The sequence below is a fragment of the Rhizobium sp. SG_E_25_P2 genome, from assembly GCF_029892285.1.
Lineage (GTDB): Bacteria > Pseudomonadota > Alphaproteobacteria > Rhizobiales > Rhizobiaceae > Rhizobium_E.
In genome coordinates, this window is the sequence record NZ_JARXVM010000004.1 from 57,672 (window position 1) to 115,342 (window position 57,671).

The 57,671-nt window shown below is 62.4% G+C and carries 51 protein-coding genes (2 of these 51 cut by a window edge); 24 read left to right on the forward strand and 27 right to left on the reverse strand.

Annotation, left to right across the window (positions count from 1 at the left end; translation table 11 throughout):
- The 3 genes from M2360_RS07785 to M2360_RS07795 form a co-directional block, all read left to right on the forward strand.
- Positions 1–923: the 3' portion of an FAD-dependent monooxygenase gene (locus tag M2360_RS07785; RefSeq protein ID WP_280774174.1), read on the forward strand. It extends 832 nt beyond the left edge of the window; the window shows 923 of its 1,755 coding nt (coding positions 833–1,755); its start codon lies off the left edge, out of view; the stop codon is at positions 921–923.
- Between the two features lie 9 nt (positions 924–932).
- On the forward strand, positions 933–1,811 hold the full coding sequence (locus M2360_RS07790) for an intradiol ring-cleavage dioxygenase (RefSeq protein WP_280774176.1): 879 nt from the start codon (positions 933–935) through the stop codon (positions 1,809–1,811).
- 151 nt (positions 1,812–1,962) lie between these two features.
- On the forward strand, positions 1,963–3,093 hold the full coding sequence (locus M2360_RS07795) for an ROK family transcriptional regulator (protein ID WP_280774177.1): 1,131 nt from the start codon (positions 1,963–1,965) through the stop codon (positions 3,091–3,093).
- A gap of 88 nt (positions 3,094–3,181) precedes the next feature.
- On the opposite strand, the gene M2360_RS07800 is transcribed toward M2360_RS07795, so the two are convergent.
- The 7 genes from M2360_RS07800 to M2360_RS07830 form a co-directional block, all read right to left on the reverse strand.
- Positions 3,182–5,320: a beta-galactosidase gene (locus M2360_RS07800; protein WP_280774179.1), complete on the reverse strand. Its 2,139-nt coding sequence runs from the start codon at positions 5,318–5,320 to the stop codon at positions 3,182–3,184.
- Between the two features lie 13 nt (positions 5,321–5,333).
- Entirely contained in the window at positions 5,334–6,473 is a 1,140-nt protein-coding gene (gene ugpC / locus M2360_RS07805; protein ID WP_280774181.1) for a sn-glycerol-3-phosphate ABC transporter ATP-binding protein UgpC, read from the reverse strand.
- A gap of 41 nt (positions 6,474–6,514) precedes the next feature.
- Entirely contained in the window at positions 6,515–7,366 is an 852-nt protein-coding gene (locus tag M2360_RS07810; RefSeq protein ID WP_280774183.1) for a carbohydrate ABC transporter permease, read from the reverse strand.
- A 2-nt stretch (positions 7,367–7,368) separates the two neighbouring features.
- Entirely contained in the window at positions 7,369–8,250 is an 882-nt protein-coding gene (locus M2360_RS07815) for a sugar ABC transporter permease (RefSeq protein ID WP_280774185.1), read from the reverse strand.
- A gap of 55 nt (positions 8,251–8,305) precedes the next feature.
- The gene (locus M2360_RS07820) at positions 8,306–9,565 is read right to left on the reverse strand and encodes an extracellular solute-binding protein (protein ID WP_280774187.1); all 1,260 of its coding nucleotides are present in this window, start codon (positions 9,563–9,565) and stop codon (positions 8,306–8,308) included.
- Between the two features lie 266 nt (positions 9,566–9,831).
- A complete protein-coding gene (cysG, locus tag M2360_RS07825) occupies positions 9,832–11,304 on the reverse strand; it encodes a siroheme synthase CysG (protein WP_280774189.1) in 1,473 nt (490 codons plus the stop codon).
- The gene (locus M2360_RS07830) at positions 11,276–13,933 is read right to left on the reverse strand and encodes a nitrate reductase (RefSeq protein WP_280774506.1); all 2,658 of its coding nucleotides are present in this window, start codon (positions 13,931–13,933) and stop codon (positions 11,276–11,278) included. The genes cysG and M2360_RS07830 overlap by 29 nt, the downstream gene beginning before the upstream one ends.
- A 119-nt stretch (positions 13,934–14,052) precedes the next feature.
- Here M2360_RS07830 and M2360_RS07835 point away from each other — a divergent pair, with 119 nt between their 5' ends.
- Together M2360_RS07835 and M2360_RS07840 are read left to right on the forward strand one after the other, a co-directional pair.
- Positions 14,053–14,235, forward strand: a complete 183-nt coding sequence (locus tag M2360_RS07835) for a type II toxin-antitoxin system HicA family toxin (RefSeq protein WP_137154353.1) — start codon at positions 14,053–14,055, stop codon at positions 14,233–14,235.
- 2 nt (positions 14,236–14,237) lie between these two features.
- A complete protein-coding gene (locus M2360_RS07840; RefSeq protein WP_280774192.1) occupies positions 14,238–14,636 on the forward strand; it encodes a type II toxin-antitoxin system HicB family antitoxin in 399 nt (132 codons plus the stop codon).
- Between the two features lie 2 nt (positions 14,637–14,638).
- Here the strand turns inward: M2360_RS07840 and nirD are convergent, their stop codons facing one another.
- The 9 genes from nirD to M2360_RS07885 form a co-directional block, all read right to left on the reverse strand.
- On the reverse strand, positions 14,639–14,974 hold the full coding sequence (nirD, locus tag M2360_RS07845) for a nitrite reductase small subunit NirD (protein ID WP_280774194.1): 336 nt from the start codon (positions 14,972–14,974) through the stop codon (positions 14,639–14,641).
- A gap of 4 nt (positions 14,975–14,978) precedes the next feature.
- On the reverse strand, positions 14,979–17,426 hold the full coding sequence (nirB, locus tag M2360_RS07850) for a nitrite reductase large subunit NirB (protein WP_280774196.1): 2,448 nt from the start codon (positions 17,424–17,426) through the stop codon (positions 14,979–14,981).
- Positions 17,427–17,431: 5 nt separating this feature from the next.
- Positions 17,432–18,229: an ABC transporter ATP-binding protein gene (locus M2360_RS07855; RefSeq protein WP_280774197.1), complete on the reverse strand. Its 798-nt coding sequence runs from the start codon at positions 18,227–18,229 to the stop codon at positions 17,432–17,434.
- A 12-nt stretch (positions 18,230–18,241) separates the two neighbouring features.
- Entirely contained in the window at positions 18,242–19,144 is a 903-nt protein-coding gene (ntrB, locus tag M2360_RS07860; protein ID WP_280774199.1) for a nitrate ABC transporter permease, read from the reverse strand.
- 76 nt (positions 19,145–19,220) lie between these two features.
- Positions 19,221–20,519 (reverse strand): CmpA/NrtA family ABC transporter substrate-binding protein, encoded by a 1,299-nt coding sequence (locus M2360_RS07865; RefSeq protein ID WP_280774201.1) that lies wholly within the window; start codon positions 20,517–20,519, stop codon positions 19,221–19,223.
- A gap of 353 nt (positions 20,520–20,872) precedes the next feature.
- Positions 20,873–22,141: a CmpA/NrtA family ABC transporter substrate-binding protein gene (locus tag M2360_RS07870; protein WP_280774202.1), complete on the reverse strand. Its 1,269-nt coding sequence runs from the start codon at positions 22,139–22,141 to the stop codon at positions 20,873–20,875.
- Between the two features lie 37 nt (positions 22,142–22,178).
- Positions 22,179–22,772, reverse strand: a complete 594-nt coding sequence (locus M2360_RS07875; protein ID WP_280774204.1) for an ANTAR domain-containing response regulator — start codon at positions 22,770–22,772, stop codon at positions 22,179–22,181.
- Between the two features lie 2 nt (positions 22,773–22,774).
- On the reverse strand, positions 22,775–23,251 hold the full coding sequence (locus tag M2360_RS07880; RefSeq protein WP_280774205.1) for a hypothetical protein: 477 nt from the start codon (positions 23,249–23,251) through the stop codon (positions 22,775–22,777).
- A gap of 136 nt (positions 23,252–23,387) precedes the next feature.
- A complete protein-coding gene (locus tag M2360_RS07885) occupies positions 23,388–24,410 on the reverse strand; it encodes a LacI family DNA-binding transcriptional regulator (RefSeq protein ID WP_280774508.1) in 1,023 nt (340 codons plus the stop codon).
- 293 nt (positions 24,411–24,703) lie between these two features.
- On the opposite strand from M2360_RS07885, the gene M2360_RS07890 reads away from it, so the two are divergent.
- The 7 genes from M2360_RS07890 to M2360_RS07920 all read left to right on the forward strand — a co-directional run bounded on the left by M2360_RS07890 (position 24,704) and on the right by M2360_RS07920 (position 31,916).
- Positions 24,704–26,023 (forward strand): extracellular solute-binding protein, encoded by a 1,320-nt coding sequence (locus tag M2360_RS07890; RefSeq protein ID WP_280774509.1) that lies wholly within the window; start codon positions 24,704–24,706, stop codon positions 26,021–26,023.
- Between the two features lie 96 nt (positions 26,024–26,119).
- A complete protein-coding gene (locus M2360_RS07895) occupies positions 26,120–27,067 on the forward strand; it encodes a sugar ABC transporter permease (protein WP_280774207.1) in 948 nt (315 codons plus the stop codon).
- Positions 27,064–28,005 carry a carbohydrate ABC transporter permease gene (locus tag M2360_RS07900; RefSeq protein WP_182829626.1) on the forward strand — a complete coding sequence of 314 codons (942 nt, stop codon included), beginning with the start codon at positions 27,064–27,066 and terminating at the stop codon, positions 28,003–28,005. Before M2360_RS07895 ends, M2360_RS07900 begins: the two co-directional genes overlap by 4 nt.
- Entirely contained in the window at positions 28,002–28,190 is a 189-nt protein-coding gene (locus M2360_RS07905) for a hypothetical protein (RefSeq protein ID WP_280774210.1), read from the forward strand. The genes M2360_RS07900 and M2360_RS07905 overlap by 4 nt, the downstream gene beginning before the upstream one ends.
- A 3-nt stretch (positions 28,191–28,193) precedes the next feature.
- The gene (locus M2360_RS07910; protein ID WP_280774211.1) at positions 28,194–29,291 is read left to right on the forward strand and encodes an ABC transporter ATP-binding protein; all 1,098 of its coding nucleotides are present in this window, start codon (positions 28,194–28,196) and stop codon (positions 29,289–29,291) included.
- Positions 29,284–30,279: an ABC transporter ATP-binding protein gene (locus M2360_RS07915; protein WP_280774213.1), complete on the forward strand. Its 996-nt coding sequence runs from the start codon at positions 29,284–29,286 to the stop codon at positions 30,277–30,279. The genes M2360_RS07910 and M2360_RS07915 overlap by 8 nt, the downstream gene beginning before the upstream one ends.
- Before the next feature lie 11 nt (positions 30,280–30,290).
- On the forward strand, positions 30,291–31,916 hold the full coding sequence (locus M2360_RS07920; RefSeq protein WP_280774214.1) for a dihydroxyacetone kinase subunit DhaK: 1,626 nt from the start codon (positions 30,291–30,293) through the stop codon (positions 31,914–31,916).
- A 24-nt stretch (positions 31,917–31,940) separates the two neighbouring features.
- Here M2360_RS07920 and M2360_RS07925 read toward each other — a convergent pair whose 3' ends face one another.
- The 6 genes from M2360_RS07925 to M2360_RS07950 form a co-directional block, all read right to left on the reverse strand.
- Entirely contained in the window at positions 31,941–32,891 is a 951-nt protein-coding gene (locus M2360_RS07925) for an ABC transporter permease (RefSeq protein WP_280774216.1), read from the reverse strand.
- A complete protein-coding gene (locus tag M2360_RS07930) occupies positions 32,888–33,919 on the reverse strand; it encodes an ABC transporter permease (RefSeq protein WP_280774217.1) in 1,032 nt (343 codons plus the stop codon). The genes M2360_RS07925 and M2360_RS07930 overlap by 4 nt, the downstream gene beginning before the upstream one ends.
- Before the next feature lie 53 nt (positions 33,920–33,972).
- Entirely contained in the window at positions 33,973–35,520 is a 1,548-nt protein-coding gene (locus M2360_RS07935) for an ABC transporter ATP-binding protein (protein ID WP_280774218.1), read from the reverse strand.
- A gap of 67 nt (positions 35,521–35,587) precedes the next feature.
- Complete coding sequence (locus M2360_RS07940; RefSeq protein ID WP_280774220.1) at positions 35,588–36,634, reverse strand: BMP family ABC transporter substrate-binding protein; 1,047 nt, start codon at positions 36,632–36,634, stop codon at positions 35,588–35,590.
- 21 nt (positions 36,635–36,655) lie between these two features.
- Positions 36,656–37,609 (reverse strand): nucleoside hydrolase, encoded by a 954-nt coding sequence (locus tag M2360_RS07945; protein ID WP_280774221.1) that lies wholly within the window; start codon positions 37,607–37,609, stop codon positions 36,656–36,658.
- Positions 37,606–38,949 (reverse strand): amidohydrolase, encoded by a 1,344-nt coding sequence (locus M2360_RS07950; protein WP_280774224.1) that lies wholly within the window; start codon positions 38,947–38,949, stop codon positions 37,606–37,608. The genes M2360_RS07945 and M2360_RS07950 overlap by 4 nt, the downstream gene beginning before the upstream one ends.
- 250 nt (positions 38,950–39,199) lie before the next feature.
- Here M2360_RS07950 and M2360_RS07955 point away from each other — a divergent pair, with 250 nt between their 5' ends.
- Positions 39,200–41,068, forward strand: coding sequence for an adenine deaminase C-terminal domain-containing protein (locus M2360_RS07955; RefSeq protein ID WP_280774226.1), 1,869 nt, complete (start codon positions 39,200–39,202; stop codon positions 41,066–41,068).
- 24 nt (positions 41,069–41,092) lie between these two features.
- Entirely contained in the window at positions 41,093–42,112 is a 1,020-nt protein-coding gene (locus tag M2360_RS07960) for a LacI family DNA-binding transcriptional regulator (RefSeq protein ID WP_280774227.1), read from the forward strand.
- Here M2360_RS07960 and M2360_RS07965 read toward each other — a convergent pair.
- Entirely contained in the window at positions 42,098–42,844 is a 747-nt protein-coding gene (locus M2360_RS07965) for a glutamine amidotransferase (protein ID WP_280774229.1), read from the reverse strand. The two genes, M2360_RS07960 and M2360_RS07965, sit on opposite strands and share 15 nt — an antisense overlap.
- A 20-nt stretch (positions 42,845–42,864) precedes the next feature.
- The gene (locus M2360_RS07970; protein ID WP_280774231.1) at positions 42,865–44,727 is read right to left on the reverse strand and encodes an adenine deaminase C-terminal domain-containing protein; all 1,863 of its coding nucleotides are present in this window, start codon (positions 44,725–44,727) and stop codon (positions 42,865–42,867) included.
- Between the two features lie 189 nt (positions 44,728–44,916).
- Between M2360_RS07970 and M2360_RS07975 the strand changes: the two genes are divergently transcribed.
- Entirely contained in the window at positions 44,917–46,653 is a 1,737-nt protein-coding gene (locus M2360_RS07975; protein WP_280774233.1) for an alpha/beta hydrolase, read from the forward strand.
- 15 nt (positions 46,654–46,668) lie between these two features.
- Here M2360_RS07975 and M2360_RS07980 read toward each other — a convergent pair whose 3' ends face one another.
- Positions 46,669–47,592, reverse strand: a complete 924-nt coding sequence (locus M2360_RS07980) for an SMP-30/gluconolactonase/LRE family protein (RefSeq protein WP_280774234.1) — start codon at positions 47,590–47,592, stop codon at positions 46,669–46,671.
- Positions 47,593–47,768: 176 nt separating this feature from the next.
- On the opposite strand from M2360_RS07980, the gene M2360_RS07985 reads away from it, so the two are divergent.
- Complete coding sequence (locus M2360_RS07985) at positions 47,769–48,764, forward strand: LacI family DNA-binding transcriptional regulator (protein WP_280774236.1); 996 nt, start codon at positions 47,769–47,771, stop codon at positions 48,762–48,764.
- Positions 48,765–48,777: 13 nt separating this feature from the next.
- The gene (locus M2360_RS07990; RefSeq protein WP_280774237.1) at positions 48,778–49,197 is read left to right on the forward strand and encodes a heme-binding protein; all 420 of its coding nucleotides are present in this window, start codon (positions 48,778–48,780) and stop codon (positions 49,195–49,197) included.
- A gap of 1 nt (position 49,198) precedes the next feature.
- Here the strand turns inward: M2360_RS07990 and M2360_RS07995 are convergent, their stop codons facing one another.
- The gene (locus M2360_RS07995; protein WP_280774239.1) at positions 49,199–50,233 is read right to left on the reverse strand and encodes an L-idonate 5-dehydrogenase; all 1,035 of its coding nucleotides are present in this window, start codon (positions 50,231–50,233) and stop codon (positions 49,199–49,201) included.
- 11 nt (positions 50,234–50,244) lie between these two features.
- Positions 50,245–51,186, reverse strand: coding sequence for a 2-hydroxyacid dehydrogenase (locus M2360_RS08000; RefSeq protein WP_280774241.1), 942 nt, complete (start codon positions 51,184–51,186; stop codon positions 50,245–50,247).
- A 152-nt stretch (positions 51,187–51,338) separates the two neighbouring features.
- On the opposite strand from M2360_RS08000, the gene M2360_RS08005 reads away from it, so the two are divergent.
- The 7 genes from M2360_RS08005 to M2360_RS08035 all read left to right on the forward strand — a co-directional run.
- Positions 51,339–52,100, forward strand: coding sequence for an SDR family oxidoreductase (locus M2360_RS08005; RefSeq protein WP_280774242.1), 762 nt, complete (start codon positions 51,339–51,341; stop codon positions 52,098–52,100).
- A 4-nt stretch (positions 52,101–52,104) separates the two neighbouring features.
- Positions 52,105–52,611, forward strand: a complete 507-nt coding sequence (locus tag M2360_RS08010; protein ID WP_280774243.1) for a gluconokinase — start codon at positions 52,105–52,107, stop codon at positions 52,609–52,611.
- A gap of 21 nt (positions 52,612–52,632) precedes the next feature.
- Complete coding sequence (locus tag M2360_RS08015; RefSeq protein WP_280774245.1) at positions 52,633–53,523, forward strand: NAD(P)-dependent oxidoreductase; 891 nt, start codon at positions 52,633–52,635, stop codon at positions 53,521–53,523.
- A gap of 102 nt (positions 53,524–53,625) precedes the next feature.
- Complete coding sequence (locus tag M2360_RS08020) at positions 53,626–55,122, forward strand: sugar ABC transporter ATP-binding protein (protein WP_280774246.1); 1,497 nt, start codon at positions 53,626–53,628, stop codon at positions 55,120–55,122.
- Positions 55,123–55,144: 22 nt separating this feature from the next.
- Positions 55,145–56,197, forward strand: coding sequence for an ABC transporter permease (locus M2360_RS08025; protein ID WP_280774248.1), 1,053 nt, complete (start codon positions 55,145–55,147; stop codon positions 56,195–56,197).
- A gap of 34 nt (positions 56,198–56,231) precedes the next feature.
- Complete coding sequence (locus M2360_RS08030) at positions 56,232–57,329, forward strand: substrate-binding domain-containing protein (protein ID WP_280774249.1); 1,098 nt, start codon at positions 56,232–56,234, stop codon at positions 57,327–57,329.
- Between the two features lie 78 nt (positions 57,330–57,407).
- Positions 57,408–57,671: the 5' portion of a hypothetical protein gene (locus M2360_RS08035; protein WP_280774251.1), read on the forward strand. Its footprint extends 69 nt past the window's final position; 264 of the gene's 333 nt are visible here — the first part of the coding sequence; its start codon is at positions 57,408–57,410; the stop codon falls past the right edge of the window.

A 57,671-nucleotide genomic window follows, 5' to 3' on the forward strand; every position in this document is an offset into this window, starting at 1 on the left:
GCGTGCAGGACCTGCAGCCGAAGATCAAGTCGGTCTCCACCTGGACCGTCAACAATATGTATGCGACGACCATGTCGAGCGGTCGCGTCTTCTGCATGGGCGACGCGACGCATCGCCATCCGCCGTCCAACGGTCTCGGCTCCAACACCTCGATTCAGGACGCGTTCAATCTGGCCTGGAAGCTCGCCATGGTCATTCGCGGCCAGGCTGGCGAGAGGCTGCTAGACAGCTACCAGGCCGAGCGCGCGCCGGTCGCCAAGCAGATCGTCACCCGCGCCAACAAGTCGATCGAGGAATTCGGTCCGATCTTCAAGGCGCTCGGCCTGCTCGATTCCGTCGATCCGGTGAAAATGCAGGAAAATATGGACGCCCGCTGCGACGACACCGCCGACGGCGAACGCCAGCGCGACGCGATCCGTCAGGCGATCGCCGCCAAGGTCTATGAATTCGACGCCCATGGCGTGGAAATGAACCAGCGCTACACATCCGGCGCCGTGGCCACCGACGGTCAGCCTGAACCGGCCTTCGAGAAGGACGCGGAGCTGCATTACCAGCCCACTACCTGGCCGGGCGCGCGGCTCCCGCATGTCTGGCTCTATGGCCCGGAGGGCGAGAAGGTGTCGAGTCTGGACCTGACCGGCCACGGCGTCTTCACGCTGCTGACCGGCATCGGCGGCGACGGCTGGGCTGCGGCCGCAAAAGCACTGTCGAAGGAGTTGGGCCTGCAGATTACGGTGCACAAGATCGGCCCGCGTCAGACCTGGCAGGATTTTTCCGGCGACTGGGGGCGCGCCCGCGAGATCCGCGATTCCGGCGCGCTCTTGGTGCGTCCCGACCACCATATCGCCTGGCGGGCGGATGCGGCGGTCGCCGATCCCGAAGGTGAATTGCGTCGCGTTCTCAAGACCATCCTGGACCGGTGAGGGCGCGACATGGACACGCATGAAAAGGGCTATTTCACCGAGGAAAATTCCGTCGAGGTGGTGACCGGCCGCAACGCCAACGCCAACAGCGAGCGGCTGAAGCAGGTGATGGAGGTCGTCACCCGCAAGCTGCATGAGGCGGTCAAGGAGTTGGAGCCGACCCAGGACGAATGGATGGAGGCGATCCTGTTTCTCACTCGCACCGGCCAGATGTGCAACGAATGGCGGCAGGAGTTCATCCTGCTGTCGGACGTGCTCGGCGTCTCCATGCTGGTCGACGCGATCAACAACCGCAAGCCATCGGGCGCGTCTGAAAGCACGGTGCTCGGCCCTTTCCATGTGGCCGACGCGCCGGAATTGCCGATGGGCGCCAATATCTGCCTCGACGCCAAAGGCGAGGACATGGTGATCTCGGGCCGCATCCTCGACACCGAGGGCGCGCCGATCGCCAATGCTGTCATTGATGTCTGGCAGGCCAATGACGAAGGCTTTTACGATGTCCAGCAAAAGGGCGTGCAGCCGGACTTTAATCTGCGCGGCGTCTTTCGCACTGGCGCCGACGGGACCTATTGGTTCCGGGCGGTGAAGCCGAAATTCTACCCAATCCCCGACGATGGCCCGGTCGGCCAGTTGCTCGGCAAGCTCGGCCGCCATCCCTATCGTCCGGCGCATCTGCATTACATCATCAAGGCCGAGGGGTTTGAGACGCTGATCACCCACATCTTCGACCCCGACGATCCCTATATCCATTCGGATGCGGTGTTCGGCGTCAAGGAAAGCCTGCTGGCGAAATTTGTCCGCCAGGCGGACGCGCAACGCGCTGCAGAGTATGGGTTCACGGCGGAATTCTGGGAGGTGAAGCACGACTTTGTGCTGGTGGAGGGATGAAAAGGGGCGCGGCGACTTCTAGGGTTGCCCACAAGCGCCTCCTTGTGGACGCCAAGTTTGCCTCGCAAGTTGGATAGCCTTTGCCTATGCTGGCTCCTCATCGGATATGCAGAGGGCCGACTTGAAAATCGATCAGAGAACAACTCGGGCGATGAACCGGCGCCTGATCCTCAACCTTGTCCGCAAGGAAGGGGCGCTCAGCCGTGCAGATCTGGCCAATGCGACGGGGTTGAGCCCGGCTGCGGTGACCTTCGTGGTCACCGATCTTCTTGCCGAGGGTTATCTCATCGAAGGTGAGACGGCGCCAGGCGGCGGCGGGCGGCGTCCCGTTCCCTTGTCGATCAATTACCGCGGGCGTTTGGCGATCGGCGTCAAAATGAATATCGGCTCGCTCGACTGCGTGCTGACGGATCTGTCGACATCCGTGATTTCCTCGCTCTCCGTCCCATTCGACAATCCTGCCCCGGAGACGGTGCTCGACGCGGCTGAGAATGCCATCCAGCGATTGTTGCGCGCCGCTCCGGAGCACGCCGGACAGTTGACGGGTGTCGGATTTTCGATGCCGGGCACGATCGACATGCCGGCGGGCGTCTGCGTGTCCAGCAATCGTTTCGGCTGGAGGGACGTGCCTTTTGCGAAAATGCTGCGCGACCGGATCGGCGCGCCCGTTTGGATGGAGGATGACACGCTGGCTTTTGCGCTGGCCCAGCATCTTTTCGGTCTTGGCAGCCAGCACGCCATCTTTCTGGCGCTTGCGGTGGGTGTCGGGATCGGCTGCGCGACCGTTGCAAACGGTGTCGTGCTGCGCGGCGCCCATGGACGGGCCGGCAAACTCGGCCATAACACCCATCGTCTGGAGGGGCCGATGTGCGAATGTGGCCGCGCCGGCTGTCTGCAGACGTTTCATTCGGTTCCGGTAATCGTCGACGCCTGGCGGCGCGGCAAGGGGCTTGGGGCTGAAGCGGACCGCTACAGCATGAAGGAAGCGGCGCTTCAGGGCGACGACCTTGCCTGTGGTCTTCTGCAGCAGGCAGGCGAAGACATTGGCGTTCATTTGGCCAGTGTCATCAATTCCACCGATCCCGAAATTGTGGTGGTCGGCGGCGAGGCGGTGACATTCGGCGATCTTCTCTTCGATCCCATGCGCAGAATGCTCGACCGCTATTGCTATACGCGAGCGCCCGCCATCATTCCGGACGAGCGCGAGCATTTTTGGGCGGCGGGCGCTGCCGCGCTCGCCATTCAGGGCCTCTTCAATTTCGAGATGGCCGACAGCGGCTGATGTGAGGCGGAATGTAAAGAGCGGCGGAGCCTAAACTCCGCCGCTGGAGTGACGGCGCTTGCGCGCCGCCTGGGAGAGCTCTTGAACCTCAGGCGTAGGACAGGACCGCCGCGCCATATTCCGAAAGCGTCAGCGCGCCCTCGATCTTTTCGCCGGTCAGCAGATCGATCGATTGCGGCAGGCCGGACACCTGCTTCGGCGTATCCGTCACATTGAGAACGAAGAGCAGCTTGCGATTATCGGCGCTTCTCAACGTCACTTCGACGCCTTCAGGCAGATCCGTGACCAGCGGCAGGGCGCCGGCTTCCGCCAGCACCGCCTCGGAAAGCGCTGCGACCAGCTCGTCGCCGAGATAGCTTCCGAGATAGACCACGCGGCCCTTGCCGACGCGGCGGCTGGTGATGGCGGGTCGTTCCTTGGCGAACCAGGCGTTCCAGGTTGCGAGCGCCTCGACGTCGCCTTCGGTTTCCAGCAACTCATAGAGATGCTCGGCCTCGATCTCGCGGCCGCTGATGGTCAGACTGTATTTGCGGTCGGCGGATGACGAAGGCAGAACATTGGGCGGGATGAACAGGCCATGCTCGATCGGGAAGCGCTGGAAAAGCCCCGCGCCGTCTTTCGCCGTGAGACGGCCGAATTCCTCGACGCGGACGCCGCAGAGATCGGCGAGCGCGCCGCCGGGAGCGAGTTCGCGAATGATGTGGTTGTTCTCGTCGCGGGTTCCGGTCATGGCGCCGACGATCAGCGTGCCGCCATTTTCGACGAAGGCGCGGACCTTGGGCGTCCAGGCCTGATCCCACATCACCCAATGCGGAATGTAGAAGACCTTGAGGCGGCTGAGATCATCCTCGGGATGGATGAAGCCGCAGGGAATGCCGGCCTTGTAGCAGTGGCGATGCAGAAGCGCGGCATCATCGATCGGGGAGGGCAGGCCGATCGGATAGGTCTTGTGCGCTTCCTGATTGTCGAAGTCTGCGCCGGCGATACCGACATCCATCGCCACGGTCGTGCCGAGAAGCTGGTCCTTGATACGGGCGATGTCGGAGGCGAACTGCCTGGCCTCCTGATAGCGGCGGCGGGGGACGTCGTCGTGATCGATGAGACCCATCCAGTAGATTTCCGCGCCGAAATGGGCGGGCCGCCAGCGGAAGAACATCAGGCCGTCGGCGCCGCGCGCCACCGACGACAACGCCATGCGGCGCATCTCGCCCGGTTCCGGCGTCATGGTGGTGAAAGACGGCTGGCTACCGAAGCCGGAGGCCTGTTCCGGCACGATGAAATTGCCCGAATAGCTGCGGCAGATATCGAGCTGCAGCGCCTGCGTTGCGCCGTGACCGCCGGTGCGGCGGAACTCGTCATAGAGCATCGGATAGATGTCGAAGCCGATGAAATCGAGGTCCTGGCCGAACTGGCCGCGGAAATCGATGTCCGTGAGATTGCCGAGATTGTGGAAGATGAACCAGTCGCTGTTGGTTTCGCGCAGAATCTGCACCTGATCATGCTGGAAAGCCGCTGTCGCATGCGCAAGGAACCGGTGATAGTCCTGCACATGGCCCGGGCTCAGGAAGGACGGCGCCATCGGAAGCGGCAGCACCACCTGATCGAAATTGTCGTAAGCCGTGGCCCAGAAATCGCCGCCCCAGGCGAAGTTCAGCTTGTCGATCGTCTGATATCTGTGGCGCAGATAATTGCGGAAGGCGAGCGCGCAGGAATCCGAATAGGATTCCGACACGGTCGTGTTGAGTTCGTTGTCGGTCTGCCAGCCCACCACATGCGGGTTGTCGCGGTAGTGTTCGGCAAGCGCGCGGGTGATGCGGCGGCTATGCTCGCGCAGCACCGGGCTGGTGGTGTCGGCGTGCTGGCGCGAGCCATGCGAGGCGCGGCGGCCGTTGCGATCGACGCGCAGCACTTCCGGATAATTCATCGTCAACCAACGCGGCGGCGTCGCCGTCGGCGTGCAAAGGATCGTCTTGATGCCGCATTCGGCCAATATGGCGATGGCGCGGTCGAACAGGTCGAAATCGAACTTGCCCTCATAAGGCTCCCAGATATGCCAGGCGAACTCGCCCATGCGCACGGTATTGAAACCGGCGTCGCGCATGCGTTCTGCGTCGCGCCGCCAATAGCTCTCGTCCACATGCTCAGGATAATGCGGGACGCCGAGGAGGAAATCGTCGAGGTTCAGGGTGCGCCAGACGGATAGCGGCGCGGGGGGCGTGCGTTTCATGATCTGCTCCGGATTATCGGGATTTGATTTCGGGCTTGGGAGGCGTGAGCGTGACCCCGTCGGGGCCGAAGAGATAAGCGTCGACCGGATCGAAGCCGATGGCGATGTCTGCATTGGGCGCGAGTGAGACGGCGGAGCCCAGCTGGATCGTCACATTGTGGGTGCCGGTGTCCGAACCGCTGGTCACGAGCGGCGAGGCGTCGGCATAGACGACGGTTTCGCGGCCGAGATTTTCGACCAGCCGCACCTGCGCCTTGCACCCGACCGGCTTGCCGCCGTCGATCTCGAAAGCTTCCGGGCGGACGCCGATGACGACTTTTTCGCCGCGCTTCAGCGCAGCGCCAGGGCGAAGGGCGATATCCATCGTGGGAAGGCCCGCCACCTGGACACGAGCATGTGTGGTCGCGATATCGATTGCCTGGCCCTGCATAAAATTCATGCGCGGCGCGCCGAGAAAGCCCGCGACGAACTGGTTGACGGGGTTGGCGTAGAGCGAGAGAGGGCTGCCGACCTGTTCGATCGCGCCCTTGTTGAGCACGACGATGCGGCTGGCCATGGTCATGGCTTCCACCTGGTCATGCGTCACATAGATCATGGTCGAGCCGAGCTCGGCATGTAGCGTCGATAGCTCCACGCGCATCTGGGTGCGCAATGCGGCGTCGAGATTGGACAGAGGCTCGTCGAACAGGAAGACGTCGGGCGAGCGGGTGATCGCGCGGCCGATGGCGACGCGCTGCCTCTGTCCGCCCGACAATTGCTTGGGCCGCTTGTCGAGCTGTTCGGTGATGCGCAGGATCTCGGCTGCGCGGCGGACTGCGGCGTCGATTTCCGCCTTCGGGCGTTTGGCCATGCGCAGGCCAAAACCCATGTTCTCGGCGACCGTCATATGCGGATAAAGCGCGTAGGACTGGAACACCATGGCGATGCCGCGATCGCCGGGCTCCGCCGTCGTGACATCCTTGCCGCCGATCATAATCTTGCCGGTCTCGACGGTCTCGAGACCGGCGATCGTCTTGAGCAGCGTCGATTTTCCGCAGCCCGACGGGCCGACCATAACGATGAACTCGCCCTTTTCGATGGTGAGACTGATGGATTTCAGGGCGTGATAGTGGCCGTAATGCTTGTCCAGCCCGATGAGTTCGACGCTGTTCATGGAGTTCTCGCTCGATAAAGTGTTGGGGGCGGGGCGGGCGATCATCCTTTGACCGCTCCCATGGTGAGACCGGAGATGAAGTGTTTCTGCATCAGAAAGAACATCAGCACAGGCGGCACGGCGACGAGGATGGTGGCGGCCGACACGATATTCCACTGCGACACCCATTCGCCGCGGAGATTGGACAGGCCCGCCGTCACCGGCTTCACCGCGTCCGACTGCGTCAGCACGACGGCCCAGAAATAGTCGTTCCAGATGAAGGTGAAGACGAGGATGGCGAGCGCGGCCAGCGCCGGCCGCACCAGCGGCGCGACGATGTGGACCAGTGTCTGCCAGGGCGATGCGCCTTCGGCGCGGGCGGCCTGGAAGAGTTCGTCCGGCAGTGCGGCAATGAAATTGCGCATGAACAGCGTGGCGAAGCCAGTCTGGAAGGCGACGTGGAACAGGATCAGCGCCCAGAAGGTGTCATAGAGACTTGTCGCGACCATCAGGTCGCGGATCGGGATCATCATGATCTGTTGCGGCAGAAAATTGCCGCCGACGAACAGCGCGAAGATCGCCATGGCGCCCCGGAAAGGATAGCGCGACAGCACGAAGCCCGTCATGGTCGACAGCACCAGCACCGCGATGGTCGAGGGAATGGTGATGATCAGGCTGTTGATGAAATAGTCGAGCATCTTCGACTGCTGGAAGACCGCCGCGTAATTCTCGAACCACATCACCTTGGAGGGCCAGCCCCAGTAGTTGCCGGCCATTACATCGTCAAACGACCGGAATGAGGTCATGACCACGGCAAAGAGCGGCAGGAGCCAGAGGACGAGCACGAGTGCGACCAGCGCGCCATAGCTGAAGCGAGCGAACGGACGATTTTCCGGGATTGGACGGGGATACATGGTCACGCTCCTTTCTCGGCCCTGAGAAGGCCGCGGAGATACCAGGCGATGAACACCGCCATGATCAGGAACAGGATGGTGGCGATGGCCGCGCCATAACCAAAGCGATAGGAAAACAGCGACTGCTCATACATCTGATAGGCCAGCGTGGTGGACGAGCCGAAAGGGCCGCCCGCGGTCATGACCGAAATGGCGTCGAAGGAGCGCAGGGCGCCGACAATCGTGATCGCCACCGCGATGAAGGCGACCTGGGTCAGTTGCGGCAGCACCACATGCCAGAGCATTGCGAGACCGCGCGCGCCATCGACGCGGCCGGCGCCGATCAGTTCCTCGTCGAGATTGTTAAGACCGGCCAGAAACAGCACCATGCAGAAGGCGACTTGCGGCCAGAGCGCCGCGCCGACCACGGCGAAGGTCACGAGATTTTCGTCCGACAGCAGCGCCGGCGCCTCGGCGCCGAAGGCGCGAAAGAGAATGGCGAGAAGGCCAAAAGTCGGGTCATAGAACCAGGTGAAGATGACGCCGACGGTGACGGTTGCGAGCACGAGCGGCATGAAGAACAGCGATTTCATCAGCCGCATGCCGGCGATCTTCTGGTTGACCAGAAAAGCGATGGCGAGGCCTGCCGGCGGCGCGAGCAGAAACATCAGCAGCCAGATGAAATTGTTTTTCAGTGACACGTAGAACTGGGGATCATCGAGCAGTTCTCGATAATTGGCGAGGCCAATCCAGGACTTCGGTCCCATCCCGTCCCAGTCGAAGAACGAGATCCAGAATGTCTCGATCGACGACCAGATGATCACCACGAGAAACAGCAAAAGGCCAGGCGCAAGCAGGAGCGCCGGCGTGAGCCAGTTGCGATGGCGTCGCCACCAGTTGATCATTGTAAAGTCTCCTCGAAGGCGGGAGGCGTTGAGCCTCCCGCAAGTCGCGAACGCCTCAGCCGTAGATACGGGCGCGGGTGCGTTCGATCTGGGCGAGGATCTGGTCGCGGCGCTCAGGCTTGACCATGAATTCCTGGAAGCCCTTCATGCCCGCCTGGGCGAGATCGGGATCGCTGTCGCGATCGTAGAACTGCGACGTTCCCTTGACGGATTTCAGCGCCTCGAGCGACATCTTCAGGATCGGATCGTCGCTGACCGGGCAATCGCTGCGGGCCGGCACATTGCCTTCCGGCGCGAGATAGGCGCCAAGATTTTCGGGCTTGTAGAAATAAGCCAGGAATTCCTTGGCGGCGTCCTTGTTCTTGGCGCCCGAGGGGATGTGGATGGAGTCGACCGAGAAGTCCTCGTATTGATCGACGCCATCTTTCATCTTCGGGAAGGGCTTGAAGCGCACCTGGCCGAGATCTTCCGCAGGGAACGCGTATTTGATGAAGTTGCCGAGATCCATCATCGCGGCCTTCTTCTGCACCAGCGCCGCTGCAGCCGGATCCCAGGAATAGGACGTATGGTTGGGCGAGAAGAAGTCGGCCTTCACCAGGCGCTCCCACTGGTCGAACACCTCTTTAAGCGAACCGTCGGTGTATTTGATCTTGCCGGCCATCAGATCCATGTGGTGTTCAAGGCCGTTGACGCGCAGGTTCATGTGATCAAACCAGCCGCCGGCGGTCCACATGTCCTTGGTGCCGATGGTCATCGGCGTGAGACCCGCCTTCTTGGACTGTTCGGCCAGCGTGAAGAAGTCCTCGAACGTTTCCGGCGCCTTCAGGCCGAACTGGTCGAACGTGTCCTGGCGATAGAACAGACCCCAGAGAATGCCGCCGGTGGGCAGGCCGTACTGCTTGCCGTTGACGGTGACCGCGCTCATGGAGCTGCCCATCGGGCCAGCCCAGTTTTCCCTGGCGATCAGATCGGAGATGTCCTCGAACAGGTTCTTCTCGACGAAGGACCGCATGCGCTGGCCCGAGAACCAGAAGCAGACATCCGGCGGGCTGGCGACGAGATAATTGCGGATCGCGGTCTTATGCGCCTCGTGATCCATATTGTTGACGGTGACGGTGACGCCTGCCGCCTTGCCGAAATCGGCGGCGATCTTTTCGACAGCCTTGCGCTGGTCGGCGTTGCCGCGATTGGAAATGATGGTCAGTTGCCGCGCTTGCGCGATGGCCGGCGTAAACAAAGTCGTGGATGCGACGGCGCCCATGCCCGCAATGAAGGCGCGGCGCGTGGCGCGCAATGTGCTCAGATCGGATGTCATGTCTCTCTCCTCCGCCAGGAACCTCATCCTAGCGGCGGCAAATCATCAGAAAGGGTTGTCGCTGTCAAACATTAATTTATTAAATAAATTAAATGACTCGCGCTTGGCGGCACTGATCGAGCAGCGCATCCGGGATGCGGCGGCGCATGACACGGAAAGACGTCAACAGTCAGCCTGGCCCCGGAAAAGGCTGGCAAGGTCTCGGCAAAACGCTCCGGAACGCAAGTTGAGCGGCCCCGAACCGGACAGCAAGCATATCGCTCCATTCACATATGGCGCTGTATCTGCTTGTTTTGTCTCTGATCCTCTTTGCCATAGGCGACTGCGACGGCGGCGAAAACCTCTCCGACGCCGATCAACACGGGTTGATCGACGCCGATGGCGCGCATGGCGTCGGGAAGGCTTGCGAGCGCTCCCGCCCAGCGGCGCTCCGTTGTTCGGCTGACCGACGACATCACCACCACCGGCGTGTCGGCTGGCATGCCGCCCTCGCGCAGACGTTGCTCGATCCGCCCCGCCATGCGGCCGCCCATGTAGAACACGGTGGTCTGGTTGGGTGACGACAGCGACGGCCAATCAAGGGTCTTCGGCAAGTCATGGTGGCGCGAATGAGCTGTTACGAACCGAACCTGCTGGGCGTGATCGCGATGGGTGAGCGACGTCTTGAACGCAGCGGCCATGGCTGAGGCCGCAGTGACGCCGGGCACGACTTCCACTTCTATGCCCTCCCGTTGCAGCCTGAGGATTTCTTCCCCCGCTCGCCCGAATATCATGGGGTCGCCCGATTTGAGACGCACCACGCGCTTGCCGGCCTTGGCGAAGCGCACCATCATGTCGTTGATGTCATCCTGGCGACAGCTTTCGCGTCCGCCTCTCTTGCCAACCAAGAAGCGTTTCGCCTCACGTCGGGCAAGTTCCAGCACTTCCGGCGAAACGAGGTCATCAAAAAGGATGACGTCTGCGGCTTGCAAGGCGCGCATGGCCTTGAGCGTCAGCAGTTCGGCGTCGCCTGGGCCGGCCCCAACCAGCGTCACCGAGCCGACGGTCGCCGTTGGGGAAACATGGTCCAGAGACGATAGAAGGCGATGCGTCGCGTCTTCGTCCGGCGGTTCATTCGTCGAAAGGCTTCGGGCGGCGAAACGCTCCCAGAACAGGCGGCGGCTCAGGCCTGGCGGCAGTCTGTGGCTGACAGCTTTGCGAAGCGATTGCGCAAGCTCGGCCCATTGTTTCAGCGCTGGCGGAAGAAGCGTTTCGATCCGCTGGCGGATGGCCTGAGCCAGCACCGGCGCGGCCCCATCGGTGGAGATCGACACGATAACCGGCGAGCGATTGACGATGGAGCCGAACTGAAACTGGCAGAAGGCCGGCTTGTCGATCACGTTGACGGGGACGCCCGCCGCCCGCGCGGCGCAAAAAAACGCGCGCGCTTCTTCATCGCCATCAAGGTCAGCGAGGGCCAGCGCGGCGCCGGCGAAAATGTCGAAGCGCCAGGGATGCGCATGATGCCTGATGTCGGGCCGATCGAGCAGGGAGGCCATGGAATCGCTGAGTTCGGCCGTCGAACAGTAAAGATCGACCACGGCGCCGCAGGCCAGCAGGAGTTCCGTTTTCCATGCCGCGCCTTCGCCGCCGCCGGCCATGACCACGCGCTTGCCCGCGAGGTTCCAGAAGACCGGCAGCTTGGCCAGGGGTTCGATACGCGGCGCGGTGTCATTCGGCGGCAAGGATATGGATCGCATCGAGAATCCTCCTGATGTCAGGGCGGCATGAGCCGCAATTGGTTCCAGCGTTCAAGGCCGCGCCGATGGCCTCCACCGATCGGCAGCCGTCTTGCGCGGCAGCGTGTATCTCGTTCACGCCGACCGAAAAACAGGAGCAGACGATCGCGCCCTTGTCCGGCGTTCCGGCCGTTGGCCGACCGGCGATCAGCATGGAGCGCGCGTGGAAATCCGCATGGCGCTCGGTCAATTGTCCGGCGACCCATTGGCGTGAGACTTCGACGGGCCCCGGGGCGGTAAACAGGGCGGCGGCCAGTTGCTCGCCCTCAAAAGCGAGTAGTCGATGATCCCCCGCCTGCCTGTCATGATAGCCGGAAAGGTCATGATTTCCATTCAATCGCAGAGTTTGGCGCAGCCAGGCTTCCCAGCCATCGGCGGGTGGATCGCCCGCGAACTCCAATCGATAGCCGCCTTGCGTCTTCGCGATGGCCCAATAGGAAAACGGCAAGTCGATGGGACGTCTGGACGACACCAGAAAGCCATACGCCTCTGGCCGATAACGGCTCACGGAAACGCGCGCCATCTTCAAAGCTGGCTGACCGGAGATCGGATCGACGTGGGACGGGACGAGACTGTCGACCCGCGCGCTCGGCGCCGTCTCTCCAGTCCAATGCATCGGAACGAAGACCGAGCCGCGTATCTGGCGGTCGGTGATCAGCGCGCGGACAATGATCGAAACGCCTCCGGCGTTGTGAACGCTGACGAGATCGGCGTCGCCGATATCGTGATTGCGCGCATCGAGCGGATGGATCTCGCAAAACGGTTCGGCGATATGGGCGGAAAGACGCGGACTTTTGCCCGTCCGAGTCATCGTGTGCCACTGGTCGCGGATACGACCGGTGTTCAGCGTGAAGGGATGACGATGGTCCAACTCTTTCCGCGCCGCAGCGTGAACAGGCGTGAGTCGGGCTTTGCCATCGGCCGTGAAGAAACGCCCATCCGCGAAAAACCGGGCGCGAGGCTGTTCATTCTTCGGACAGGGCCATTGGAATGGCGCGAGGCTCTCATAGGCCTGTTCATCGATATCCGCATAGGCGCCGATGTCGAAATCGCGTTTCTCCCCGTTTTCGAAGGCGGACAACGCCGCGTGTTCCAGAAAGATCGCGGAAGGCGAGGCGTAGTCGAAAGCCGAGGTGAAACCCATGCGTTTGCCCACTTCCGCCAATTGCCTCCAGTCCGGTTGCGCTTCTCCGGGCGTCGCCAGAAAGGCCCGCTGCCTGGAGATTCGTCGTTCGGAATTCGTCACTGAGCCTGATTTCTCGCCCCAGCCGGCGGCCGGAAGCAAGACATGTGCGAGCCGGGCCGTATCGGTGTTTGTCTGGATGTCGGAAACCACCACGAAAGGGCATGATTGAAGCGCCCCGCGCACGAAGTTCGCGTCGGGCATGGATACGACAGGATTGGTGGACATGATCCAGATCGCCTTGATGCGTCCGTCCGCGACCGCTTTGAACATGTCGACCGCCTTGAGGCCGGGCTTGTCTGCCATTGTCGGCGCGTTCCAGAAGCGTTTCACCAGATCTCTGTGCTCGGGATCTTCGATCGCCATATGGGCGGCGAGCATATTGGCGAGCCCGCCGACTTCGCGTCCGCCCATGGCGTTCGGCTGGCCGGTGAGCGAAAACGGCCCCATGCCCGGCCGGCCGATGCGGCCTGTGGCTAGATGGCAATTGATGATGGCGTTGACCTTGTCCGTTCCGGAAGCCGACTGGTTGACGCCCTGGCTGTAGCAGGTGACGACGCGTTCCCGATCGCGGAACAGGCGGAAGAACTGGCGCAGCGCCAGAGACGACAGGCCGGTGGCCTCAGTGATCTCAGTCATATCGAGCCGCCCGGCCGCGACCAACGCCTCGCCGATGCCCGATGTGTGGTTGCCCACGAACTCCTCGTCGACGCCGCCGTTTTCCGCCAGATAGCTGAGCAGCCCGTTGAAGAGTGCGACGTCGCCATCCGGAAGCAACTGAAGATGCATGTCGGCGATGTCGGAGCTCGCTGTCCGGCGAGGGTCGATGACGACGACCTTCATCATGGGCCGGCTGGCTTTCGCTGCCGCCAGGCGCTGGTAGAGCACCGGGTGGCACCATGCCATGTTCGAGCCGACGAGAACCACGAGATCAGCCAGTTCGAGATCTTCATAGCAACCCGGCACGGTGTCCGAGCCGAAAGCGCGGCGATGGCCGGCGACCGAAGACGCCATGCACAGCCGCGAATTGGTGTCGATATTCGCCGAGCCGATGAAACCTTTCATCAGCTTGTTGGCGACGTAGTAATCTTCGGTCAGCATCTGCCCGGAAATGTAGAAGGCGACCGCGTCCGGCCCATGCTCGGCGATGGTCTGGCGGAAGCTCCAGGCGACGAGTTCGAGGGCCTCATCCCAGCTCTTTCTCACGCCGCCGACTTCCGGGTAGAGCGCCCGCCCGTCGAGATCGAGCGTTTCGGCCAGCGCCGATCCTTTGGAGCAGAGCCGACCGAAATTGGCCGGGTGCTCCGGATCGCCTTTTACGCTGACGCGACCGTCTTCCTCCACTCGAGCAATGACGCCGCAGCCGACGCCGCAATAAGGGCAGGTTGTTTTCACATCATGCGGCATAGGAGTTTTTTCCATAACGTGCCCTGAAGGGCGGGGGCTGCCGAACGTCTTTGGTTCCCGCGACTAGTTGCATCACTTGATCTGAGTGTGTATATAAATGCGCATCAAAAGAGGCGTTCATGGAGTGCGACAGCCGAAAGATCATCCAGCGTCTCAAGGACGACGGTTTCGAGCTGGTGGCGGTCAAGGGATCGCACCACAAGTTCCGCAAGGACGGTCGAACCGTCATTGTCCCCCACCCCAAGAAGGACCTGCCCATCGGCACTGCGCGCAGCATTGCCCGGCAGGCAGGATGGATATGACCATGCGCAGCTATTTCGCCCTCGTTCACAAAGACCCGCAATCGGCGTTCGGGATCGCGTTCCCTGATCTTCCGCAGGTGTTTTCGGCGGCGGACGAGGAGGCGGATATTATCGGCAACGCCATCGAGGCGCTGCAGCTCTGGGCGGAGGACGAAACCTTGCCTGACGCCTCGTCCCTGGAGGCGATCCTGGCGCGCGACGATGTGCGCCAGGAGCTGGCCGAGGGCGCGTTTCTGATCCGCATTCCGTTGATTGAGGATGACAGCCGCATCGTGCGCGCCAATGTCACGTTTGAAGCCGGCACGCTCAGAGCCATCGACGAGACGGCGGCGCGGCGCGGGCTGACGCGTTCTGCCTTCCTCGCCAGTTGCGCCCGCAAAGAGATCGAGGCGGCGAGCTGACATCATTCCGCCGCCATCATCACGGGTGTAAGTCGGATCGACAGACGTCCGTCGATGTTGCGCACCGGCATGGTGCGGACCGCGCCGTCATCCGCGCCGAGCGCTTGGCCGCTTTCAAGCGAAATCACCCAGTTGTGCAGCGGGCAGGTGACGGATTTGCCATGCACGATGCCCTGGCTGAGCGGCCCGCCTTTGTGCGGGCATTGATCCTCGATGGCGAAAACCTCGTTTTCGGCCGTGCGGAAGACGGCGATCTTGCCTTGCGGCGTCTTCACACAGCGGGCGCCGCGTAGCGGAATGTCGTCGATATGGCCGATGGCGATCCAGTTGCTGTCCATGATCTCACTCCGCCGCCTGATGGAAGCCGATAGTCGCCATCGGCTTGAACTCGTGCTTGTCCTTGCCGGAGACGCGTTCCGACCAGGGATCGACCTGGGCGAATGTTTGGCTGAAGACGAAGCGGTCGAAATAGGCGCGCCGCTTGTCGTGATCCGCCATGATCTGCCGGCGGATCTCGTCATGGCCGATGCGTTTTGCCCATTTGTAGATGCGTTCGAGATAGCGCCCCTGCTCGCGATACATCTGCGTCAGCGCCACGATATGCTCCAGCGCCTCGTCTTCGGTCTTCACGAGGCCGAGAATATCGGTGCCCTTGATGTCGAGCCCGGCGGCGCCGGCAAAATGGATCTCGAAGCCGGAATCCACGCAGATGACGCCGATATCCTTGCAGGTCGCTTCCGCGCAGTTGCGCGGACAGCCCGATACGGCGAGCTTGAGCTTTGCAGGCGTCCAGGAGCCCCACATGAATTTTTCGATGCGGATGCCGAGCCCGGTCGAATCCTGCGTGCCGAAGCGGCACCATTGTTCGCCGACACAGGTCTTCACCGTGCGCAGGCCCTTGGCGTAGGCCTGGCCGGAGATAAAACCGGCCTTGCCCAGATCGGCCCAGACGGCGGGCAGATCTTCCTTCTCGATGCCCAGGAGATCGATGCGCTGGCCGCCAGTGACCTTCACAAGCGGTATCTCGAACTTGTCGACCACGTCGGCAATCGCGCGCAATTCCGCAGCGTTGGTCACGCCGCCCCACATCCGCGGCACAACCGAATAGGTGCCATCCTTCTGGATATTGGCGTGAACGCGCTCATTGACGAAACGCGACTGGTAGTCGTCGGCATATTCGTCTGGCCAATCGCATACGAGATAGTAGTTGAGCGCCGGTCGGCATTTGGCGCAGCCGCAGGAGGTTTTCCACTCCAGCTCCTGCATGACGGCCGGAATTGTCTTCAGACCCTTGGCCTTGATCAGCCGGCGGACATCGTCATGACCCAGCTCCGTGCAGCCGCACATCGGGGTGACAGCGGCGGGATTATAGGCGTCGCCCAGCGTCAGCGACATCAGCTGTTCGACAAGGCCGGTGCAATTGCCGCAGGAGGCGGAGGCCTTGGTGTGGGCGCGGACGCCGTCGAGCGTCGTCAGGCCCTTGGCCGTGATCGCCGAGGTGATCTTGCCCTTGCAGACGCCGTTGCAGCCGCAGATTTCCGCATCATCCGGCAAGGCTGCAACGGCCGCCATAGGGTCCAGCGGAGCGCCCCCCTGAAACGACTGGCCGAAGATCAGGGTTTCGCGCATGGCCGAAACATCGGTTCCGCGCTTCATCAGGTCGAAGAACCAGGAGCCATCCGCAGTATCGCCATAGAGCACGGCGCCGAGGATCTTGTTGTCCTTGAGCACGAGGCGCTTGTAGACGCCGGCCGAGGCATCGCGCAGCACGATCTCTTCCCGATCCGGCGCCTCCGCGAAGTCGCCGGCGGAGAACAGGTTGATGCCGGTAACCTTGAGCTTTGTATTGACGACGGAGCCATGATATTCGGATGATCCGCCGGTCAGCCGATCGGCGAGAACCCGGGCTGCCTCATAAAGCGGCGCAACCAGGCCGTAGCACGTCCCGCGATGTTCCGCGCATTCGCCGAGCGCGAAGATATTGGGGTCCGAGGTCATCATGCCGTCATCGACGACGATGCCGCGGTTGACGGCGAGACTTGCGTCCTTGGCGAGGCTGGACGCCGGACGAATGCCGACCGCCATCACCACCATGTCGCCCGAGATGACGCGGCCATCCTCAAGCTCGATGCCCTCGACCTTTTCTGCGCCGAGGATCTGCTTGGTGTTGGCTTTGGTGATGATCTCGATGCCGCGTTCGGTCAGCGCCTTTTCGAGCAGATAGGCCGCAGCCGGGTCGAGCTGCCGCTCCATGATCGTCGGCATCAGATGGATGACTGTGACCTCCATGCCCTGGCGCTTCAGGCCGTAGGCGGCCTCAAGCCCGAGAAGCCCCGCGCCGATGACGATCGCACGCCCCTTGCCCTTGGCGATCTCCAGCATCTTCTCGACGTCGTCGAGGTCGCGGTAAGCCAGTACGCCGGGCAATTGATGGCCGGGAACCGGGATGATGAACGGCAGCGACCCCGTGGCGATCACCAGCCTGTCATAGGATGCCGTCACGCCGTTGGCGGCGGTGACTGTCTTGGCATGCCGGTCGATCTCGGTGACTTTCGCCCCCTTGTTCAGGGTCACGCCATGGGCTGCGTACCAGGCGTCGTCATGGATGACGATGTCCTCATAGGTCTTTTCCCCGGAGAGAACCGGCGAAAGCATGATGCGGTCATAATTGACCCGCGGTTCGGCGTTGAAAATGGTCACCTCGAACAGGCCCGAGGCTTTTTCGAACAGCTCTTCCAGCATACGGCCGGGGGCCATGCCATTGCCGATGATCACAAGTTTTTGCGCCATGGTTCTTACTCCGCGGCTTCGACGAAGCGGTGACGTTCGTAGAGGAACTTGAGCACGGCTTCGCGGGATTTGAGATAGGTTCGGTCGGCGGCCAGCGCGATGCGGTCGCGCGGGCGGGGGATCGGGACGTCCAGAATCTCGCCGATGCGGGCGGCGGGGCCGTTTGTCATCATGACGATGCGATCAGACAGGAGCACGGCCTCGTCGACGTCATGGGTGATCATGATCATCGTATTGCCGAGCCGGGAATGGATCTCCATCACCGCATCCTGAAGATGGGCTCGGGTCAGCGCATCGAGCGCGCCGAAGGGCTCGTCGAGCAACAGGATTTTTGGCTCCATGGCTAGCGCCCGGGCAATGCCGACGCGCTGCTTCATGCCGCCGGAGATTTCGGCGGGCCGCTTGTCTTTCGCATGCGCCATCTGCACGAGGTCGAGATTGCGCATCACCCATTCATGCTTTTCGGCACGGCTTTTCTTGCCGGCGAAAACCTTGGCGACGGCGAGATTGACATTTTCGTAGACGGTCAGCCAGGGCAGCAGCGAATGGTTCTGGAAGACGACGGCGCGTTCGGGACCGGGCGCGTTGACCTCCTGGTTTTCCAAGAGCACGGCTCCCGCCGTGACCCGCGTCAATCCAGCGATCAGGTTGAGAAGGGTCGATTTTCCGCAGCCGGAATGGCCGATGATCGAGACGAATTCGCCCTTGTCGATGGTCAGCGTCACGTCCTTGAGCACGTCGGTGCGGGCGCCGCCGCGTTCGAAGCTTTTGTCGATATGGTCGATCTTGAGATAGGCGGTCATGGGCTCGTCTCCTCAGTTCTTGGCGGTGCCGCGGGTGACGACGCTGCCGACGAGGGCGACGAGCTTGTCGAGGACAAAGCCGGTCACGCCGATATAAGCGAGCGCCACGATGATGTCGGAGAGGCGAGAAGAATTCCACGCATCCCAGATGAAGAAACCGATGCCGACGCCGCCGGTCAGCATTTCAGCCGCCACGATCGCCAGCCAGGACAGGCCGACGCCGATCCGCAAGCCGGTGAAGATGTAGGGGGCTGCGGCCGGAATCATGATCTTGAAGAAGAACTCCAGCGGGTTGAGCCGGAGCACACGCGCGATGTTGCGATAATCGTCGGGGATGTTGCGCACGCCGACGGCGGTGTTGATGATCACAGGCCAGATCGAGGTAATGAAGATCACAAAGATTGCCGATGGATTGCTGTCCTGAAAGGCGGCGAGCGACAGCGGCAGCCAGGCAAGCGGCGGCACGGTGCGCAGGATCTGGAAGATCGGATCGAGTCCGCGCATGGCCCAGACCGACTGGCCGACCACCGCGCCGAGCAAGACGCCGGCGATGGCCGCGAGCCCGAAACCGACTGCAACCCTCTGCAGCGAGACGAGAACTCGCCAGGCCAAGCCGATATCCTGCGATCCATAGTCGAAGAACGGATAGGCGATCAGATCATAGCTGTCGATCCAGACCTGCGATGGCGGCGGAAGCGTCGCGCCGGGGCCGGAACAGAGGATCTGCCAGAGTCCGAGAAGGGCGATCAGCACCAGCATCGGCGGCAGGACGGAGCGCATCACGCTTCCGATGGGGCCGTGTAGTTTCAGGCGCGGCGCGGGACGCCGGGTCATCTGGACGACGGCTCCTCCGCCTTGCGCGGCGGCGATGGCCGCTATTGGCTCGGAAATGCTTTTTCGGGCGGTTGCAGTCATGAAATGGTCCTCTTTCGAGCAATGTCGGTCGGCGCGATGGCGCCCCCGCCGGCATAGGGCGAGGGACAAGAGCGCATCAGGCGCTGGCCTTGATGGTCAGGCTGTCGAGATAGGCTGCTGGATTTTCAGGATCGAAAACCTTGCCGTCGAAGAATGTCTCCGGCCCGCGCGACGTGGAGGCTGGAATGTCTGCGGCGGCAATGCCGAGATCCTTGGCGGCGGCGCGCCAGATGTCCTCGCGGTTCACCTTGTCGACCAAAGCCTTGATATCGGTGTCGGGCGCGAATTTGCCCCAGCGGACATTTTCGGTCAGGAACCAGGCGTCATGGCTCTTGAAAGGATAGGAGGCGTGATCCTTCCAGAATTTCATCTCAAGGCCGGTGTTTTCGATCTTGCGGCCATTGCCGTAATTGATCGTGCCCTTGAGGCGGCCTGCGACATCCTTTGGCGGCACATTGAACCACTGACGTTTGCCGAGGATGGTCGAGAGTTCTTCCTTGTTGTCCATGCTGTCGGCCCAGATCTGGGCTTCCATCACGGCCATCATCAGCGCCTTGGTCGCGTTCGGGTGCTTCTCGATCCAGTCGGAACGGAGCGCCAGCGCCTTTTCCGGATGGCCCTTCCAGAGTTCGCCTGTGGTGCAGGCGGTAAAGCCGATGCCCTGATTGACGAGTTGCTCGTTCCAGGGCTCGCCGACGCAGAAGGCGTCCATGTTGCCGACCTTCATATTGGCGACCATCTGCGGCGGCGGCACGACGATGGTGGAGACATCCTTGTCCGGATCGATGCCGCCGGCGGCGAGCCAGTAACGGATCCACAGGTCATGCGTGCCGCCGGGGAAGGTCATGGCGACCTTGATCTCGTCGCCAGCGGCCTTCTTGGCCGCGAAAGCCTCCTTCAGCTTGGACGCATCGAGCTGGACGCCGGTGTCAGCATATTGTTTTGCGACGGAGATGCCCTGGCTGTCGAGATTGAGGCGGGCGATGATCGACATCGGCACCGGCACCTTGTTCTGCGTCACCTTGCCGGTCGAGATCAGGTAGGGCATCGGCGTCAGGATATGCGCGCCGTCGATGCCGTTGGCTTCGCCGCCGAGCACGAGATTGTCGCGTGTCGCGCCCCAGGACGCCTGCTTCAACACCTCGACATCGGGCAGGCCATGCTTTTCGAACAGGCCCTTCTCCTTGGCGATGATCAGCGGGGCTGCGTCGGTGAGCGCGATGAAACCGAGCTTGACGCCCGTGACCTCAGGTCCGGACGTGGCGGCAAAAGCGCCAGACGGGAAGGCGAGGCGGATTGCGCCTGCGAGCGTCGCCGCAGAGCCGGCCTTGAGGATTTGACGGCGGCTGATGGTCATTCCTGTGGTCTTCGTCATGGTTCTTCGGTCCCTCTGGAGTGCGACGGAAATCGGAAAACAAAAAAACGCCGCGTGCTGATCTGCCAGGTCCGGGCGGGAGGAGCCGGACGACAAAAAAGCCTGCGACGTCGATGTCTGATGGTTTTACGCGCCAGATCTGGCGCTCATCCGTCCTGCGATCGCCATTGACCGCGGACAGAGCCATCTATGCAACTTGCATGCCAGATGCTCCAGTGTCGGCTTAAGCATTCGCAAATATAGAGTTTTAGGCGATGATGATGATTGGCTTGCGCAACGGCGAATGCATGGAGTTGCCCGTTCGCCAGCCTTGCAATGCATGCAAATGCCTCAGGAATGTGCATTGCGATCTGTCAGGCTTCAGCAATTCCATCCGGGGCCGCCGCGCTCGAACGCACGGCGAAGCGTTGGACATACGCCTCGACGTTCTCTGGATCGAAGCGCTGGCCGTCCATGAAGCCGTCGTAACCCGGAGCGCTCCTTTCTGTCTCGTCCGTCGGAACTGAGGCGTCCGCGCCCAAGGCCATGCGATAGAGATCGGGTCGGAAGGCGCTCTGCGCCCGCGCCAGCCCCTCGATGGCGAATGAGGTCTGACCCCAGCGGATCATCTGGCTGTAGATCCAGGTCGCCTGATCGAGTCGCGGATAGTTCGCTTCTCCCCGATGGAAGAGGAAATAGTCGGGAATGACCCTGGTTGTGCCCTGGGCGTCGAGGCTGAATTCGCCGCTGAGGACGCGACGAATGATGCCTTTGGGCGCTGCGATATAGGCGGGAGCGGCGAGAATTTCCGCGAGCTCGTCATGGTGGCTGGTTTCGTCGCACCAGCGCGCCGCCCGATCCAGGGCGACGATCAGGCGGCAGACCGTGTCGCTGTTGGCCTCGGCCCAATCGGGCCTCATGCCCAGCACTTTTTCCGGAGCCAGGGGCCAGATGTCCTGTTTGGCCGCCACGATCCGTCCTGCGCCGCGTTCGGATGCGATCATGTTCCAGGGGGCTCCGACGCAGAAACCGTCGATTTCGCCCGCAGCCAGCGCATCTGAGGTCAAAGGTGGTGGCACCACGACCAATTTCACATCGCGATCGGGGTCGATTCCACCCGCCGCCAGCCAGTAGCGAAACTCGTAATTGTGCGAGGAAAACGGATAGGTCATGCCGAGCGTTGGCGCGGGTTCTCCGCGTGCCCGCATTTCGGCGAGCAATTTCGCCAGCGCTCTGGCATTCGCCAGCGCGCTTGCGTCGTCCGTGAGGCCGGTTGCGGATTTCATGCGCAGGAAAATGCGAGCTGACAGCGTGATGGCATTGCCGCCCCGACCGAACGAGAACGGCGCGATGGTCGGCGAAGGGTTGGACCCCAGCCCCAGCATGGACGCGACCGGCATTGGCGAAAGCATATGGGCGACGTCGAACTGCCTGAAGGCAAGGCGGTCGCGTACATTGGCCCACGATACGTCGCGCACCAGATCGAGGCGCAGTCCCTCTTTTTCGGCGAAGCCCAATTCCGCCGCAACGATGAGAATCGACGCGTCCATCAAGGGGATGAAGCCCGCCCGAATGGTTTTTTGCGCGCCTTCGCGAACCAAGGCGGGGGTCTTCGCTGTGTCGTCGCCCAATGTCGTGGCCATTAGTTTGCTCTCCAGCATTCGTCGATCAGCGCCCAGCTCACAGCAGCAGACTCGCGGCCGTAACGACGCTTTGGGCGATGTCCGCCAGCTTTTTCTTCTCGTTCATGGCCGTCTGCCGAAGCAGCGCGAAAGCCTCTTCTTCACCGAGTCCGCGCATTTTCATGAGGATGCCCTTGGCGCGTTCAATGACTTTGCGCTCTTCGAGCGCATTGCGCGCCTCCGCCAGTTCTCGCTGCAGGCGGCTGAACGCGTTGAACCGGCTCACCGCCATGTCGAGGATCGGCTTGATCCGCTCTTTCTTCAATCCGTCGACCACATAGGCGGACACGCCGGCATCGACGGCCGCCTCGATGGCGGCGGAATCGGATCTGTCGACGAACATGGCGATCGGCCGGGACACCGAACGGCTGAGTTGAAACATGTGCTCCATCATATCCCGGTTGGGGTTTTCGATGTCGATGATGATCACATCCGGATCCAGCGTCTCGATCAGTCGCGCGACGCCCTGCATCTCGTGGATCACCCGCACATTGAGATGGCCGGCCTCGTTGAGTCCTTCCTCGATGATCGAGGCGCGGATCGCATTTTCATCGATGACCAGCACGGTCAGATCGGTGGCAAGCTTCGCCATGATCAGCGGGTTGCCCCGGCGAGATAAGCGGCGAAGGGCGCGCTCGCGGCTGACAAGGCGGCGGTCGAAGAACGCAATCTGCCGACGAGGCAGGCGACGGCTGTGCTGATAACGATCGCGATCACGCCCGTTGCGAGATCGGTTTTGGCGACGATCAGGGAAATCAAGGTCAGAAACAGGCTGCAGGCGACCGTCGCCCTGGCAAGGCTTGCGCGTGAGGACGAAACGCCGGGCGACCAGGTCGCGACGACGTGCGCCCAACACAATCCGGTCACGATGCAGAGGATGGGCGTGAAGTCTGCCAATGCGATCTCCCTATAGATATGCCTTGGTTTTAAGCAATTTTCACGCCAGATCTCCGGCGCAGATGTTGCGATGGAGTAAGACTTATCGACTTTTCTGCTTTCCGTCTCAGAACAAAACGCCCGTCTATCGTCGGGTCCCGGTATCCGACGCCGGGGAAGATGCTCTGCGGCCATGATCTTGCACTCCCGACCGTGAGCGCTGAAGGGCCATAGGGTTCAGCCGGCATGCTCCCCTGTGACAGCGATGTCCAGCGGACACCGGCAAAACCCCGGGTCGTTTTCTGCATTGAAGGAGAAGGGCAGGCGCCGTTCAGATGTTTTCCTTGAGCAGCACTTCGATCCGGATTTTTTCCTGCGAGGCGATCGGTTCTCGCTGTTCGAGCCGCGCCCGCATGATGCGGATCGCGCTGCGCACGGCGTGGCCGGGGTCTTGGGCGATGATGGCGTCGATGCGCTCGTCCTTCAGCGCCTCTTCGCTGAACGGTGTCCGCTCATGCACGACAATGGTCAGCCGTTGGGGATCGATATGCTGCTCCACCGCGGCGACCGGGGCGCGAGCCTCCGAACTCAGCACATAAACGGCGCGCACATCCTGATGATGTTCGAGCACCCGGCGGATCACCTGGCGCGCGCGTTTTTCGTCGCCATATGTTTCGAGCGAGGGCAGGGGACAGAGATGCGGGAAGCGGCTGTTGAGGATGCTGTCAAAGCCGCGACGCCGTTCGATGCTGTCCTGCGCCATCATGGTTTCGGCCACGACCATGATCTTGCCGGGCTTGTCGCCGAGAAAGCGTCCGATGATCTTGCCTGCGGTTGCGCCGGCGGCATGGTTGTTGACCCCGACGAAATCGGCGTCATCCAGTTTCTCCTGACCTGACAGGAATTGCACCACCTTGACGCCGCGTTCGATCAGCCGCGCCATCGCGTCGCGCGCCTGGGGCGATTCCGGCGCCATGATGGCGACGCCGTCGAGGAGGTCGGGGGAGAGTCCGGAGAGATAGTTCGCCAGCGCATGCGGATCGCCGACCGGAACCTGGGCGACATCGATATCGGTCAGATCGGCGCGGAGCGCGTCGCGGGCCTCTTCGACCTGACTGAGAAGCTCGCGGAGATACTGGTCGCCCGCGATCGGCAGCACGAACCGGAAACGATAGACCCGATTGCGCGCCAGATTGACGGCGGCCGGATTGCGGATGAATCCGATCCGCTCGATCGCCTCATTGACCTTGCGCGCCGCCTTTTCGCTGACATTCGGCCGGTCATTGAGCACGCGATCCACCGTCGCGAGGCTGACGCCCGCGGCTTCGGCGAGATCTTTGGCGGTGGGTCTCATCATGGCATATGCAGTTCACTAGGGTCTTTGGAAAAAGACTTTTCCAACAATTTCAAGCGAAAAGCAACAAATTGAGGTGCGCACCTCAAAATTAACTTGCCTTGAGGTGCGCACCTCAATTATAGACTCCGATCAGGAGATGACGATGCACGGCAGGCGCGGAAACCGCGTCCAGGCTTTGGAGGAGGCCGCCGGATCGCGCATGTCCAGAGGTCGCCGCCTCGAGGGGCGGCATTTCTCCCGATGGAGGTCGGGAGCCATTGAGGGAGGAGAAGGTCATGACATCGGCATTCATGAAATCCACTGTTGCCGCCGGCGCGCTCATCGCCGCCAGCCTGACGGGAACGACGGCCGCCAAGGCGGACGAACTGACGCTCTGCTGGGCGGCCTGGGATCCGGCCAATGCGCTGGTGGAGCTGAGCAAGGATTTCGAGGCGAAATCCGGCCACAAGATGAAGTTCGAATTCGTGCCATGGCCGAATTTCGCCGACCGCATGCTCAATGAGCTCAATTCCGGCGGCAAACTCTGCGACCTGATGATCGGCGACAGCCAGTGGATCGGCGGCGCGGCCGAGAATGGTCAATATGTGAAGCTCAACGATTTCTTCGACAAGGAAGGAATCAAGATGGAGAATTTCATTCCCGCCACCGTGGTCGGCTATGCCGAATGGCCGAAGAACACGCCCAACTACTGGGCGCTGCCGGCCTTTGGCGACGTGGTGGGTTGGACCTATCGCAAGGACTGGTTCTCACGTCCTGAACTGCGCGACGAGTTCAAGAAGAAGTATGGCCGCGACCTCGAAGTACCCAGGACATTCGCCGAACTGAAGGACATCGCCGAATTCTTCCAGAAGCGCGAGATCGACGGCAAAACCGTCTATGGCGCCGCGATCTATACCGAACGCGGCTCTGAAGGCATCACCATGGGCGCGATGGATGTGCTCTACAGTTTCGGCTTCGAATATCAGAATCCGCAAAAGCCCTATGAGATGGAAGGCTTCGTCAATTCACCGCAGGCGATCGCCGGCCTCGAATATTACAAGTCGCTCTATGATTGCTGCACGCCGCCGGGCTCCTCCGACGCCTATATGTCGGAAAATATCGACGCCTATAAATCCGGGCAGGTGGCGTTGCAAATGAACTTCGCCTTCATCTGGCCGGGCATCAACGCCGACCCGAATGTCGGCGGCGACAAGTCCGGTTATTTCCCGAACCCCGCCGGCCCCGACGGCAAGCAGTTCGCCCAGTTGGGCGGCCAGGGCATTTCGGTGGTCGCGGCGTCGAGCAAGCAGCAGGCGGCGCTCGACTACATCAAGTGGTTCGCTCAATCGGAAATCCAGCAGAAATGGTGGTCGCTCGGCGGCTATTCCGCCCTGCGCTCGGTGGTCGAGGATCCGTCTTTCGCCACCAGCCAGCCTTACGCGCAGACCTTCCTCGATTCCATGGCGATCGTGAAGGATTTCTGGGCCGAGCCCTCCTACGCCTCGCTGCTGCAGGCGTCGCAGAAACGTTTCCACGACTATGCGATCGCAGGCCAGGGTACGGCCAAGGAAGCGCTTGACGGCCTGGTCAAGGATTGGACCGAAGTCTTCGAGGACGAAGGCAAGCTCTGATCTCTCCCGGATCGCTCAGGCGGTCCCCAGCGGAGCCGACATTGTCGGCTCCGCACCGAACAGCCATTGATGTCAGTCTTCAGAACAGGTGCAGCCATGTCCGATCGCGCCATCGATCGCCTCGCGCGCGTTACGCCGCCCGGGGTTTCCAGTCGGGTCCGAGGCATGTCCGATCGCGCCATCGCCTGGATCTTCGTGACGCCCACGATCCTCTTGCTGCTCGCGGTCAATATCTTCCCGCTCATCTGGACAATCAGGCTGAGCTTCACCAACTTCCGCGTCAACCGCCCCAATGAAGCGCCGACTTTCGTTGGCCTCAAGAATTATGAGCGCATCCTCACCGACAGCGACATCTGGCAGACGATGCAGGCCACCGCGCATTTCCTGTTCTGGACCATTGCCCTGCAAGTGCTGATCGGCTTTTCGCTGGCCTATCTGATCAACAAGAAGTTTCGCGGCAACGATCTCTGGACCACGATCATCGTGCTGCCGATGATGCTGAGCCCGGCGGTGGTCGGCAATTTCTGGACCTTTCTCTACCAGCCGCAGATCGGCCTGTTCAATTATGTCGTCGGCTTCTTCACCGGGCTTGACCCGTCGAGCTTCACCATGATCGGCGATGTTTCGCTCGCCCCCTGGTCGATCGTCATCGTCGACACCTGGATGTGGACGCCTTTCGTGATGCTGATCTGCCTGGCGGGGTTGCGCTCCATTCCCGACAGCATCTATGAGGCGGCCGAATGCGATCGAGCCAGCAAATGGCGGCAGTTCTGGACGATCACCATTCCGCTGGTGCTGCCCTTCCTGATGCTGGCGATCCTGTTTCGCGGCATCGAGAATTTCAAGATGTTCGACCTCGTCGTGCAACTGACCGGCGGCGGCCCGGGCTCGATCACCGAACTCACCTCGATCAATCTCAAGCGCGAGGCGTTTGAGAAATGGCGCACCGGCTACGCCTCGGCCTATGCGGTGATCCTGTTCGTAACGGTGTTCGGCCTCGCCTCGATCTATGTGAAGGCGCTCAACAAGGTGAAAGAACGATGAGCAGCTATTCCGTCACCGAACCCTCGCTTCGGCAAAAATGGGTGGCCGGCGCCTTGGTGATCTTCTACGCGGTCGTCACCATCATGCCGCTCGTCTGGATCATCGCCACCGGCTTCAAGACGCCGTCCGACGCCATCGCTTATCCGCCCAAGGTATTGTTCACGCCGACGCTCGAAGGCTACGTCAATCTCTTCACCACCCGCACGCGGGTCTCGGAAGAGGATCTCAAGGCGCTGGGCGAGCCGAAGACCTGGTATGAGGCGCTGGTGCGCAAGGATGGTCTGGTGATCGCGGGTCCCTCGCGCTACGGCGAGCGCTTCTACAATTCGGTGGTGATCGGCTTTGGCTCGACGCTGCTGTGCATCGTGCTGGGCACGGCCGCCGCCTATGCCTTTTCCCGCTTCAAAGTGCCGCTCAAGGATGATCTCCTGTTCTTCATCCTGTCGACGCGCATGATGCCGCCGATCGCCGTGGCGATCCCGATCTTCCTGATGTTCCGCTCGCTGGGGCTCAGCGACACCCATGCCGGGCTGATCCTGCTCTACACCGCCGTCAACCTGTCGCTGTCGGTCTGGCTGCTCAAGGGCTTCATCGACGAAATCCCGATCGAATATGAAGAGGCGGCGCTGATCGACGGCTACACCCGCTTCCAGGCCTTCTACAAGGTCGTGCTGCCGCAGGCGGTGACCGGCATCGCCTCGACCGCGATCTTCTGCCTGATCTTCGCCTGGAACGAATACGCCTTCGCGGTGCTACTGACGTCTGGCACGGCGCAGACAGCGCCGCCTTTCATCCCTACCATCATCGGCGTCAGCGGCCAGGATTGGCCGGCGGTCGCGGCGGGAGCGACATTGTTCCTCGTGCCGGTCGTGGTCTTCACCATTCTGCTACGCAAGCATCTGCTGCGCGGCATCACATTCGGGGCGGTGAGAAAATGAGCCGGTTTCTAACGGGACTGCGCCGCTTCAGGCGCAATGAATGGGAGTTGCTCGCGTCCACCCTCATCGCGCTTGGCGTGCTGATGATGATGCAGCCCTTCGCCATGGCGCTCTACAGCTATTCCTTCCTGGTGACGCTGGTGGGAACTGTGATGTTCGTTATCGTCAGTCATTTTCCGGAGTAGAACATGGCGCAGATCAGAATCGACAGGCTGCGCAAGGAGTTCGGAAGCTTCACGGCGGTGCAGTCTTCGAGCTTCACCATTGAGGATGGCGAATTCTTCATGCTGCTCGGCCCCTCCGGCTGCGGCAAGACCACGACGCTTCGCATGATGGCGGGGCTCGAACTGCCGAGCAGCGGTGAAATCTTCATCGATGGTGACGAAGTCGGCATGAAACGGGCCAGCCAGCGCGACATCGCTTTCGTCTTCCAGATGTTCGCGCTTTATCCGCATATGAATGTCCGCCGCAACATCGCCTATCCGCTGTTGAGCCAGGGCGTGCCCAAACCCGAGGTCAAGACGCGGGTCGAAGACGTCGCGCGTATCCTGAGGATCGAATCCATCCTCGATAAGCCGGTCGGAGGCCTGTCGGGCGGCGACCGCCAGCGCGTTGCGCTCGGCCGCGCCATCGTCCGCCGCCCCAAGGCCTTCTTCATGGATGAACCGCTCGGCGCGCTCGACGCGGAATTCCGCGAACATATGGCGGAGGAGTTGCGCGCGCTGCATGACCGGATCGGCGCCACCACTGTCTATGTCACCCATGATCAGCTGGAAGCCATGCAGATGGGCGACAAGATCGCGGTGATGAACCATGGCGTCGTTGAACAACTGGGCCCGCCGCAGCAGATCTATGACTGGCCGGCGACGCGCTTCGTCGCCGACTTCATCGGGTCGCCGCCGATGAATTTCCTTGAATTCCAGGGCATGATCGGCATCGGCGGCGATCACGTGCATCTCGATGGCCAGAGGATTGCCGTGCCCAAATCGCGGCAAGGGGCCGAGGGCGCGCTGACATTAGGCGTTCGCCCCGAACATATCCGGCTTTCCGACGCTTCCCCCTATCGCGCCCGGATCGAGGCGACGGAATATCTGGGAACCACCCAGATCGTGCGCCTCGCCACCGCCAATGGGCCGATCAAGGCGCGGATTTCCTCATCCGAGATTGTCCGGACCGGCGAGACGGTCGGCCTCGACTTCGACAGCCGCACGGTGACCCTGTTCGCCGGCGAGCGCGGCCGCGCTCTGGTGTCCGAAGCCAATGAAGGAGTGCTCGTCCATGGCTGAGGTGGTGTTGCAATCGATCAGCAAGAGCTTTTCCGGCCATCAGGCGCTGGACGACGTCTCCATGACCGTGGCGGATGGCTCCTTCGTCGTCCTGCTCGGCCCCACCGGCGCCGGCAAGACCACGACGTTGCGCATCATATCGGGACTGGAAGAACCCGAGAGTGGCGATGTGCGGATCGGCGGCCGCTCGATGAAGGGTCTTTCGCCCGCCGAGCGCAATGTCGCGATGGTCTTCCAGCAATATTCGCTCTATCCGCATCTGACGGTGCGGGAAAACCTCGCTTTTCCGCTGCGCTCGCCGCTTTTGAAAACGCCGGCCGCCGAAATCGAGCGCAAAGTGGCTGCTGTGGCCGAGACGCTGCGCATCTCGCACAAACTTGACAACAAGGCGACCGCGCTTTCCGGCGGGGAAATGCAGCGGGTTTCGATAGGCCGGGCGCTGGTGCGCAATCCGCAGATCTATCTGATGGATGAGCCGCTGAGTTCGCTGGACGCGAAACTGCGCGCCGATCTCCGCGTCGAACTGAAGAGCATTCAGGCCAATTCCGGCGCGACGCTGCTTTATGTCACCCATGATCAGGTTGAGGCCATGACCATGGCGACGCATGTCGGCGTTCTCGATCATGGTCGACTGGTGCAGTTCGGTCCGCCGCGCGAGGTCTATGAGCAGCCGGTGAGCCTGTACGCCGCAGCTAGGCTGGGCCAGCCGCGCATCAACATTATGCCCGCAGATCTCTTCCCGTCCATGCCGGCCCGCGCTGTTCATATCGGGCTCAGGCCTGAGCATATCAGGCTCGGGCAGGGGGAGGAGGGGCTTGTCAACCGGGTCGAACGGCTCGGCGACCAGACGCGTTTGCATCTTTCCTTCCGGGGGCAGAGCATCGTAACAGTCGTCGAACCACATACCGCCTTGCGGAGCGGCGATCTTGTCAAGATCGAGCCCATCGCCCCGCTCTATTTCGACGCCGACGGCGCGCGACTGATTTAAGGGAGGACCTCATGGCGCAGTTCATCAACAAGAAGGAAGAGGTTGTCACCGAGGCCGTGGATGGCCTTTTGGCCACATCCTCCGTGCCGCTCGCCCGGCTCGACGGCTATCCGCATATCCGTGTCGTGGTGCGGGCCGATTGGGACAAGTCCAGGGTAGCCTTGGTGTCGGGCGGCGGCTCGGGCCATGAGCCTGCCCATGCAGGTTTCGTCGGCGAGGGCATGCTGACGGCGGCTGTTTGCGGCGACGTTTTCGCCTCGCCGAGCGTCGATGCGGTGCTGGCCGGCATCCTTGCGGTGACCGGACCGGCAGGCTGCCTGCTGATCGTCAAGAACTATACCGGCGATCGGCTGAATTTCGGTCTCGCCGCCGAACGCGCCCGCGCCTTCGGCCTCAGTGTCGAAATCGTCATTGTCGATGACGACATCGCGCTGCCGGATCTGCCGCAGGCGCGCGGCGTCGCTGGCACGCTGTTCGTTCACAAGATCGCCGGCGCGCTCGCAGAAGACGGCGCGGATCTCGAAACAGTCGCTGCGGCGGCGCGTAAAGTGATCGCCGGCGTCAAGAGCATCGGCATGTCGCTCGACACCTGCACGGTGCCGGGTTCGCCCAAGGAAGATCGCATTCCCGCCGGCATGGCGGAACTGGGGCTCGGCATTCACGGCGAGGCCGGGGTTGAACAGGTGGATTTCTCCGGCGCGCAATCGGCGATGGCTGCTGTCACCGGCAAACTTGGAGCCGCGATCGGCAAGGCGCGCCATGTGGCGCTGATCAACAATCTCGGCGGCGCTTCCGTGCTGGAAATGTCGGTGCTCGCCCATGAACTGATCCGTTCCGCAATCGGCGCTGATATCAGCCATGTCGTCGGACCCGCAGCGATGATGACCTCGCTGGATATGCGGGGCTTTTCCATCTCGCTCTATCCGGCCGATGAGAGTGAAATTGCGGCGCTGGCGCGCCCTGTCGGGCCTTCCGCCTGGCCAGGCCTGTCGCCGGTTCGCCCTGTCAATGTGATCGCCCTGCCGGACGGGCTGGCGCCGGTGATGCCGCTTGCCTCCGACCATGCGCCGACGCGGGCTTTCCTTACCGAATGCTGCAATGTGCTGATCGCCTGCGAGCAGGATCTGAACGCGCTCGACGCCCGCTCCGGCGATGGCGATACAGGCTCGACGCTTGCGGGCGCGGCGCGCGCGCTGGTCAAGGCGATGGATCGGCTGCCTCTTTCCGATCACACCCAATTGCTCCGGGCAATCGGGCTCGAACTCAGCCAGACGATGGGCGGTTCGTCCGGCGTGTTGCTGGCGATCTTCTTCGCCGCTGCCGGCGACGGCGCATCAAGCGGCCTGCCGCTGCGCGAGGCGCTGAAAGCCGGTTTGCTGCGCATGCAGGAGATCGGCGGCGCCCGTGTCGGCGACCGCACCATGATCGATGCGCTCGCGCCGGCTCTCGACGCCTTGGAGCAAGGTTTCGGTCCCGCCGCCGAGGCGGCCCGGGGCGGGGCGAACCACACGGCGACGCTGGTCAAAGCCAAGGCCGGCCGCGCCGCCTACATCAACGCCAAGCAATTGGTGGGGCACGCCGATCCGGGCGCGGAGGCCGTGGCGCGGCTGTTCGAATATCTGGCGCGGGTGGTGTAGCGGCGGCGGGGCGCCGCCGTTCCCTCATGCCGATTTGGCTTCTGCCTGGCGCCGTGCGCGCATGGCGCGGTAGCTGAACAGAAACAGCGCGAAAACCGTGACGAGAAAGGGAATGGAGACCACCAGTTCGGCCGGAATCCAGGCGAAGATTCCCGGCATGACAATCGACAGCGCCTCGAATACTCCGAACAGCAGCGCGGCGAGCATGGCGCCGACCGGATGGCGCGCGCCGAGCAGCACCGCCCCCAGCGCGATGAAGCCGCGGCCTGCGGTCATGTCGCGGGTGAAGCCGATATAGTTGAACATCGCGAGCTGCGCTCCGCCGAGACCGGCAAATGCGCCTGACGCCACAAGCGCCCAGACCCTGACCTTGTCGACCGCGATGCCAGCGGCTTGCGGCGAGGCGGGGTATTCGCCGACCGCCCGCAGCCAGAGCCCTTGCGGCATGTGATAGAGGAAGAACCAGAGCACCGCCACGGACAGCACGGCGAGCCAGCTCAGCAGCGAATGACCCGAAAGCATGCCGGATAACACCCCGCCGATCACCGGGATGGCCGAAAGGAAGGACAGATCGAGCGCCGGAATGGCCTTGGACGCCAGATTGATCGAGGTGCCCTTGTCGCCGCCGGTGGCGATGGAGAGCGCAAAGACGGTGCCGCCGGCGGCCAGTATGTTGATTGCGAAACCGGCGAGGATGATGTCCGCTTTGAGTTTCAGATGAAAGAAGGCGATGACGCCGCCAAACAGCGAGCCGATCAACACCGCCGCGCCGACCGCGACATACCAGGGCGCGTAGACGGAGACGACCACGGCCGTCAACGCCGCGATCAGCATCATGCCTTCGAGCGCGACATTGAGAGCGCCCGAGAGGTCGGAGATCAGGCCGCCGAGAGTTGCAAACAGCAAGGGCGTCGAGGCCCTGACGACCGTGACGAAAAAGGCGTAGGAAAACATGGCCGCGAGCAGATCGATCATGCCTTTGCCTCGCTCGCATCGGACGCTGGCCGGCCGATCAGCCGCGACACCAGCTTCTTGCCGTTGAGGGTGAAGGAGGAGGCGACGAGCAGGATGATGATCGCCTGCACCACCGAAATCACTTCGGTGGGAACATCGGTGCGGATGCCCATGATCAAAGCGCCCTGCCTGAGATAACCATAGAAGATCGCCACGACGGGCACGGCGAGCGGTCTGGCTTTCGCGACGATGGCGATGAGGATGCCCTCAAAAGCGAGATTGCCCTCAAACAGCACCGTGAGCTTTCCATAGGCCTGACCCTGCACGAACATCGCCCCGAGCAGGCCGCCAAGCGCTCCGGACGCCGTCATGGCCGACACCATGATGAAGGTCGCCTTGATGCCGGCATATTCGGCAAAACGGGCGTTGTGGCCGACCAACCGCAATTTGAGCCCCCATGTGGTGCGGTAAAGCGCAAACCAGGCCGCCGCCACCGCCAATAGCGCCAGAACCAGGCCAAGATCGATCCGGGTCCGCGCCAAGAGCGCGGGAAATACCGAACTGTCGGGGAAATCGGCTGTCGCCAGCAGGCCGGGACCCGCAACCAGCGGGCCGCGTGCAAGATAGGTCACCAGATTGATCGCGATGTAATTCAGCATCAAGGACGACACGATCTCGTTGGCGCCCAGCCGCGCTTTGGCGTAGCCGGGGATGAAGCCATACATCGCTCCGCCGATCATGGCGGCGATGACGGCCAGCGGCAGTCCGACCCAGGTCGCGCCGGCCGGCGACAAGGCCACGAGCGCGGCAAACAGGCCGCCGATATAGACCTGGCCCTGCACGCCCATGGCGAATTGCCGGGCCTGGAACACGAGGCTGAAGGCGAGACCGGTCACTGTGAGCTTGGCGATTTCGTCCACCCAAAGGCCGATGGTTCGCTTCGAGGTCAGCGGCCCGCTCAGAAAGGTCCCGAAAGTCTCGACGGGCGTGTCGGATGTCGCGACAACGATGAGGAAGGCGATGATGAGCGCTATCGATAGCGCAGTCACGGCGCGGAGCGTCTCCCGCCATATGTTGCCTGAGAGTGTGTTGTTTCCAGCGCTCATAGCGAGCCCGCCCTGATTTCCGCCGCGCTCTGGCGGTCCAGTCCCAACATATAGCTCCCCAGCGCCGTGGATGTGACGTCTTCGCCATTCTCAAGGGCGGCGACGATTTCCCCGTGGTAGAAGACCAGAAAGCGGTCGGACAGCGCCATCAATTCCGAAAGATCCGCCGAACTCAGCAACACGCCGGCTCCCTTGTCGCGCGCTTCCGTAATGGTTTTCCAAATGAACTGCGTCGCGCCGAGGTCGACGCCGCGCGTCGGCTGCGACACGAGCAGCACTTTCGGCTGCTCCATCAGCTCGCGCGCCACCACCACTTTCTGCATGTTGCCGCCAGAAAGCGTTCCGGCTGCAGCTTGGGAGCCAGTGGCGCGAATGGCGAATTTCTCGATCAGATCCACGGCGTTCTTTTCGATCGCCGTGAGATCGAGAAGGCCGTAGCGGGCGAAGGCCGTATCGTCGAGACGGGTGGCGGCCATGTTCTCGGCGAGCGTCGCGCCGACCGCCAGGCCCTCGGCGATGCGATCCTGCGGGATATGGGCAAGCCCCGCCGCTCGCCGCTGCCGGACCGGGGCGCCGAGAATATCTTCCCCGTCGAGCAACGCCGCGCCGGCTTGCGCCGGACGGAGACCGGCGACGGCCTCCATGAGTTCTTGCTGTCCATTGCCTTCGATCCCGACAAGCCCGACGATTTCGCCGGCGCGGAGCCGGAAATCAATGTTCCTGCAAGCGGGTTTGCCGTTTTCCTTGGCGACCGAGAGACCGGCGACTTCCAGCGCGACCTTGTCTTTCGCGGTAGCGGCGCGGTCAACCTTGAGCGCCACGTCTCGACCGACCAGCAGTGTGGCGAGTTCTTTCTCGGTGATATCGCGGGTCTTGACCTGTGCGACCGTGCGGCCGCCGCGCATCACGGTGATGCGGTCCGAAATATCCAGCACTTCCGGCAGTTTGTGGGCGATGAAAATGACAGTGCGGCCCTGGGCCACAAGCGAGCGGACAGCGGCGAACAGTTCCTCCACTTCCTGTGGTGCAAGGACGGCGGTTGGCTCATCCAGGATCAGAATGCGGGCGTCGCGATAGAGCGCCTTCAGGATTTCGACACGCTGCTGCTGACCGACCGGGATCGAGCCGACCGGGGGAAGGGGATCTACAGTCAGACGGAATTTCTCCGAAAGCGCCTGGACTTCGGCGATCGCCTGCTTGCGGTCGAAGCGCAGGCCGCGTTTCGGCTCGGATCCCATCACCACGTTTTCATAGACGGAGAAGGACGGCACCAGCGAGAAATGCTGGAACACCATGCCGACGCCCGCGGCTATGGCCGCATTCGGATTGGGGAACGCCACCGGCTTGCCGTCGAGCATGAGCACGCCTTTGTCCGGTTGTTCGATGCCGAACAGGATTTTCATCAGCGTCGATTTGCCCGCGCCGTTCTCGCCGACCACGGCATGCACCTCGCCCGGCATCACGGTCAGTTCGACATCCTGATTTGCGACGGCCCCGCCGGGATAAGTTTTCCAGATACCGCGCGCTTCGAGCAAGGCTTCCATATGTCTGCAGTCCCCCGAATGATCGGTCGAGCCGGCGCCCACGATCAGGGCACCGGCTCAATCCGCATCACTTCATCGTCGTTTCGACCGTGATTTCGCCCGATGCGATCTTCTTTTCGAGCGCATCGACTTCGCTGCGCACGTCGGCGGGCACGATCTTTTCATAATAGGCGTTCTTGGAAATCGCTACCGCGCCTTCCTTGAGGCCGAGAAGCTCCATCGTGCCATAGGGCGCTTTGCCCGCGATCGTCTCCTCAAGCGCGAGATAGAGCGACTGGCCGACCTTCTTCTCAACCGAGGTGAAGATCACGTCGGCCTGCGCCGGATCGGTGGCGGCGAAGATCTCCGCCTGGTCGCTGTCGACGCCGACGCCGAGCTTCTTGGCGTCGCGAACGGCTTGCAACGCGCCGATGCCGGTCGCTCCTGCGATTGGGAAGATCACATCCGCACCCTGGCCGAGTTGGGCGAGCGCCAGTTCCTTGCCTTTGGCCGGGTCGGAGAAGGTGTTGGCGACGGCGCGCAGCACCTTGATGTCGGGTTTTGCCGCCTTGGCGCCCTGTTCAAAACCGACGGCGAAATCGGTCACCGTCTTGAATTCCATGCCGAGGATCTCGCCCAGCGTGCCGGTGGTGGACACTTTGGCGGCCGCGTAGCCCGCGAGATAGCCAGCGGTTGAGGTCAGATACTGGATGCCCAGGACATTCGCGCAGCAGCCGGTGGAGAAATCAGGGGAATCGTCGAAGACGATGAATTTCTTTTCCGGGTAATCCTTGGCCATTTCGGCGATGAAGCCGGTCATCTCGAACGTGCCGGCGATCAGGACGTCATAATCGGAATCGGCGGCGTCGGCGAGCGCGGGCTGCCAGCGGTCCTTCTGATAGCCCACTTCGATGATCTTCACCGTCACGGGCAGTTTTTCCTCGGCGAGTTTCATCCCGGCTGCGGCAGAATCGAAGAAGCTCTTGTCGCCGAGCGAGCCATGCAGGACGAGCGCGACCTTGAGCGGATTGTCCTTGGTGTAATCCTCGGCGAAAACGGGCGCGGTCAGCGCGCCGGAGAAAGCGGCGAATGCGATCGCCGCCGCGGTCGTGTTGAGAAATGTCAGGCGTGTCATATGGTTCTCCTTCTGGGGTTCTTATTTGTGGTCGTCGGGCGCTATCGATCGAGCGTAAAGGGCCTCAAGCCTGGCGGCGTCGACGGTTTCGACGATCCTGACCGTGGTTTTGCGGGTTCGTCCGGCGGGATCGACGATCGTCATTCCGCGCGCCGGACCCTGGGCAAGCTCGATTTCGACTGCGGCCTGCCAGCTCGTCATGATCGCCTCCGGTTCGACGACAACCGCCGCCGCGAGGGGATCGACGAAGAACATCCGGTCGCCACGTCCGCGGCGGATGGCGTTGGCGCGCAAATGTCTCGCCAAAGCCAGCGACAGCCGCGCCGCCTTCGCCTCGGTCTCGATGGAATAAAGCGCATCGACCGTCTCACCCGTCAGCGAATGGGCAAGACAGCTTTCCCAGGGAACGAGCGTGATCGTCATGCCGGCGGAAAACACGATCTCGGCCGCTTCCGGATCGGCGTAAATGTTGAACTCGGCCGCAGGCGTGATATTGCCGCGGCCCTCGCGGGTGCCGCCCATGATCGTCAACCGTCCGATGCCGTCGGCAATCGTCGGATCCAGCCGCAGCGCCAGAGCCAGATTGGTGAGCGGCCCGATCATCAGGAGATCGATGAGGTCACCGGTTTTCGCCGCATCTTTCAGGCTGCGGCGTAAGAAATCGACGGCGTGTTCGCATTCCGCCCTTGCCTGTATTGTCGGTCGCGGAGCGCCGCCAAGCCCGTCTTCGCCATGCACATCGGCGGCATTCACCGCCCTGCCGATCAGCGGGCCTATGGCGCCCTTGTAGACCGGAGGTTCAAGCGTGAGCGTCGCGAGCACGGCCAGAATGTTGTCGGTCGCTGTATCGAGATCGACATTGCCGAACACGGTGGTGACGGCGAAGGGTGGACGCCCGGCGCCGGCGAGCATCATCAGCGCCTGCGCGTCATCGACGCCGCCGTCGGTGTCGAGGATCAGCCTGCGCGCGCTCATGCGGCGGCTCGGCGCGCGTCAACGCGGTTCCAGAAGGCGCGGTAGCCTCTGCGATAATCGGCGCGGATCTCAGCATAGGCCCGGCGGGTAAGCCTGCGGTCGCTCAGGAGGCGTTCGCCGCCGATCCAGACGTCGCGCACGTCGCGGCCGCTGCCGGAATAGACGAGCAGGGCGGCGATGTCTGGGCAATCCGAATAGCCGGGAGCATCAAGGTCGATGGCGATGATATCGGCGGCCTTGCCGGGTTCGAGAGAGCCGATTTCGTCTTCGAGTCCCAGCGCGCGGGCGCCCTCGATCGTCGCCATGCGGATCAGATCGCGGCTGGAAATCACTTGCGCCACGCCTTCGCGATGGCCGGCAAGCAGGCCGGCCACGCGCATCTCTGCAATCATGTCATAGGAATTGTTGGCGGCGACATTGTCGGTTCCGATCGCCACCACGACGCCCGCCTCGCGCAACGCCCGCACCGGACAAATGCCCTTGCGGCCGGAACGCAACGACGCGCTGGCGCAATGGGCGACCGAGGCCTGAGGCGCGCGCGCGAAAATGGCGATATCGTCGTCGGAAAGATCGAGGCAATGGGCGGCGTGGACGCGGGCTTGGAAGAAACCATCGCGTTCAAGCGCGGCGGTCGCGGTCAATCCATAACGCGCCATGGTTTCTTCATTGTCCTCCGGGCCGGCGGCCATATGCAGATGCAGGCCGACGCCATAACGCGTCGCGACGGCCGTTTCTTCTCTCAGCAGATCTTCGGAATTGTCGACATAGGGGGCATGCGGCCCGAGCCAGGGGATCACCCTGCCTCCCGCAGTCCTCTGACGTTCGAGAAAGGCGATCGCCTTGGCCATTTCCTCGCGGCCCTTTTGCTCGTCGCCGAGTTGGACCACGCCATAGGCGACGACGGCGCGCATGCCGCTCCGCCCGATCGCATCGGCGATGTCTTCGGCGAAAAAATACTGCTCGCAAAAGGTCGTCGTGCCGGAAAGCAGCATTTCGGCGCAGGACAAGTCTACGGCCGGTCCAACATCCTCAGGCAGCATCGCGAGTTCGGGTTCGCGAATGGCGTTGCGCCAGCCCTCCATGGTCAAGAGACTTTGCCCCTCCGCGCGACCGCGAAACAGGACCATCGCCGCATGGGTATGCGCGTTGACGAAACCGGGCATGACGAGCTTGCCGTTAAAATCCAGGGCTTCGTCGAATTCAGCCGACGCGGGCCTGCTGGACGCCGTTCCGACGCCGCTGATGCGGCCATCGACAAAGCTGATCCAGCCATCGTCGAGAACTCTGTCCTCGGAATCCACGGTTAGGAGCGTTGCGCCGAAAATGAGTGTAGAAGCCATTATTTCATGCCAGTAAAGCGATTTACAACATCATTGCGCTCGTACTAGACTATAGGACAGTCGCAACTGTCAACTGGCCGCCTCGTGGGTTTGCATATTAATTCCGCTTCTTTTTGAATGGATTAAAATTTGTGCATGCAAAGATACGGCGGACTCCATCCACGTTGTGGAACGACAGGCGGCGGCGCGCCAGCGCAGCTCCGCGACGGCGAAGCGACATTACGGAACACAGACGCGCGACGAGGGCGAAATGGAGACGGAAGGCCCGGATGATCTGTTCATCAATGGCGAAGACGAGATCAAGATACGCCAACGCCTGACGCTGGTCGCGCTGGGAAAACATCGAGCCGACCGGGTGCTGCGCGTGGGCCGGCTGCTGGATGTGCATGGCCGTGAATGGCTCGATGATCAGGAAATCGTCGTCAGCGGTCGACGGATCGCTTATGTCGGTCCCGCCGGGACCTGGTCGGGCGAAGCAGCAGATCATATCCACGAACCAGAACTCTTCGCCGTTCCAGGCTTTGGCGAGGTTCACAAACATATTGAAAGCTCGCATCTGACGCCGGAATACGAGGCGGCGATGGTGCTGCCCTTCGGCAATACCTGGACCTGCGAGGCGAGCCATGAGTTTTCCAATGTTGACGGGTCGAACAATCTCGAATTCTGGATGACCGCGCGCCGGCATGGCTCGCCGCTCAAGATTTTTCCGTTGCCGGGTTCCGCGACGCCGCCGACGGCCTATGAATGGGGCGGCGGTCATTATGGCCATGCCGAGCAGACCCAATTCATGCGGTCCTCGCTGATGGTGGCGGGGCTGGACGAGGTTATGGACTGGCCGTCGGTCTGGGATCCCGGCAATCCGTCGCATCAGCGGATCTGGGGCATGATCCGAGCGACGTTCGAGCAACGCGGCGTTGTCGAGGGGCATGCGGCCGGCATGCGAGATCCGGCCGAGATCAGCGCCTTCGCCGCCGCCGGCATGGCGTCGGATCACGAGGCCTGGACGACCGAGGAAGTGCTCGACAAGCTCCGCCGCGGCCTGTTCATCGAGTTGCGGCCGCATTCGCTCCCGGAGGTGGTGCGGGATCTGATCGGGGGCGGACAGTCGGATTGGTCGCAATTCGCCTTCTGCACCGATGACCGATCCTGCTCCGATACTCTCCGGCTCGGGGCCACCGACTACAATGTCCGGCTTGCGATCGAAAACGGTCTGGCGCCGGAGATCGCCATTCAATGCGTCACGATCAATCCGGCGCGGCACATGCGGTTGACGCCCTGGGTCGGTTCGCTTGCGCCAGGGCGTTACGCCGACATCGTCCTGCTCGACGACGTGCGAAGCCTGTCGATCCGCAAGGTCTGGGCGGATGGCCGGCTGGTTGCGGAAGGCGGGACCTATCTCGGCAAAACGCCGACGATCGCCTGGCCGGAATGGGCGACCCGCACTGTTCATATCAACAGGCGCATGACGGAGGCGGATTTCGCCATCCGGGCGGTTCCGGGCCGGAAGACCATGACGTCAGCCTTGTTGAGACCCTTTCACTGGCATGACGATTTTCTCACCATGGATCTGCCAGTGGAAAAAGGCGAGGTCCAGCGGGACGCCGCCCGCAACGTCACCAAATTCGCGATTGTCGACCGGTTTTCCGGCGAGGGGCGGACCGCCAGCATGTTCTGGCTTGGAACCGGTCCGTCGACGCCCGATTGCGCCCTCGCCTGTTCCATGGGCCATGACAAGCACAATATCTGGGTCGTCGGATCGTCAGATTCGGCGATGGCGAAGGCAGTCAATGCGCTGATCGACATGCAGGGCGGTTGGGCGCTTGTGGACCGCGGACGACTTGCGGCCACGGTCCGCTATGAGGTGGGAGGCCTGATGACCCAGCGTTCGCCGGAAGCCTTGCATGCTGAGATGCAGGCGTTGTACGCGGCGGCGGACAAGATCGACTGGATGTATGAGCCGACATTTTCGCCGCGATGGGGCCCTGGTTTTCCGGAGCGGCTTGCCTTCGCCACGCTCACCTGCTCGCCCTGGCGATGGGTGTTGGTCGCGCCGGGGCCGCTCGCGCCCGAGGGCTTCGTCAATGTCCGGACCGGGGAGACGCATCCGATCGTCTGGTGATGCCCTGCGGGAGGGGGAGGAGATATGGTGAAACCACCATCATTGCAGGATGTCGCGACAGCCGCGGGCCTGTCGCCGGCCACCGTGTCGCGCTATCTGAACGGTTCGCTGTCGCTGCCGCCCGACACCGCGGCGCGCATCGACGCGGCGATCGAGGCTCTGAAATACCAGCCCAATCCCTATGCCCGCAGCTTGAGCCGCGGGCGGTCCGATACGATCGGGCTGTTGGTCCCGGAAATCGACAATCCGTTTTTTGCTCGGCTGGCCGCCGCCGTCGAGCGCGAGGCCGATGCGGCGGGATTGGCGCTGATGCTCTATTCGAGCCTCAACCGCAAGGACCGCGAATTGCACTACCTTGAGCGGTTGCGGCGCAATTTCGTGGACGGATTGATCTTCGCCACCAATCATGTCGATGACGGCGATCTGGCTGCCGCCATCGCCCAGTCGAGCAATGTGGTGGTCGTCGACGAAGACGTCGCTGGCGTCGCCGCGCCGAAAGTGTTTTCCGACAATGTCGCCGGCGGTCGTCTTGCCGCCGAACATATGATCGCCCTCGGGCATCGGCGGCTCGCCTTTATCGGCGGGCCGGAGGGATTGATGAGTTCGCAGGAACGGTTCTCGGGTTTCCGGGACGAGGCGAAGCGGGCAGGAGCGGGCGTCGAGGCGGCGTTTTTCGGCCCCTATACCCTTGACCATGGTCGCGAGGCGCTGTGCAGGCTGCTCAAGGAGCACCCCGAGGTCACCGGCGCTTTCATCGCGAGCGACGAACTCCTGTTCGGCGCTCTCGAAACCATGCGCAACAGGTCCGTCTCCGTAGGCAGGGACCTCGGCCTCGTGACTTTTGATGATGCGGGACCGCTGGCCTTTTTCGATCCGCCGATCACCGCCATCCGCCAGGATGTCGGTGGATTGGCGCGCGAGGCCGTGCGGGCCTTGCGCGAAAGGCTTGGCGGCACACCGGACAATCCGGTTTGTCGCCTGCCGGTCGAACTGGTGGTGCGAAAATCGGTCCATGCGCTGAACGCGGCGTCATCGACCGGCTAGCCATTGAGCGAGACCGCTCCAGAACGCGGCGTAATGGGTCCATCCGGTGAAGTCCGGCGAACCCCAATGCGGCGAGCAATCCGAGGCGAAGGCCGCCGTCCGGCCATCACCGTGATGTCCCAGCGTGAGGAACGGGTCAGCGCCGACAGATAGCAGCACTTCGGCGTCCTGCTTGGCGACCAGGCGCTGATAGCCGAGGAAATGCGGCCAAGTCCCGGTCAGGCCGTCAACGACCGGATGCGAAGCACCGACAGTCGGATGCACGCCTTCAGGGCATTCGACCCGGTCGTCATGGCCCAGCATGCGCACCGGCAACACATCGGCCAGCACAGTGTTGTGGTAGCAGGCATTGCCGCCGAAGCCGGAAAAGCTCATGAAGCCGCCGACCATCAGCAGGCCGCCGCCGGCGGCCACGTAATCGGCCATGACCTTGAGCGGGTTCGGGCGGCGCTGCGACCTGAGAAGCGTGTCTGGATGCAGCAGAAACGTGTCGGCGCCGATATCTGAGAGGATCACGACATCATAGGCGGACAGGCCCTCGACAGTGACCGGAAACCGTTCGGGGACCAGGTGATTGGGCATGTAGTCGACCTGGTGGCCTTCGCGCTCCAGCGCCGAGATCAGCGGTTTGCCGCCTTCCTCATAAGCGCCGGTCGTATAAAGCGAGAAGCCCTTGAGATGCAGGCCGAGCGAGGTCCAGGATTCCCCCGCGAGCAGGATTTTGAGCGCCATGATATTTTCCTCCCGATTGATCACCAAACGATGGGATGTTTCTGTCCCGTCTGGACATTGACGAAACCGTCCGGCGCATTTTCATGCGGCGCCACCAGCACCCAACGCCAGGGCGCGCAGGTCAGGGTCGCGAAAATCAGATGTTCCGGAAAGCCCGGCTTCCAGTTCTTGTTCACCGACGGCTCGTACATCCAGTCAAGCGCGTCGGCGACGGCGAGAAAGCGCTGCATGTCCGCGTCCAGCGCTTCGGCCGGCCGCGCCGTCATCAATCCGCCGATCTCGAAGACGACTTCGGCGACGATCTCGCCTTTCCGGGCGAGAACCCAGCCGCCGCCATTGTCGGACAGGCGGTTGACGGCTAGCGCCATCGCCGCATCCGAGGAGCCGATGGTCCAAACATTATGGGAATCATGCGCGACCGAACAGGCAAGCGCGGTGTCTGGATCGCCAGGGCCGCAGCCGATCCAGAACATCGACGCCAGGGCCGCCTTGCCGGAATAGCGATCAATGACCGAGAATTTGGAGATCTTGCGCGCGGGATCGCGCTGAACGGCGCCATCATCCGCCGGCAGTTCCATGGTCAGGAACTCCTGATTCCAGTGGAAGGGACGCAACACCGCGGCGTTCATCGTCTTGCGCCCGGGCGGTGCGACGATCTTGAAATCGTCTTCGGTCAGCGCCCGGCCGATATTGATCGTATCTCGCGCCCAATCTGGCCAATCGATGGCAAGCGGCGGCCCACAATAGGCGCCTTTGTCTCCCACCAATTGGCCATCGGAAAACACTTTGGCGATGCCCACGCGCTCCACATCGTCGAGCAACACGATGTCGGCATAGCGACCCGGCGTGATCGAGCCGACCCAGGCGTCGATCCGCATGTGCCGGGCGGGATGCAGCGTCGCGCATTGATAGGCGATCTCGGGCTGAACGCCATGCTCGATGGCGTGGCGGATATTGTAGTCGCTCGCGCCGAGGCGCAGCGTGTCGGAGGCGCTGCGGTCATCGGTGGTGAAGGCGATGTTGGACCAGTCGGCAAGGCCCGCCTGCAGCAGGCCCGGCAGCACTTCCGGATAGTTGAACGGGCGGATCTCGATAAAGACGCCGCGATTGAGTTTCGCCCAGGCTTCCTCGATGGTCCAGACTTCATGATCCGACATCAGCCCGGCGGCGGCATAGGCGCTGGCGTCATGCGGCTCCATCAGGCCGGAGCCATGTCCTTCGACCACGCCGCGATTTTCGATCGTGGCGCGGATCATCCCCCAGAGCCGGTCATAAGAGGGATTTTCCGGATTCCAGACGGCGGGCCAGTCCATGACCTCGTCGAGACTGACAACCGAAAGATCGTTCTTCAGGAACAAGCTTTGCTCGTCATAGCCATAATATCCGCCGGATGTCTCCCAGCCGCTCGGCGGAACCGCCGAGCCCGGCTGGATGAAAATCTTGTGCGTGCATCCAGCCCGGCGGGCGCGCTGCCAGAATTCCGTGTTGCGGCCGCCATTGACATTGGCGAATTCATGGCTCGCTTCGCAAGTCCAGGTGTTGCCCCGCGGCAGGACCATCGCCGCCTCGTATTCCGGCGTCAGATGCGAGCTTTCTATATGTTTGTGCACCTCGCCGAAACCGGGAACGGCGGCGAGATCCGGAAAATGCAGCCGTTCCGTCACCTCGCCGCGATAGGTGCCGGCAGGACCGACATAGGCGATGCGACGACCTTTGACGACGATTTCCTGATCCGCCGCCCAGAGTCGCGAATGTACGTTGAGCAGGCGGCCAATCCGGATCACTCTGTCAGCCGGCCGCTTTCCGAGCGCTGTCAGCGTCAGGTCTTGACGGATGGCGATATCGTCGGAGGCGTTGAGAATGAGGTCGATTGGAAGGCCCATGGATGCGTCTCCAGTGTTGCTGCACCGCAGAATATGCAAGAAACACAGCTTGTAAAGCGCTTTATCGATGGATTTTTCGCTTAGGAGCTTGCTGTGGCCGCAAAGTCGGCGCTTGATCCGCCCTTGACACGTCTTGTGGTCATGGCATGTAGAACAACTGATTTATCAATTTGGCTTGAGCCCTTTCAGATGCCGACGGACACGCATGATCTGATCGCGGCGATTTACGCCGCCACCTTGTCGCCGAGCGACTTCCACAGGGTATTCGACAATCTGGATTCGCTGCTATTCCTGGGGGAAGACAGTGCACTTGATAGGAAAACCGTACTGAGCGATGTGGCGCTGTCTCATATCGACATGGCGCGCTCCATCCAGGAGCGGATCGGCAATGCGCGGACGCAGCATCAGAAGCTTGCCGCAATTGTGGAGGCGGTTCCAAACCCCTCCTATATCGTTTCCAAGACGGAAGCCGTGGTTGCCGCCAACGCTATGGCTTCAACAAAATACGGGCCAGCTCCAGCGTCACTCAAGAATCTGATCGCCGTCGGCGATGTGCAGAAACATCTTCGCGACTATCTCCGGCGCGATGGAGCGGGCGCGCCCATGGCGATCGCCGGACAGTCTGATCCGTCGCGAAAAGGCCAGACCAGCGTTATCATCAGCCGGATCGATGCCGAGGTCACGGGCGGTATCGAACATATGTATCTGTTGTCGATCATCGACTTCGGCTTTGACGAAGCCGTCACTGAACTTTTCCGGGCGGCCTATGGCCTCACCCATGCGGAATGCCAGGTGGCGGTGCTGGTGGCGAGCGGCTTGCGTCTCACCGATATCGCGGTCGAGCGTGATGTGGCGCTGGATACAGTGCGCAGCCAGATCAAGACGATCAAAAACAAGACCTCGACGCGCGACCTTCCTGCGCTCGTCAGACTGTTATGCGGCTTTTCCGCCAGTGTGGCGGCGCAGAACGGGCGGCAAGGCGGCGATATCAGAGCCAACCCCGCCGCGCCCATGAAAATCCGGCGACAGATTTCCCTGAAGAGCGGCCGCCAACTCGATTTTGTCGAACAAGGCGCCGCGGACGGAAAGCCTGTTCTGATGTTTCACAATCTGCCTTATGGCGTGGAACTGCCAACGGCGGCAATCAAGCAGGCGCATGCCGAGGGGTTGCGCTTCATCGCGCCGTTTCGCCCGGGCATGGGCGCGACCGATTATCTCCAGCACGCCAATATGGAGGAGCTTCTTGATAAAGCGGCTGATGATTGCGAAGAGCTCCTGCGCCATCGCGGGGTTTCGTCGGTGGTCGCCGTCAGCCATGCTGCCGGGTCGCCGTTCGCCCTGCGCTTTGCCTCACGCTATCCCGAACGCGTCAGCCGTTTGATCGGCGTTTCACAGGCGCCGGGCTGGCGTCCGGAGTTCATCCATGATCTGCCGCAAAGGCAGCGCTTCGTGGTGCGGCTCGCCAAGCACTTTCCGCAGGTTCTCCCCGTCGTGGCCTGGTCGATGATCGCCTGCCTGGACAGTCCCTACGCAACCGAATTCGTGCGACATGGCTGTCGGGATGGCCGCGCCGACAGTCGCGCGGTTGAAGATCAGGAAATTGTCGATTTGATTGCCCAGGGTTCGGTCGACGCCCTCAAGCGCGGCGTTGCCGGCTTCTGTCAGGAATGTCTGATCATACAGCGCAACGCAGTCGAAGAAGCCAGGCGTTCGCCGCACAAGTTTCATATCCTTCACGGCGACGACGACCGCATCATCCCGCTGGCGCATAGCCGCGCCTTTGTCGAGAATGTGCCGGGGACGACGATCGAGATCATCAAGGATGCGGGCCAATTGCTGTTTTTCAGCCATTGGCGACATGTCTTCGACGCGATCACCAAAAAGCGGCGGCACATGCGTGAGCCTGAAGCAATCCAATACGCGTAAAGGTCGGCCTGATTTTCAGGGCAGCGACGCGCCGTTTGCCGTCAGATAGACCGCGTAGAGCGACGTCGTCCCGCAAATGAACAGCCGGTTGCGCTTTTCGCCGCCGAAGGCGACATTGGAGACGAATTCGGGAATGCGGATCTTGCCGATCAAGGTTCCATCCGGATCGTAGCAGTGGACGCCATCGGCTGCGCTCGTCCAGATCCGCCCCGACCGATCCACTCGGAAGCCGTCGAACAGGCCAGCGGTGCAGACCGCGAAGACGCCCTTGTCCACCAGCATATTGTCTTCGGTGACCTGGAACTTGCGGATATGACGCGGGCCATCTTCGAGATGTGAAGCGCCTGTGTCGGCGATATAGAGAATGCGTTCGTCGGGAGAAAAGGCCAGGCCGTTCGGCTTTTCGAAATCGGTTGCGACCGCCGCGATCGAGCCATCCGGATCGACACGATAGACATGGCAGCCATCCTGTTCCTGCTCGGCGTAGTCGCCTTCATAGTCATGCAGGATGCCGTAGGAAGGATCGGTGAACCAGATGGAGCCCTCCGATTTGACCACGACGTCGTTGGGAGAATTCAGGCTTTTGCCGCCAGAGCGATCGGCGATCACCTCGATTCGACCGTTAAAGCCCGTGCGGGTGACGCGGCGTGTCAGATGCTCGCAACTCACCAGCCGCCCCTCAGCGTCCACCGTATTGCCGTTGGAATTGTTCGACGGCGTCCTGAACTCGGAGACTTGGCCCGAGGCCTCGTCATAGCGCAGCATGCGGTTGTTCGGAATGTCGGAAAACACCAGATAGCGCCCGGCCGGGAACCATGCTGGCCCTTCGAGCCAGCGTCCCCCCGTCCAGAGCCGCTCGATGCGGGCGTGACCGACGAAGCAGGCGCTAAATCTCGGATCCAGAATTTCAAAACCCGCGCCTTCGATCTCCCCAAACATGGCTTGCCTCCTCCGCATGCAAAATCTATGTTATCGATAATCGGATTGGCGCAGAGATCAAGATCTTTCTCCCCGCCGTTCAACGCCAAACACATCGCGAGAGGCCCGCACGCGTGAAAAAATCTCCGCCGCCCGCGAAGCTGCAACGCCAGCAGGTCGCTCCTGGAAAGGCCACCATGGCCGATGTCGCGCGCCATGCCGGCGTCTCCGCCATGACCGTCTCGCGGGCATTGCGCAACGATCCCAGAGTGTCCCGGGAGTTGCGCGAGCGGATCGACGCCGCCGTCAACGCATTGGGATATGTGCTCGACCAATCGGCGGGCAGCCTGTCCTCAGGCCGCACCGGTTTCATCGCCGCCTTGGTGCCCTCGATCAACAACTCCAACTTCTCCGACACCGCGCGCGGCCTCACCGACGCGCTCGAAAAAAGCGGCCTTCAACTCCTTCTCGGCTACACCGAATATTCGATGGAAAAAGAGGAAACGCTGATTGAATCCATGCTGCGGCGACGTCCGGAGGGCATCGTGCTGACCGGTGGCGCTCATACGCCGCGCGCCCGCAAGATGCTCGAAAATGCAGGGATTCCAGTGGTCGAGACCTGGGAGCTGCCGACAGATCCGATCGATCAGGTGGTCGGTTTTTCCAACAGCGAGGCGATGGCCACGCTGGTCCGGACGCTGGCCTCTCAGCGCGGCTATAAAAAATTCGCCTATATCGGCGGTACGACCGAGCGGGATACGCGCGGCAACCAGCGCAAGGAAGGCTTTCTCAAGGCGCTGGCCGAGATGGGCCTGCCGCAGGGACGTGTGATTTCCTTCGGCATCCCGCCGATCTCGACGGAGCAGGGCAGTCAGGCGATCGCCTCGGTGCTGGAGCGCTGGCCCGACACCGACGTTGTGCTCTGCGTCTCTGACCTCTCCGCTTTCGGAGCGCTGATGGAATGTCAGCGGCGCGGCATGAAGGTGCCCGGCGACATCGCCATTGCCGGTTTCGGTGACTACGAGATTTCCGCTTCCTGTTTTCCGCGCATCACCACCGTCGATGTCGACTGTTACGGTATCGGTCGTCTGGCGGCTGAGCGGGTGTTGCGCTCTCTGCAGTCAGGGGCGGATGGCGCGGCCGATGAACTGATCCTGACGCCTTATCGCGTCGTGTTGCGCGAAAGCGCCTGAGAAGGAAAGATCCATGAATCCTGTTCGCCAGACCCTGTCGCTGTCGCATGCCGGCGCCATGGCCGCGCTCGCCGCCGCCGTCGCAAAGGCCGAGGAGATAGGCATTCCCCAGAACATCGTCATCGTCGATACAAGCGGCGTTTTTCTGGCCGGTATTCGCATGGATGGCGCGAAATATCTGTCGATCGACACGGCAACCGGCAAGGCGCGGTTCTCGGCCTCTCACAATGCTCCGTCCGGCCATCAGGCTTTTGAGACCAGCGTGACCTTTGGTCTGGCGACCAAGGGCGGCACAGCCAATCTGCCGGGCGGATTGCCGATCCGTTTCGACGGCGTGCTGGTCGGCGGCATCGGCGTGGGGTCGGGCACGGGCGACCAGGATCTCGACGTGGCCCGCGCCGCGCTCACGGCAATCGGCGCGGACCAGATTTAGATCAGAAGGCGATCTGCACCTTCATCGAGCGGGACCGATCGCTTGCGAGCTCAAAGGCTTGCTGGGCTTCGTCGAGCGGCAGGACACCCGTTAGCAGCGGCTTGAGATCGACGCGCTTCTTATTGATGAGATCGACCGCGAGGCCGAACTCTTCATGGAAGCGGAACGCGCCGCGAATCTCGATTTCCTTGGACACGACCATGTTCTGCGGCAGCGAGATATCGCCGCCGAGACCCAGTTGCACCAGAACGCCGCGTGGCGCCAACGCTTCCAGCCCCGCGCGCACGGCGCGTTCATTGCCCGAGGCTTCGAACATCACGTCGAATGTGCCCTTGTCGACGCCATCATAGGCGGCGAGATCCTCGGGCCGTTCGGCGACATTGATCGTGCGATCGGCGCCGATTTTCGCCGCCAGCGCGAGCACGCCGTCGGCGACATCGGTTGCGACGATTTCACGGGCGCCATGCGCGCGCGCCGCGATGATCGCCAGAGAACCGATCGGGCCGCAGCCGGTCACCAGAACACGTTTCCCCAGAAGGCTGCCGGCGCGATTGACGGCGTGCAGGCAGACGGCGAAAGGCTCGGCCATCGCCGCTTCATGGATCGATACGCCCTCTTCGATTCGGTGGCACTGCCAGGCTTCGGCAATCAACTGCTGGCGGAACGCGCCCTGGATATGCGGAAACGGCATGGCCGAGCCGTAAAAGCGCATGTTGAGGCACTGGTTCTGCTGGCCCTTGAGGCAATATCGGCAGCTGTTGCAGGGCCGGCTCGGCGAAACCGCGACGCGGTCGCCGACCGCGAGGCCGGAGACGCCGGCGCCGAGGCTCGCGACGCGCCCCGCCACCTCATGGCCGAGAATCATCGGCTCGCGCAGGCGCACCGCGCCAAAACCGCCATGATTGAAGTAATGCAAATCGGAGCCGCAGATGCCGCCGGCCTCAAGCGTGATCTCGACCTGACCGGCGCCTGCCGTTTCAAGCGGACGATCCTCGACGCGCAGATCGCGGGCGGCGTGAATGACGATGGCTTTCATGTCGTCGCTCCTCAAACCACCGGTGTGATCAACGGCTTGCCGGCGAAATGCGCGGCGAGATTGTCGCGCACGAGCTGGCCCATCGCCTTGCGGGTTTCCACAGTGCCGGAGGCGTGATGCGGCTGAAGCAATGCATTCGGCAGCGCCAGAAAGCGCGGATCGATGCGGGGCTCATTGTGGAAGACATCCAACGCTGCGCCCCTGATCACCTTGTTTTCCAAGGCCTCGAGCAGCGCGGGCTCGTCGACTGTGGTGCCGCGCGAGACATTGATGAGATAGCTGTCCGGGCCGAGCGCTGCGAGAACATCGGCGTTGATAATGCCAAAGGTCGAAGGGCCGCCGGCGATCGTTACGATCAGGAAATCCGACCAGGCCGCAAGCGCCTTGAGATCAGGCTCGAAATCCCAGGGCAGGTCGTCGCGCGCCTGGGTGTCGAAATAGCGGATTTCGCAATCGAAACCGGCGGCGCGCTTGGCGGTGGCGGCGCCGACGCGGCCCATGCCTGCAATGCCGACTTTCTTGCCGAAGAAGCGGGTCACCAGACCCATATTGGCTTTGGCCCATTGCCCCGACAGCACATAGTCATGCCCTTCGCGGATTTGCCGGGCGATAGCCAGGCTGAGCCCGATGGCGATATCGGCCACATCGCCGGTCAGCACGTCGGGCGTATTGGTCACGCGAATCCCGCGGCTCTTGGCGTAAGCGAGATCGATGGCGTCGGTGCCGACGCCGTAGCAGGACACGATTTCGAGATTCGGCAGCTTCGACATCAGCTCCGCCGAAGCGCCGAGTTCGCCGCGTGTGGCGATGGCCCGCACCGAGCTTGCGGCTGAGGCGATCAGCGCATCGCGATCGTCGGCTTCCCAGACTTTGAACAGCGTATAGCGCTGTTCGAGATCTTCCATATCCCACTGGGGATAGGCTCCCATCATGAGAATATTTTGCGTGTTCATGGCGTCCTCCCGTTTTTCTGTGTGCGCCGTCTTGCGCATGTTAGCGATATCATATAACTCGTATCGCCATGTCAAGGCCGCCTCGCAAGGGATGGTCAAGCGGAACGGGATGAGGGAAAAATCCGGTTCGGCGACAGGTGAGGAGGAGTTTCATGTCCGATTTGTTCAATCTTGGCGGCGCGCTTGCCGTCGTCACCGGCTCTAGCCAGGGCATCGGCCTGGCTTTGGCGGAAGGGCTTGCTGCGCATGGCGCGCGCGTCGTCATCAATGGCCGCGGCGCCGAGAAGGTTGACCGCGCGGTCGCCTCGCTTGGGGATAAGGGCTATGAGGCGCATGGCCGGGTTTTCGATGTGACGAGCCCAAGCGTGGCCTCCGCTATCGATGCGATCGAGGCCGAAATCGGTCCGATCGACATTCTCATCAACAATGCCGGCATGCAGTTTCGCGCGCCGCTTGAGGATTTTCCCGCCGACAAATGGGATGAGCTGCTGAGAACAAATATCTCCAGCGTCTTCTACACCGGCCAGGCGGTGGCCCGGCATATGATCACGCGCGGTCGTGGCAAGATCATCAATATCGGTTCGGTGCAGAGCGAGCTCGCCCGCCCGTCAATCGCGCCCTACACCGCGACCAAGGGCGCGGTGAAGAACCTGACGCGCGGCATGTGCGCCGATTGGGCAAAGCACGGCCTGCAGATCAACGGCATCGGTCCCGGCTATTTCAAGACGCCGCTGAATCAGGCGCTGGTGGATAATCCTGAATTTTCCGGCTGGCTTGAAAAGCGCACCCCTGCCGGCCGTTGGGGCGATGTCGAGGAGCTGATCGGCGCCGCCGTGTTTCTCGCAAGCCCCGCATCCTCATTCGTCAACGGACACATGCTCTATGTCGATGGCGGCATCACCACCTGCCTCTGAAGCCATGGCCGTCGTGGTTATGGGTGTTTCGGGTTGCGGCAAGTCCTCCATCGGCGAGATGCTGGCTGGTAAGCTGGACGGCGCCTTCATCGAGGGCGACGCGCTGCATCCGGCTGAAAACATCGCCAAGATGTCGGCGGGCACGCCGCTGACGGATGCGGACCGGTTTCCCTGGCTCGACCGTATTGCGGCGCAGATGTCGGCTCGCCTTGAGGGTGGCCAGCCGGTGGTGGCGTCCTGCTCGGCGCTGAAAAAAATCTATCGCGATCGCCTGAGGGCGGCCGCTCCAGGGCATGTACGCTTTGTGTTTCTCAAGGGAGATCAGGCGCTTTTGCATGCGAGAATGTCGACGCGGCCAGGCCATTTCATGCCGGCCTCGCTCTTGACCTCGCAACTGGCGACGCTCGAAGATCCCAGCGGGGAAGAGGGTGTCGTGACCATCGATATTGCGCTTGCGCCGGAGGAGATCGTGGCGCGGGCGCTGGATGAAATCAGGCAATCCGCAGCCTGAAGCGGAACGAGGGAGGACATGATGTCGGACGGTAAAAAAACAGCAGTGGCGTTGATCGGGGCAGGGATCATGGGATCGGCCATCACCCGCAGGCTGCTGGAGACAGGGCATCAGGTTCATGTCTTCGACCTCGATGCAACCAAGGTCGGTGCGCTGGTCGCAGATGGCGCGGTCGCCGCCGAAACGGCTGCGGTCGCGACGCGCGCAGCCGATTTCACCATCCTCAGCCTCAACAGCGCCGCGATCGTGCGCGCGGCGGTCTTTGGCCGGAATGGCGTTGCCGAAGGCGCTTCGGCCGATAAGCTTCTGATTGATATGTCGTCGATCGATCCGGTCGATACGGCACAGATGTCAGCGCAACTGAAGGCGGATACGGGCATGGCCTGGGTGGATTGCCCGCTGTCGGGCGGCGCGCCCGGCGCGCTTGCCGGCCGGCTGACGATCATGGCGGGCGGCGCGGCCGAAGATTTCGAGCGCGCCCGCGACGTGATGCGCCATCTCGCGGCCAATTATACGCTGATGGGGCCTTCCGGCGCCGGACAGACCGTCAAGCTGATCAACCAGTTGTTCTGCGGCGTGATGTTCCAGGCGGTGGCGGAGGCGGTGAAGCTCGCCGAAGCGGGCGGCGTGGATGCGAGCCAGATCCCGGCGGCGCTTGCGGGCGGCCGGGCCGACAACCGTATCATGCAGGAATTCATGGCGAAATTCGCCGCCCGCGATTACAGCCCGACCGGCCGCATCGACAATATGCTGAAAGACCTGAATTCCCTGCAGGCGTTTGCGCTGAAAACAGGCGTGCCCCTGCCGATGACCGCCCAGGTCGTTGAGGTCAACCGTCTGCTCTGCGCGGCCGGGCTTGGGCCGAAAGATTCCGCCGAGGCCATGCGCCTTCTGGATGGCGATTTTACCTGATCTGATCATTGTTTTTCCGTTCGCCGGCCCGATAGGGGCTTGACTACAACTCTGTGATATCGCTAACATGACTTCACTTGCGGTACTTTGGGAGGAGCGCCGTTGACTGACAAGGCATTGCTGGAGTTCCGCTCCATCACCAAGATTTTCGGCGGCACGCGCGCGCTGAGTTCCGTCTCGCTCGATCTGAGAGAGGGCGAGATCGTCGCGCTGCTCGGCGAAAACGGCGCGGGCAAATCCACGCTCATCAAGACGCTCGCAGGAATTTACAAGCCAGACGAAGGCGAGATCCGCTTTCGCGGCGCGGCCTATCATCATCGCCCGCCCAAGCCGAACGAGCGCCAGCCGGTGGCCTTCATCCATCAGGATCTCGGTCTCATCGAATGGATGACGGTCGGCGAAAATGTCGGTCTCGCCCAGGGCTTTTCGATGCGCTCCGGCGTGATTGACTGGAAAGCGACCGAGGCGAGGGCGCTTGAGGCTCTACGGCTGGTCGGCTGCACCTTCGATCCCTCGACACGCGTCTCGCAGCTGAGCCGCACGGAGAAATCGCTCGTCGCCATCGCCCGCGCCCTTGCCGTCGAGGCAGATATTCTCGTTCTCGACGAGCCGACCGCCAGCCTGCCGGCCGATGAGGTGGAGCGGCTGTTCGCCGCCATCCGCCCGCTCAAGGCGCGCGGCGTCAGCATGATCTATGTGTCGCATCGTCTCGACGAAGTGTTCCGCATCGCCGACCGCGTGGCGGTTCTGCGCGATGGCAAGCTCGTCGGCCAAAAGGCCGTCAGCGACACTAATCCCTCCGAACTGATCGAAATGATCGTCGGCAGGCCTGCGACCGAACTGTTCTTCAAGGCGGGCACTGTAGCCGCCGAGCCAGTAGTCCGCATCCGCGACCTCGTCTGCGAGGGTGGCGCGCCGGTGAGTTTCGATGTTCGCCGCGGCGAATTGCTCGGTCTTGTCGGCCTTCGCGGCGCGGGCCATGAACTTGTCGGCCGGGCCCTGTTCGGCGCAGAACCTTTTTCCGGCGATGTTACTGTTCATGGCGAGACGCCGGATCTCTCCTCGTCGATTGCGGCCATGCATTCGGGGGTCGGCCTGATTGCCCGCGACCGCACCGAGGAATCGGCGGCAATGTCGCTGTCGATCCGCGAAAACACCTTCATCAATCCGGGCGCAGCCGGCAGGGGACTGTTCTCCTTCCTGTCGCCGCGTCGGGAGGCGGACAAAGCGCGCGAAATCGGCGCGTCCGTCGGTCTTCGTCCCAACGATCCCGATCTCGCCATCGAGGCTCTGTCGGGCGGCAATCAGCAGAAGGTGATCGTCGGCCGCTGGCTGGCGACCGGACGCAAGCTGCTGATCGCCGAGGATCCGACTGCCGGCGTCGATGTCGGCGCCAAGGCCGATATCTACCGACTGATCGCCCGCGCGCTCGAAACTGGGCTGGCGGTGATCGTGGTCTCCACCGATTTCGAGGAAATCGCCCATATCTGCCACCGCGCGCTGGTTTTCTCGCGCGGGGCCATCGTCCGCGAATTGAGCGGCGATCAACTGTCCGTCCAATCCGTCATCGCCGCCGCATCGGCATCCGAAGCGGCCTGACCGCGAGCGAGGAGTAACCATCATGCAATCCATTCAATCCACCGCGCTCGAGCCGACGCGCAGCGAGATGCGCGGCCTGACCTTCGGCGAGAAAGTGATGCGCCTGCTGCCGGTCTATGGCCTGGTGATCCTGACGCTCGCGCTGATCCTGATCTTTTCGCTGATGTTGCCGACGACGTTCCCCACGCTTCTCAACCTGCGTTCGATCATTTCGAATAAGGCGATCATCGCCATCCTGGCGCTGGCGGCGATGATCCCCATGGCGGCCGGTCGCATCGACCTGACCATCGGCTATGGCATCGTTCTCTGGCACGTGCTGGCGATTTCGCTGCAGACCATGTTTGGGCTGCCCTGGCCGGTCGCGGTGCTGATCGTGCTGTCGCTCGGCGTCATCTGCGGTTTCCTGAACGGGCTGCTGGTCGAAGTCGCCAAGATCGACTCTTTCATCGCAACCCTCGGCACTGGCACGGTGCTTTACGCCATCGCGCTCTGGCATACCGGCGGCCGCCAGGTCGTGGGCATGCTTCCGGAAGGCTTCTATGCGCTGAACGGCACCATGGTGCTCGGCCTGCCGATCACCGGCTTCTATGTGCTGGCGCTGGCCGCGCTGCTCTATATCGTGCTCGAATATTTGCCGATCGGACGTTACGTCTACGCCATCGGCGCCAATCCCAAGGCGGCGGCGCTCAACGGAATTCCGGTCCGCAAATTCGTCATCGGCGCCTTCATTTCGTCAGGCTTCCTGTCGGCGCTCGCCGGCGTGTTGCTCGCCTCGAAACTGCGCATCGGCCAGGCGAGCGTCGGTCTCGAATATCTGCTGCCAGCGCTGGTCGGCGCCTTTCTGGGCTCGACCACCATCAAGCCGGGCCGCGTCAATGTCTGGGGCACGCTCGTTGGCGTTGCGATCCTCGCGGTCGGGATCTCCGGCATCCAGCAGATGGGCGGCGCTTTCTTTGTGGAGCCGTTGTTCAACGGCGTCACGCTTCTCGTCGCCATCGGCATTGCCGGCTACGCGCAACGCAAGAAAGGCGCGGTGATCAAGCGCGCGCCGGAACCATCAAAACCCGCGGTCTGAGGAGGCCGTGCATCATCAACAGGAGGAGGAAACCATGAATCGTAGAACATTTCTGAAGGCCGGCGTCGCCACGCTCGCACTCGCCGCGGCGCTTCCCGCGCTGGCGGATCCGATGACGGACGCCAAGGCCGTCGTCGAAAAATACGCCACCAAGGTCGACAAATGGGATGGCCCGACCACCGGTCCCAAGGCCCAGACCGGCAAGAATATCGTCATTCTCGTGGGGGACATGAAGAATGGCGGCCAGCTCGGCGTCGTCAACGGTATTCAGGAAGCCGCAACCGCAATCGGTTGGACCGTGACCGTGCTGGACGGCGCAGGCTCGATCGACGCCCGCACGGCCGCCTTCGGCCAGGCTATGGCGCTCTCGCCGAACGGCATCATCATCAATGGCTTCGACGCCGTCGAACAGGCGCCGGCGATGGAACAGGCGAAGGCCGCCAAGATCCCGATGGTGTCCTGGCATGCCGCTTCCGCAGTCGGTCCGGTTCCGGAAGTCGGCGTCTTCGCCAATGTCACCACCGACGCCATGGAAGTCTCTAAGGCTGCCGCGAATTACGCCTATGTCGACGCCGGCGGCAAGCCGGGCGTGATCATCTTTACCGACTCGACCTACGCCATCGCCATCGCCAAGGCCGACCGCATGAAGGAAGAGATCGAAAAGCTCGGTGGAACGGTGCTCGAATATGTCGATACGCCGATTGCTGAGACCTCGCAGCGTATGCCGCAGCTGACTGTGGCGCTTCTGCAGAAATACGGCGCCGCCTGGACGCATTCGCTGGCGATCAACGATCTCTATTTCGACTTCATGGGGCCGGCTCTGTCGGGCGCGGGCATTCCCGGCGACGGGGCGCCGATCAATGTCGCTGCCGGCGACGGCTCGGAAAGCGCCTATCAGCGCATCCGCGCCAAGCAGTATCAGAAGGTCACGGTGGCCGAGCCGCTCAATCTGCAGGGCTGGCAGTTGGTCGACGAACTGAACCGCGCTTTCGCTGGCGAGGGCTGGTCGGGTTATGTGTCGCCGCTGCATGTGGTGACCTCTGATAATGTCGAATTCGATGGCGGCCCGAAGAACACCTTCGATCCCGACAACGGCTATCGCGACGCCTACAAGAAGGTCTGGGGCGTCTAAGCCTCGACGGTCCGGGCGACGTCGCATCGCCCGGGCCTCTTCCCAACCGGCCCAGGGCCGTATTTCTCAGGATATGTCATGATTATTCGCTATGCCCTTTTCGAGGGCGAGATCCATGCCGGCATGGAAGAAGAGTTCCGCGCCTTCGTCAAGGAGAAGCTCGTGCCGCTCTGGACACGCTTTCCCGGCGCAGAAGAGATCCGCGTTCTCGATGGGCTCGACCGTGACGAGGGCGCGCCCGTCTACGCCATGGCGCTCGCGATCCGTTATCCCGACATGGCCGCCGTCGAGCAGGCGCTGGCTTCCGACGTTCGCGTCGAAAGCCGCGCGGTGACCGGAGAG

Bases quoted from the DNA above. Each gene is read 5' to 3' on its own strand.
- M2360_RS07790 (WP_280774176.1), top strand. From the start codon at position 933: ATGGACACGCATGAAAAGGGCTATTTCACCGAGGAAAATTCCGTCGAG.
- M2360_RS07795 (WP_280774177.1), top strand. From the start codon at position 1,963: ATGAACCGGCGCCTGATCCTCAACCTTGTCCGCAAGGAAGGGGCGCTC.
- M2360_RS07800 (WP_280774179.1), bottom strand. From the start codon at position 5,320: ATGAAACGCACGCCCCCCGCGCCGCTATCCGTCTGGCGCACCCTGAAC.
- ugpC (WP_280774181.1), bottom strand. From the start codon at position 6,473: ATGAACAGCGTCGAACTCATCGGGCTGGACAAGCATTACGGCCACTAT.
- M2360_RS07810 (WP_280774183.1), bottom strand. From the start codon at position 7,366: ATGTATCCCCGTCCAATCCCGGAAAATCGTCCGTTCGCTCGCTTCAGC.
- M2360_RS07815 (WP_280774185.1), bottom strand. From the start codon at position 8,250: ATGATCAACTGGTGGCGACGCCATCGCAACTGGCTCACGCCGGCGCTC.
- M2360_RS07820 (WP_280774187.1), bottom strand. From the start codon at position 9,565: ATGACATCCGATCTGAGCACATTGCGCGCCACGCGCCGCGCCTTCATT.
- cysG (WP_280774189.1), bottom strand. From the start codon at position 11,304: ATGCGATCCATATCCTTGCCGCCGAATGACACCGCGCCGCGTATCGAA.
- M2360_RS07830 (WP_280774506.1), bottom strand. From the start codon at position 13,933: ATGCCGCATGATGTGAAAACAACCTGCCCTTATTGCGGCGTCGGCTGC.
- M2360_RS07835 (WP_137154353.1), top strand. From the start codon at position 14,053: ATGGAGTGCGACAGCCGAAAGATCATCCAGCGTCTCAAGGACGACGGT.
- M2360_RS07840 (WP_280774192.1), top strand. From the start codon at position 14,238: ATGCGCAGCTATTTCGCCCTCGTTCACAAAGACCCGCAATCGGCGTTC.
- nirD (WP_280774194.1), bottom strand. From the start codon at position 14,974: ATGGACAGCAACTGGATCGCCATCGGCCATATCGACGACATTCCGCTA.
- nirB (WP_280774196.1), bottom strand. From the start codon at position 17,426: ATGGCGCAAAAACTTGTGATCATCGGCAATGGCATGGCCCCCGGCCGT.
- M2360_RS07855 (WP_280774197.1), bottom strand. From the start codon at position 18,229: ATGACCGCCTATCTCAAGATCGACCATATCGACAAAAGCTTCGAACGC.
- ntrB (WP_280774199.1), bottom strand. From the start codon at position 19,144: ATGACTGCAACCGCCCGAAAAAGCATTTCCGAGCCAATAGCGGCCATC.
- M2360_RS07865 (WP_280774201.1), bottom strand. From the start codon at position 20,519: ATGACGAAGACCACAGGAATGACCATCAGCCGCCGTCAAATCCTCAAG.
- M2360_RS07870 (WP_280774202.1), bottom strand. From the start codon at position 22,141: ATGGCCACGACATTGGGCGACGACACAGCGAAGACCCCCGCCTTGGTT.
- M2360_RS07875 (WP_280774204.1), bottom strand. From the start codon at position 22,772: ATGGCGAAGCTTGCCACCGATCTGACCGTGCTGGTCATCGATGAAAAT.
- M2360_RS07880 (WP_280774205.1), bottom strand. From the start codon at position 23,251: ATGGCCGCAGAGCATCTTCCCCGGCGTCGGATACCGGGACCCGACGAT.
- M2360_RS07885 (WP_280774508.1), bottom strand. From the start codon at position 24,410: ATGAGACCCACCGCCAAAGATCTCGCCGAAGCCGCGGGCGTCAGCCTC.
- M2360_RS07890 (WP_280774509.1), top strand. From the start codon at position 24,704: ATGAAATCCACTGTTGCCGCCGGCGCGCTCATCGCCGCCAGCCTGACG.
- M2360_RS07895 (WP_280774207.1), top strand. From the start codon at position 26,120: ATGTCCGATCGCGCCATCGATCGCCTCGCGCGCGTTACGCCGCCCGGG.
- M2360_RS07900 (WP_182829626.1), top strand. From the start codon at position 27,064: ATGAGCAGCTATTCCGTCACCGAACCCTCGCTTCGGCAAAAATGGGTG.
- M2360_RS07905 (WP_280774210.1), top strand. From the start codon at position 28,002: ATGAGCCGGTTTCTAACGGGACTGCGCCGCTTCAGGCGCAATGAATGG.
- M2360_RS07910 (WP_280774211.1), top strand. From the start codon at position 28,194: ATGGCGCAGATCAGAATCGACAGGCTGCGCAAGGAGTTCGGAAGCTTC.
- M2360_RS07915 (WP_280774213.1), top strand. From the start codon at position 29,284: ATGGCTGAGGTGGTGTTGCAATCGATCAGCAAGAGCTTTTCCGGCCAT.
- M2360_RS07920 (WP_280774214.1), top strand. From the start codon at position 30,291: ATGGCGCAGTTCATCAACAAGAAGGAAGAGGTTGTCACCGAGGCCGTG.
- M2360_RS07925 (WP_280774216.1), bottom strand. From the start codon at position 32,891: ATGATCGATCTGCTCGCGGCCATGTTTTCCTACGCCTTTTTCGTCACG.
- M2360_RS07935 (WP_280774218.1), bottom strand. From the start codon at position 35,520: ATGGAAGCCTTGCTCGAAGCGCGCGGTATCTGGAAAACTTATCCCGGC.
- M2360_RS07940 (WP_280774220.1), bottom strand. From the start codon at position 36,634: ATGACACGCCTGACATTTCTCAACACGACCGCGGCGGCGATCGCATTC.
- M2360_RS07945 (WP_280774221.1), bottom strand. From the start codon at position 37,609: ATGAGCGCGCGCAGGCTGATCCTCGACACCGACGGCGGCGTCGATGAC.
- M2360_RS07950 (WP_280774224.1), bottom strand. From the start codon at position 38,949: ATGGCTTCTACACTCATTTTCGGCGCAACGCTCCTAACCGTGGATTCC.
- M2360_RS07955 (WP_280774226.1), top strand. From the start codon at position 39,200: ATGGAGACGGAAGGCCCGGATGATCTGTTCATCAATGGCGAAGACGAG.
- M2360_RS07960 (WP_280774227.1), top strand. From the start codon at position 41,093: ATGGTGAAACCACCATCATTGCAGGATGTCGCGACAGCCGCGGGCCTG.
- M2360_RS07965 (WP_280774229.1), bottom strand. From the start codon at position 42,844: ATGGCGCTCAAAATCCTGCTCGCGGGGGAATCCTGGACCTCGCTCGGC.
- M2360_RS07970 (WP_280774231.1), bottom strand. From the start codon at position 44,727: ATGGGCCTTCCAATCGACCTCATTCTCAACGCCTCCGACGATATCGCC.
- M2360_RS07975 (WP_280774233.1), top strand. From the start codon at position 44,917: ATGCCGACGGACACGCATGATCTGATCGCGGCGATTTACGCCGCCACC.
- M2360_RS07980 (WP_280774234.1), bottom strand. From the start codon at position 47,592: ATGTTTGGGGAGATCGAAGGCGCGGGTTTTGAAATTCTGGATCCGAGA.
- M2360_RS07985 (WP_280774236.1), top strand. From the start codon at position 47,769: ATGGCCGATGTCGCGCGCCATGCCGGCGTCTCCGCCATGACCGTCTCG.
- M2360_RS07990 (WP_280774237.1), top strand. From the start codon at position 48,778: ATGAATCCTGTTCGCCAGACCCTGTCGCTGTCGCATGCCGGCGCCATG.
- M2360_RS07995 (WP_280774239.1), bottom strand. From the start codon at position 50,233: ATGAAAGCCATCGTCATTCACGCCGCCCGCGATCTGCGCGTCGAGGAT.
- M2360_RS08000 (WP_280774241.1), bottom strand. From the start codon at position 51,186: ATGAACACGCAAAATATTCTCATGATGGGAGCCTATCCCCAGTGGGAT.
- M2360_RS08005 (WP_280774242.1), top strand. From the start codon at position 51,339: ATGTCCGATTTGTTCAATCTTGGCGGCGCGCTTGCCGTCGTCACCGGC.
- M2360_RS08010 (WP_280774243.1), top strand. From the start codon at position 52,105: ATGGCCGTCGTGGTTATGGGTGTTTCGGGTTGCGGCAAGTCCTCCATC.
- M2360_RS08015 (WP_280774245.1), top strand. From the start codon at position 52,633: ATGTCGGACGGTAAAAAAACAGCAGTGGCGTTGATCGGGGCAGGGATC.
- M2360_RS08025 (WP_280774248.1), top strand. From the start codon at position 55,145: ATGCAATCCATTCAATCCACCGCGCTCGAGCCGACGCGCAGCGAGATG.
- M2360_RS08030 (WP_280774249.1), top strand. From the start codon at position 56,232: ATGAATCGTAGAACATTTCTGAAGGCCGGCGTCGCCACGCTCGCACTC.